49 protein-coding genes and 1 other annotated feature (1 of these 50 only partly in view) are annotated in these 57671 nt (G+C 65.7%); of the genes, 30 read left to right on the top strand and 19 right to left on the bottom strand.

Going from position 1 to position 57671, the window contains the following annotated elements; translation table 11 throughout:
* Positions 1-139: 139 nt before the first annotated feature.
* The 4 genes from C7455_RS05755 (at position 140) to C7455_RS05740 (ending at position 6248) form a co-directional block, all read left to right on the top strand.
* The gene (locus C7455_RS05755) at positions 140-4447 is read left to right on the top strand and encodes a CheR family methyltransferase (protein WP_109666436.1); all 4308 of its coding nucleotides are present in this window, start codon (positions 140-142) and stop codon (positions 4445-4447) included.
* A 63-nt stretch (positions 4448-4510) separates the two neighbouring features.
* Positions 4511-5458 (top strand): extracellular catalytic domain type 1 short-chain-length polyhydroxyalkanoate depolymerase, encoded by a 948-nt coding sequence (locus tag C7455_RS20675; RefSeq protein ID WP_425450630.1) that lies wholly within the window; start codon positions 4511-4513, stop codon positions 5456-5458.
* Positions 5455-5703, top strand: coding sequence for an alpha/beta hydrolase family protein (locus tag C7455_RS20315; protein WP_109666432.1), 249 nt, complete (start codon positions 5455-5457; stop codon positions 5701-5703). The genes C7455_RS20675 and C7455_RS20315 overlap by 4 nt, the downstream gene beginning before the upstream one ends.
* Positions 5704-5888: 185 nt before the next feature.
* Positions 5889-6248, top strand: coding sequence for a PRC-barrel domain-containing protein (locus tag C7455_RS05740; RefSeq protein ID WP_109666431.1), 360 nt, complete (start codon positions 5889-5891; stop codon positions 6246-6248).
* A gap of 136 nt (positions 6249-6384) precedes the next feature.
* Here the strand turns inward: C7455_RS05740 and C7455_RS05735 are convergent, their stop codons facing one another.
* The gene (locus tag C7455_RS05735) at positions 6385-7290 is read right to left on the bottom strand and encodes a PRC-barrel domain-containing protein (RefSeq protein ID WP_109666429.1); all 906 of its coding nucleotides are present in this window, start codon (positions 7288-7290) and stop codon (positions 6385-6387) included.
* Between the two features lie 347 nt (positions 7291-7637).
* Between C7455_RS05735 and C7455_RS19860 the strand changes: the two genes are divergently transcribed.
* From C7455_RS19860 to C7455_RS05725, 3 genes are read left to right on the top strand one after another with little or no spacing between them, the layout of a single operon-like run.
* Positions 7638-7859 carry a hypothetical protein gene (locus C7455_RS19860; protein ID WP_146199939.1) on the top strand — a complete coding sequence of 74 codons (222 nt, stop codon included), beginning with the start codon at positions 7638-7640 and terminating at the stop codon, positions 7857-7859.
* Positions 7860-7906: 47 nt separating this feature from the next.
* Complete coding sequence (locus C7455_RS05730) at positions 7907-16384, top strand: glycoside hydrolase family 94 protein (protein ID WP_245904238.1); 8478 nt, start codon at positions 7907-7909, stop codon at positions 16382-16384.
* 58 nt (positions 16385-16442) lie between these two features.
* Positions 16443-16721 (top strand): YrhK family protein, encoded by a 279-nt coding sequence (locus C7455_RS05725; protein WP_109666426.1) that lies wholly within the window; start codon positions 16443-16445, stop codon positions 16719-16721.
* Between the two features lie 47 nt (positions 16722-16768).
* Here the strand turns inward: C7455_RS05725 and C7455_RS05720 are convergent, their stop codons facing one another.
* The 11 genes from C7455_RS05720 to C7455_RS05670 form a co-directional block, all read right to left on the bottom strand.
* Positions 16769-17023, bottom strand: a complete 255-nt coding sequence (locus tag C7455_RS05720; protein ID WP_109666424.1) for a hypothetical protein — start codon at positions 17021-17023, stop codon at positions 16769-16771.
* 85 nt (positions 17024-17108) lie between these two features.
* On the bottom strand, positions 17109-18542 hold the full coding sequence (locus C7455_RS05715) for a phospholipase D-like domain-containing protein (RefSeq protein WP_109666423.1): 1434 nt from the start codon (positions 18540-18542) through the stop codon (positions 17109-17111).
* A 97-nt stretch (positions 18543-18639) separates the two neighbouring features.
* Positions 18640-18819, bottom strand: a complete 180-nt coding sequence (locus tag C7455_RS05710; protein WP_342767618.1) for a CsbD family protein — start codon at positions 18817-18819, stop codon at positions 18640-18642.
* Positions 18820-19796: 977 nt separating this feature from the next.
* Positions 19797-19955 (bottom strand): hypothetical protein, encoded by a 159-nt coding sequence (locus tag C7455_RS20085; protein WP_170119009.1) that lies wholly within the window; start codon positions 19953-19955, stop codon positions 19797-19799.
* A gap of 18 nt (positions 19956-19973) precedes the next feature.
* Positions 19974-20225, bottom strand: a complete 252-nt coding sequence (locus C7455_RS05700) for a GlsB/YeaQ/YmgE family stress response membrane protein (RefSeq protein ID WP_109666420.1) — start codon at positions 20223-20225, stop codon at positions 19974-19976.
* A gap of 128 nt (positions 20226-20353) precedes the next feature.
* Complete coding sequence (locus tag C7455_RS05695; RefSeq protein ID WP_109666418.1) at positions 20354-21511, bottom strand: extracellular catalytic domain type 1 short-chain-length polyhydroxyalkanoate depolymerase; 1158 nt, start codon at positions 21509-21511, stop codon at positions 20354-20356.
* A 23-nt stretch (positions 21512-21534) separates the two neighbouring features.
* Positions 21535-21951 (bottom strand): CopG family transcriptional regulator, encoded by a 417-nt coding sequence (locus C7455_RS05690; RefSeq protein WP_109666417.1) that lies wholly within the window; start codon positions 21949-21951, stop codon positions 21535-21537.
* Positions 21952-22129: 178 nt separating this feature from the next.
* The gene (locus C7455_RS05685; protein ID WP_109666415.1) at positions 22130-24223 is read right to left on the bottom strand and encodes a catalase; all 2094 of its coding nucleotides are present in this window, start codon (positions 24221-24223) and stop codon (positions 22130-22132) included.
* An 81-nt stretch (positions 24224-24304) separates the two neighbouring features.
* Complete coding sequence (locus tag C7455_RS05680; RefSeq protein ID WP_109666414.1) at positions 24305-25366, bottom strand: DUF3618 domain-containing protein; 1062 nt, start codon at positions 25364-25366, stop codon at positions 24305-24307.
* Positions 25356-25757, bottom strand: a complete 402-nt coding sequence (locus C7455_RS05675; RefSeq protein WP_109666413.1) for a phage holin family protein — start codon at positions 25755-25757, stop codon at positions 25356-25358. Before C7455_RS05675 ends, C7455_RS05680 begins: the two co-directional genes overlap by 11 nt.
* On the bottom strand, positions 25754-26260 hold the full coding sequence (locus tag C7455_RS05670; protein WP_109666411.1) for a hypothetical protein: 507 nt from the start codon (positions 26258-26260) through the stop codon (positions 25754-25756). Before C7455_RS05670 ends, C7455_RS05675 begins: the two co-directional genes overlap by 4 nt.
* A 403-nt stretch (positions 26261-26663) precedes the next feature.
* On the opposite strand from C7455_RS05670, the gene C7455_RS05665 reads away from it, so the two are divergent.
* Genes C7455_RS05665 through C7455_RS05640 form a run of 6 tightly spaced genes read left to right on the top strand, consistent with a single transcriptional unit; the run spans position 26664 to position 31755 of the window.
* Positions 26664-27077 carry a hypothetical protein gene (locus tag C7455_RS05665; RefSeq protein WP_109666409.1) on the top strand — a complete coding sequence of 138 codons (414 nt, stop codon included), beginning with the start codon at positions 26664-26666 and terminating at the stop codon, positions 27075-27077.
* Positions 27074-28447, top strand: a complete 1374-nt coding sequence (locus C7455_RS05660) for a cytochrome c (protein WP_109666408.1) — start codon at positions 27074-27076, stop codon at positions 28445-28447. The genes C7455_RS05665 and C7455_RS05660 overlap by 4 nt, the downstream gene beginning before the upstream one ends.
* On the top strand, positions 28444-28941 hold the full coding sequence (locus C7455_RS05655) for a sugar dehydrogenase complex small subunit (RefSeq protein WP_109666406.1): 498 nt from the start codon (positions 28444-28446) through the stop codon (positions 28939-28941). The genes C7455_RS05660 and C7455_RS05655 overlap by 4 nt, the downstream gene beginning before the upstream one ends.
* A complete protein-coding gene (locus C7455_RS05650; RefSeq protein WP_109666405.1) occupies positions 28938-30539 on the top strand; it encodes a GMC family oxidoreductase in 1602 nt (533 codons plus the stop codon). Before C7455_RS05655 ends, C7455_RS05650 begins: the two co-directional genes overlap by 4 nt.
* The gene (locus C7455_RS05645; protein ID WP_109666403.1) at positions 30536-31258 is read left to right on the top strand and encodes a cytochrome c oxidase assembly protein; all 723 of its coding nucleotides are present in this window, start codon (positions 30536-30538) and stop codon (positions 31256-31258) included. The genes C7455_RS05650 and C7455_RS05645 overlap by 4 nt, the downstream gene beginning before the upstream one ends.
* The gene (locus C7455_RS05640) at positions 31255-31755 is read left to right on the top strand and encodes a CopD family protein (protein WP_109666401.1); all 501 of its coding nucleotides are present in this window, start codon (positions 31255-31257) and stop codon (positions 31753-31755) included. The genes C7455_RS05645 and C7455_RS05640 overlap by 4 nt, the downstream gene beginning before the upstream one ends.
* On the opposite strand, the gene C7455_RS05635 is transcribed toward C7455_RS05640, so the two are convergent.
* Positions 31733-32284, bottom strand: a complete 552-nt coding sequence (locus C7455_RS05635) for a DUF2231 domain-containing protein (protein WP_109666825.1) — start codon at positions 32282-32284, stop codon at positions 31733-31735. The genes C7455_RS05640 and C7455_RS05635 overlap by 23 nt on opposite strands.
* A 150-nt stretch (positions 32285-32434) precedes the next feature.
* Between C7455_RS05635 and C7455_RS05630 the strand changes: the two genes are divergently transcribed.
* The 4 genes from C7455_RS05630 to C7455_RS20590 all read left to right on the top strand — a co-directional run bounded on the left by C7455_RS05630 (position 32435) and on the right by C7455_RS20590 (position 36637).
* Positions 32435-32992, top strand: coding sequence for a cytochrome c oxidase subunit II (locus C7455_RS05630; RefSeq protein WP_211315450.1), 558 nt, complete (start codon positions 32435-32437; stop codon positions 32990-32992).
* Positions 32989-35499, top strand: coding sequence for a cytochrome c oxidase subunit I (ctaD, locus tag C7455_RS05625; RefSeq protein ID WP_109666400.1), 2511 nt, complete (start codon positions 32989-32991; stop codon positions 35497-35499). Before C7455_RS05630 ends, ctaD begins: the two co-directional genes overlap by 4 nt.
* Before the next feature lie 80 nt (positions 35500-35579).
* Positions 35580-36092, top strand: coding sequence for a pyridoxamine 5'-phosphate oxidase family protein (locus C7455_RS05620; RefSeq protein ID WP_170119007.1), 513 nt, complete (start codon positions 35580-35582; stop codon positions 36090-36092).
* 410 nt (positions 36093-36502) lie between these two features.
* Positions 36503-36637: a hypothetical protein gene (locus C7455_RS20590; RefSeq protein ID WP_281269403.1), complete on the top strand. Its 135-nt coding sequence runs from the start codon at positions 36503-36505 to the stop codon at positions 36635-36637.
* A 40-nt stretch (positions 36638-36677) separates the two neighbouring features.
* Positions 36678-36794: a sequence feature (AL1L pseudoknot), on the top strand.
* Between the two features lie 386 nt (positions 36795-37180).
* On the opposite strand, the gene C7455_RS05615 is transcribed toward C7455_RS20590, so the two are convergent.
* The 3 genes from C7455_RS05615 to C7455_RS05605 form a co-directional block, all read right to left on the bottom strand.
* Positions 37181-38029 carry a carbohydrate ABC transporter permease gene (locus C7455_RS05615; RefSeq protein WP_109666397.1) on the bottom strand — a complete coding sequence of 283 codons (849 nt, stop codon included), beginning with the start codon at positions 38027-38029 and terminating at the stop codon, positions 37181-37183.
* Positions 38022-38825: a carbohydrate ABC transporter permease gene (locus C7455_RS05610; protein WP_146199937.1), complete on the bottom strand. Its 804-nt coding sequence runs from the start codon at positions 38823-38825 to the stop codon at positions 38022-38024. Before C7455_RS05610 ends, C7455_RS05615 begins: the two co-directional genes overlap by 8 nt.
* A gap of 152 nt (positions 38826-38977) precedes the next feature.
* Positions 38978-40252 carry an ABC transporter substrate-binding protein gene (locus C7455_RS05605; RefSeq protein ID WP_170119006.1) on the bottom strand — a complete coding sequence of 425 codons (1275 nt, stop codon included), beginning with the start codon at positions 40250-40252 and terminating at the stop codon, positions 38978-38980.
* 122 nt (positions 40253-40374) lie between these two features.
* Here C7455_RS05605 and C7455_RS05600 point away from each other — a divergent pair, with 122 nt between their 5' ends.
* The 10 genes from C7455_RS05600 (at position 40375) to C7455_RS20080 (ending at position 51864) form a co-directional block, all read left to right on the top strand.
* Positions 40375-41289 (top strand): CehA/McbA family metallohydrolase, encoded by a 915-nt coding sequence (locus C7455_RS05600; RefSeq protein ID WP_109666392.1) that lies wholly within the window; start codon positions 40375-40377, stop codon positions 41287-41289.
* A gap of 12 nt (positions 41290-41301) precedes the next feature.
* Positions 41302-42399: an ABC transporter ATP-binding protein gene (locus C7455_RS05595; protein ID WP_109666390.1), complete on the top strand. Its 1098-nt coding sequence runs from the start codon at positions 41302-41304 to the stop codon at positions 42397-42399.
* Positions 42399-43652, top strand: a complete 1254-nt coding sequence (locus C7455_RS05590) for a phosphodiester glycosidase family protein (protein ID WP_109666388.1) — start codon at positions 42399-42401, stop codon at positions 43650-43652. The genes C7455_RS05595 and C7455_RS05590 overlap by 1 nt, the downstream gene beginning before the upstream one ends.
* Complete coding sequence (locus tag C7455_RS05585) at positions 43649-44590, top strand: hypothetical protein (protein WP_109666386.1); 942 nt, start codon at positions 43649-43651, stop codon at positions 44588-44590. The genes C7455_RS05590 and C7455_RS05585 overlap by 4 nt, the downstream gene beginning before the upstream one ends.
* 784 nt (positions 44591-45374) lie before the next feature.
* Entirely contained in the window at positions 45375-47447 is a 2073-nt protein-coding gene (locus C7455_RS05580) for an extracellular solute-binding protein (protein ID WP_109666385.1), read from the top strand.
* 75 nt (positions 47448-47522) lie between these two features.
* The gene (locus C7455_RS05575) at positions 47523-49292 is read left to right on the top strand and encodes an ABC transporter permease (RefSeq protein WP_109666383.1); all 1770 of its coding nucleotides are present in this window, start codon (positions 47523-47525) and stop codon (positions 49290-49292) included.
* Positions 49279-50358 carry an ABC transporter ATP-binding protein gene (locus tag C7455_RS05570; protein WP_109666381.1) on the top strand — a complete coding sequence of 360 codons (1080 nt, stop codon included), beginning with the start codon at positions 49279-49281 and terminating at the stop codon, positions 50356-50358. The genes C7455_RS05575 and C7455_RS05570 overlap by 14 nt, the downstream gene beginning before the upstream one ends.
* A 26-nt stretch (positions 50359-50384) precedes the next feature.
* Complete coding sequence (locus C7455_RS05565) at positions 50385-51167, top strand: NUDIX hydrolase (RefSeq protein ID WP_170119005.1); 783 nt, start codon at positions 50385-50387, stop codon at positions 51165-51167.
* Between the two features lie 115 nt (positions 51168-51282).
* Complete coding sequence (locus tag C7455_RS05560; protein ID WP_109666378.1) at positions 51283-51561, top strand: LacI family DNA-binding transcriptional regulator; 279 nt, start codon at positions 51283-51285, stop codon at positions 51559-51561.
* 18 nt (positions 51562-51579) lie between these two features.
* The gene (locus C7455_RS20080) at positions 51580-51864 is read left to right on the top strand and encodes a P-loop NTPase family protein (RefSeq protein WP_170118998.1); all 285 of its coding nucleotides are present in this window, start codon (positions 51580-51582) and stop codon (positions 51862-51864) included.
* Positions 51865-52610: 746 nt separating this feature from the next.
* Here C7455_RS20080 and C7455_RS05555 read toward each other — a convergent pair.
* Complete coding sequence (locus C7455_RS05555; RefSeq protein ID WP_109666376.1) at positions 52611-54026, bottom strand: L-serine ammonia-lyase; 1416 nt, start codon at positions 54024-54026, stop codon at positions 52611-52613.
* 222 nt (positions 54027-54248) lie between these two features.
* Between C7455_RS05555 and C7455_RS05550 the strand changes: the two genes are divergently transcribed.
* Entirely contained in the window at positions 54249-54908 is a 660-nt protein-coding gene (locus C7455_RS05550; RefSeq protein WP_109666375.1) for a YggS family pyridoxal phosphate-dependent enzyme, read from the top strand.
* 21 nt (positions 54909-54929) lie between these two features.
* Here the strand turns inward: C7455_RS05550 and C7455_RS05545 are convergent, their stop codons facing one another.
* Positions 54930-55448 (bottom strand): L,D-transpeptidase family protein, encoded by a 519-nt coding sequence (locus C7455_RS05545; protein WP_109666373.1) that lies wholly within the window; start codon positions 55446-55448, stop codon positions 54930-54932.
* Entirely contained in the window at positions 55445-56536 is a 1092-nt protein-coding gene (gene ribA, locus C7455_RS05540; protein WP_109666371.1) for a GTP cyclohydrolase II, read from the bottom strand. The genes C7455_RS05545 and ribA overlap by 4 nt, the downstream gene beginning before the upstream one ends.
* Before the next feature lie 141 nt (positions 56537-56677).
* Between ribA and C7455_RS05535 the strand changes: the two genes are divergently transcribed.
* Both C7455_RS05535 and C7455_RS05530 read left to right on the top strand, forming a co-directional pair.
* A complete protein-coding gene (locus C7455_RS05535; RefSeq protein WP_109666369.1) occupies positions 56678-57364 on the top strand; it encodes a response regulator transcription factor in 687 nt (228 codons plus the stop codon).
* A gap of 252 nt (positions 57365-57616) precedes the next feature.
* Positions 57617-57671, top strand: the beginning of a protein-coding gene (locus C7455_RS05530) for a hypothetical protein (protein ID WP_211315449.1). The gene runs 269 nt beyond the window's last position; only the first 55 of its 324 coding nucleotides appear in the window; the start codon lies at positions 57617-57619; its stop codon lies off the right edge, out of view.

Here is a 57671-nt window from a genome sequence, read left to right as displayed (position 1 = left end):
AACTGCAATTACTTATGTGCAGTCGCCCGGAAATGTGCTAAGCTGTGCTTTCAGTCGCGCTTGGGGTGACCAAGGCGATTTTTGACATCTTGTCCGGCTCAAAATTTGGGTCTGGCGGTCACCCCCGAAGGAAACTCCAGTGCTGACCGGCCAGTCACGGACGCATCTTCCAGTGGTCGCCATAGGGGCCTCCGCCGGTGGACTGGAGGCGTGCCGCTCCCTGCTTGGCGAAATGCCCGGCGATGTGCCGGCGGCGTTCCTTTTGATCCTTCACCTCGACCCGACGCATGACAGCATGATGGTCGACCTTCTGGCCCGCACGACCCGGCTTGAGGTCGTGCAGGCTACCGAGGGGCTGGCGTTGAAGCCCGGTCGCCTGCACGTCATCCCGCCCGGCGTCTTTCTGACCGTCGTCAACCGGACTATCCACCTGTCAGCACCCGAGGGCGGCAAGGCCGTGCGACTACCCTTCGACGTTTTGTTGAAATCCCTCACCAAGGACGCGGGGCCATCAACTGCCTGCATCGTCTTGTCCGGTACCGGTACGGACGGGTCGTCGGGGATCGGGGACTTCCACGCCGCAGGCGGTCTCGTCCTCGTGCAGGACCCCAACGAGGCCGGATATGCGGGCATGCCGGAGAGTGCGATCGCCACTGGCCATGTGTCCGAGGTCTTGGCTACCGGGCAGATGGTGGGCGCGATCACACGCTTCGCCGAGAGCAGCGCCAACGCTGCCGTTTCCGCGGAAGACCACCCGGGAAATCCTGCGATGACGGCGCGCACCGTGCGTCGCTACAATGACCTGATCGCCTTCATCGGAGATCACGCCCAGCAGGATCTCTCGCTGTACAAGCGGGGAACGCTGGAACGTCGCATCGCGCGGCGGATGGGTCTTGTCGGGTTGGGGCCTGACGATGTCGCGGGTTACCTTGCGATGTTGCGGGCGGATCCTGCGGAGCGCGATCACCTTGCGGCGGACCTGTTGATCCATGTCACCAGCTTTTTCCGCGATCCCGCCGTCTTCGCCCATCTTTCGTCCAAGGTGATCCCAGATCTCCTCGAGACGCTTCCTGCTGATCGCCCGTTGCGCGTCTGGGTGGCGGGCTGCAGCACCGGAGAAGAGGCCTATAGCCTCGCCATTCTCTGCCTTGAAGCGATGGACGCCACCGGAATGCATGGACGTCTGCAGATTCTCGCCTCGGACGTCGATCCCGAGGCCATCACCACTGCGCGCGCGGGCTTTTACCCCAAGGAGATCGCGGGAGCGGTGTCGCCAAAACGGCTGGCGCGGTTTTTCGTGGAGGAAGAGGGCGGTTGGCGGGTCAGATCCTCCTTACGAGACGCCATCGTCTTCACCGTGGCCGACCTTCTTTCGGACCCGCCATTTTCCAAGATCGACCTTGTATCGTGCCGCAACGTTTTGATTTATCTTGGGCCTGAGGCGCAAAAGCGGGTGATCGCGCGCTGCTGCTTCGCGCTGCGACCGGGTGGCTTGCTGTTGCTTGGCGCAGCCGAGATGCCGGGGGCGGGCGACGGTTACTTTGTCGTCGAAGACAAGGCCGCGCGACTTTGGCGCCGTGTCGGAAAGAACCTGCCAGCCGATTTGCATTTCGCCAACGGCAAGCGCGAGGAAACGACAATTCCGACCGAACTTGTTCACGTGCGGCGCAGCGCGTTGGCCGATTTGTGCCGTCGCTTCGTGATGGAGAACTACGCCCCTGCTGCGGTCTTGATGAATACCCGGCTCGAGGTTCTCTACATTCTGGGTCCGACCGAGAAATACCTGACCATCACCCAAGGCCATCCCGATCCCGGCATGATCGGGATGCTTCCAAAGGTCCTGCGCGCGCGGGTGCGGGCCGCGGCAGCTGCATGCACACCGGAAAACCCCCGGGTTGCCGTTTCGGGCGGACGCATCTTGGGACCGAATGGGTTCGACATCGTGCTGCACTCTGTCACTGCCGGGGTGGAACCGTTGTTGCTGGCGTGCTTCATCGACAACCGGCACCCGGTTGACAAAACCGGTGATGCCGAGGCCGTCGCCGACAGGGCGCGCCACACTGACGATCTGGAGGCCGATCTGGAGGCTACGCGCAACGACCTGTCCGATGCGCTGCGGGATCTTGAACAGGAAGTCGAAGCTCATAGCGCCGACGCCGCCGAAGCTTTGTCGGTCAACGAGGAATTCCAATCCACCAACGAGGAATTGCTGGCCTCGAAGGAAGAACTGCAATCGCTCAACGAGGAGTTGACCGCGCTGAACAGCCAGTTGCAAGAAACCCTCGAACGGCACCGCACCACCGCCAACGACCTGCAGAACGTGCTCTACAGCACCGATGTCGCAACGCTCTTTCTCGATCTCCACCTCAATATCCGCTTCTTCACGCCAGCCGCGCGCCAGATCTTCCGGGTGATCCCGACCGATGTGGGTCGCCCGCTGTCAGACCTCGCCTCGGTCTCGCGGAACGATGACCTTGAGACGGACTGCCGGACCGTCCTTGCCACATCCGATGCGACCGAGCGGGAAATCGGAGGCGAGGAGGGGCGGTGGTTCTCGCGCCGCGTTCAGCCCTATCGCGCCGAAGGCGGCAGGGTCGAGGGCATTGTCATCACCTATGTCGACATCACCGAGCGCAAGCGCATCAATGCCGATCTGGTGGCCGCCATGACCGAAGCGGACCGGGCAACGCGGGCCAAGTCGCGCTTTCTGGCCGCGGCAAGCCACGATCTGCGGCAACCGCTGCAATCCATGGCGCTGCTGCACAACCTGTTGTCGCGCAACAAGCGGTCGACCGAGGGGGAGCGTCTGGCCGCGCTGATGGACCTGACGCTGACCTCGATGACCTCGATGCTTGATTCGATGCTGGATGTGAACCGCATCGAAACCGGGATCGTCCGGCCAGACATGCGGCCCGTCGCCATCGGTCCCTTGATGGTGACCCTGGCGGAGGAATTTCGCACGGCCTGCGATCTGAAGGGACTGAAATTGCGGGTCGTGCAGTGCAAGGCCTGGGTAAGGACCGATCCACAACTCTTGGCGCAGATGCTGCGCAACCTGTTGTCCAACGCCCTGAAATACACGCCAAAAGGGGGAATTCTTCTCGGATGCCGCCGGCGCGGCGGGGATCTGACAATCATGGTGTGCGACACTGGTGTTGGCGTGGCCACGTCGGAAACCGAGAAGATCTTTGACGCCTACCATCAGGGCAAGAACGCGGCCGCGCTGGCGGGAACCGGGCTGGGACTGGGGCTGTCGATCGTCAAGCGCCTATCGGAGTTGATGGAGCATCCGATCACCGTCCTGTCATCCCCCGGCAAGGGGTCGTCCTTCATGATCACGATGCCCGTCGTCGAACCTGCGCTTACGGGCACCGACGCGCTCCACAACGCGGCAGCGCTGGCCAGTGCCGTGCGACAGACCGGGACAATCCTGATGGTCGAGGATGAAGAGCCCCTGCGCGGGTTGTTGGCCGAGGTCCTTGAAAATGAAGGGCATAAGGTCATCGTCATGTCGGATGCGAAAAAGGCGCTGGCATGGGCCAGCAGTGATGCCCCGGTGCCCGATCTGCTGCTGACGGATTACGACCTGCACGGCGGCAGAAGCGGTCTGAAGCTGGCGCAGGATCTGCCCGACATTCTGGGAGTGCCGATACCCACGGTCATACTGACGGGCGATATCACTTCGGAAACCCTCAAGAGCATCGCGGCCTCACCCTGCCATCAGGTAAACAAGCCAGTGATGCCCGAGGTCTTGCTGGCGACGATTTCCGATCTCATCCGCAAGGCCCGCTCCGAAAAGGCCAGGGCCGGCCTTTTCCCCCAGACGTCCAGAACCACCATTCATGTGATCGACGACAACCCGATCATCCGCGAAGCCATGCGCCGACTGTTCGAGGTAGAGGGTTACATGGTGACAACCTATTCCTCCGCCGAAGATTTCCTGATGGCCCCGCGACCCAAGGGGCCCGCCTGTTTGCTTATCGACAATCTGCTGCCGGGCATGGCGGGTGTGGCCCTGATCGACCGCCTACGGGCCGAGAAGGTGCAAATTCCGACCGTGATGTTGACCGCGCATGGGGATGCTGCAATTGCCGTGGCCGCCATGAAGGCGGGCGCGTCGGACCTGATCGAAAAACCGGCCAGTGCCGCACAGTTGCTGGCCAGCGTGCGGCAGGCGATTACAGCTTCAAAGGATGGCAAGGGTGACGGCGTTCCCGGCGAGACGCGAAAGGCCGCGCGTCTGAGGTTCAAGGATCTGACCAAACGCGAACATCAGGTCATGGCAAAGGTCCTTGAAGGCGCGCCCAACAAGATCATCGCCGCAGATCTCGGGATCAATCAGCGCACGGTCGAAAACCACCGCGCCTCGGTGATGCGCAAGACCGGGGCAACATCCTTGCCCGAACTGGTTCGGCTGGCTCTGTTCGCGGATGTGCTTGGCGCATAGCGACATCTCCTGTCGACAGGGTGATGGACCCCGATCACCGGGTTGCTCGCAACGAATATCCTGATGCGGCGTTTAGTGGTTATGGCCTCCGCCGCCGCTGTTTTGCCGCGGTGCAAGGCCAGTGTTTTCTCGGGGGATCGCTCAATGGTACGCAGCTTACTGGCCAAGTTGCGCCGGACCAATCATCGCAAACGCCACGCCCAGACAACCAGGGCCGCCCAGTCCCTACACAAGGCCCTGAAGGGGCTCATGCTTGCCACGGCGCTGGCACCCCTTGCCGTATTCGCGCCGCCAGCCGGGATTGCGGTCGCCAAGACCGGGCGGAAGCCCCCGGGCGTGGCCAATCCGTCGGTACATAAACCACGATCCGTCAACGTCAGGCGAAAGCCCTCGGCGCGACCACCTGCAGCCTCCCGCGATCTTTCCCGGACGCACCGCTGCGCGGCGGGTTCCAGCACCTACAAGCTCCACCTCCCCGCCAGTCACATCGATCGGCCTCAGGGGCTGATCGTCATGTTGCACGGCTGCAACCAGACCCCTGATGATTTCGCCATCGGCACGCATATGAACGCCCTCGCGGAAAAGTATGGCTTGGCCATCGCCTATCCGGCGCAGTCTAGGCGCAGGAATGCGGCAGGCTGCTGGAACTGGTTCCAACCCATGCATCAGGTTCGCGGCATGGGAGAGCCAGCCATTCTTGCCTCGCTCACGCGCAAGCTGATGCGGGAATTGCGGCTTGGTCGCGATTCCGTGTTCGTGGCGGGCCTGTCCTCGGGCGGGGCAATGGCGGCGATCCTTGCGGATGGCTATCCCGATGTCTTCTCGGCGGCAGGGGTTCATTCCGGCATGGCCCGCGGGGCCGCGACGGGCGCGATGTCTGCGATGGCAGCGATGCGGGTCGGCGCATCGGGCGGGGGGGGGGTGTCCGTCTCCGCCATGCGCGACCGGTCCGCTGGATCATCCTTCAGGGCGCGCAGGACAGCACGGTTCACCCCTCCAATGCGGCGATGATCCTTGCCGCAGTTGTGGGTGGGACTGCCCTGCCGACCCGGATCAGCAAAGGGGAGTCGAGGGGGCGCAACTATGTCCGCCGGGACTATGCAGGGTCCGATGGCGCCACATTGGTCGAAACCTGGATGATCGAGAACGCCGGTCATGCCTGGTCGGGCGGGCGCGCGGGCGGGTCCTACACCGATCCCAAGGGGCCCGATGCCTCGGCCCAGATGATCCGCTTCTTTCTGACGAAATCCGGCTGACAGCCGGCATCGCCGGAACGCAATTGCCTGACCATGCGTTTCCTTGATGTGGCCGATCATGTCCGGAACGGGCCTGCTGTGCCCGATGGCATGGCGTGGCGCGCGCTTGTCCATCGCCCGGTCACGACCCGGCAGGGGGAACCTGCTGCCAGATATCCCGACCCTCGGGATCAAAGGAGATTGCCATGACAAATCATGCGACCACCGCGCACGGAATGGCCACCGGCGGCGCCTACGGCTTCGCCCGCGATGGCTATGCCAAGGCGCACGTCCATGACCTCACCACCGCCGATGTCGAAAGCGCGCACGTCTATGGCCGCGACGACGAGACCATCGGGTCGATCAGCGCGCTGAAGGTCGGCACGGACGGCAAGATCACCGACGCCGTGATCGACGTCGGCGGCTTTCTGGGCATGGGCGCGCATTCCGTGTCGATCCCTTTCGGTCAGCTGACCGTTCTGCGTGAAACGGCCGGCTCGGACCTGCGGGTCCATCTCGACACCACCAAGGAAAAGCTAAAGGCGATGCCGCATTACAACGCATGATCCGGCAAGGTCTGCTGACGCTCTGAACAAAAGAGGCCGCACAAGTTGCTTGTGCGGCCTTTCTCGTAAGCTGGCATCAAGACGGCACGGTCTGACCATCGCGGAAAGCGCCGCAATGGTCAGACGGGCTCAGATGTCAGTTGGACGCCTGATACTGCGGCAGGTCCTGGATCTGGTCACGGGTGGCATCGACGTAAATGCGCACGTCGTCATATCCTTCGGTCGACAGGATGGTCATCTCGTCAAAGCTCAGCGAAGCTTGGCTGCTGCCGATTCCGAGAAACCCGCCAAAATCGATGATCACGTTGGTGATTTCTCCGGCTTCGTTGATGATCATGTCGGTGACTTGGCCGACATCGTTGTCGTTCATGTCATAGACCGTCTTGCCCATCAGCACCTCGGTCGAGACCTCGGTGGCTTCGACAAGGGCGTAGCCATCGCGTTCGATTTGCGGCGCGGCGAACCCGCTCTGGCCCTCGCGGACGTTGTCACCCTGCCGCTGACCTTCCGGATTCGCCATCGCCATGCGATCATAGGAGGGGTAATCCCGCATCCTCTCGGCGTCGGCATTGACGACGATGTACATCTCGGAACGGTCGTCGGGATCGGTCGCGAAGCTGATCTGATCCATGGTCACCGCAACGTCATGCTCGCCCATACCCAGAAAGCCGCCAACGCCGATCACAAGCGCGCGGACTTGACCGTCATTAGACAGAACGATCTCGTTGATCTGGCCGATGTTGTCCATGTCACCCAGTTCATCACGATCCATCATCGCCATGGACTGGGTTCGGTCCGTATTCCGCATCGGGCCGTCGCCAGCCGGTGCCGTGCCCTCCGCGGTGCGGCGTGCGTAGACCTCGTGTCCCATCAGTTCCGAAGCGAACAGATCCGACTCGCGCCTTTGGTCAAGAAACCCTTGCATCTCGGTGTTTTGCTGCGCGTTCGCCGGGTTTTCGACAGGTGCCTGCGTTTGCGCAGATGGCAAGATCGGTGCACCCAGAGCGATGACAAGGGCTGTCGTGGAAAGTAGCATTTTCATGCGAAAATCCTCCTGAGGTGAGGTGCGGATCGATTGCCGATCGCTTGCTCACCCAACACCACGACAACGCCCGGCTTCTATGTCCGTTCCCTTTGGTGTGGTCGCCTCTCCACCACGCGACGGCTCCCTATCGTGGCAAGCAACCTGAGCGTCCGAGTGCGCCACGGTTGAAAGGAGCCCAGCACAATTGGCGATGGGCGGCGCGTCCGTGCAGGTCTGCGGCAAGCTACCGACCAAGGACCCGAGGATCGACGGAACGTTTCGGTCTCTGGGCGGTTGCTTTTGGAGGGGCAGCGCGTCGACGACATGCAAACACCCTGTGCGGCTTGTTTGGAAAGGAGACCTGCATGGAATGGGATCAGATTGCCGAGAAATGGAGCCAGATGGCGCTCCGCCTGCGCAGCGACAGCCCGACCGGGGCGCGACTGCCCGGCGCAAGCCGGGTCGATGACGCTCCGGCGAGGGCAATGACGCAGACACCCCCAACACTTGCGCCCCGTGACGGTCTGTCCCGGACGCGTTCGACCGGAGGGACAGGGAACGATCGTAGCCTGACACCCGACCGGTGATGCCGACGGATTACGCGCCGCGACCGGAACGGCGGCGAGGCGGGCCCTTGACCCGGACGAAGCTCCCATGGCCACGACGCCCGGTAAGCCCATGGACAGACAACGCGCCGATCCGTGCCGACCTCTTCGGAGCCGAGCGTCTGGAACATCACGCCATCTCGCTGGCGCAGGCCCAGTGCGTCACCGACCGTAGCGTCAGGGTGACGCCGTTGAGCGTCAGGGTGCGCGAAAACTCGGCTGTGTTGCTGTCGGCCTATCGGTCCTGCACCTTGGCGGTGCAATCGGGCCAGACAGTCACGCCAGCGACCGAGTGGTTGCTGGACAATTACCACCTTGTCGAACGGCAGTTGCAGCAGATCGCCCGCGACCTGCCCCCCGGCTACTACCGGCAGCTTCCCAAACTCGCCGCCGGACCGTTCAGGGGCTACCCGCGCGTCATGGGAATCGCCTGGGCCTATGTCGCGCATACCGACAGCCTGTTGAACGGGCCATTGCTCGCGCGCTTCGTGCGCGCCTACCAGACGGTCGAGCCCCTGACGATCGGCGAGTTGTGGGCGGTCGCCATCACCTTGCGCATCGTGCTGGTCGAGAACATGCGTCGGGTCACGGACCGCATCGTCGCAGAACAGCAGAACCGCGAGACCGCTGATGATCTGGTCGACCGGGTCACCGGCCGCGCGGGCAAAAACGGCTCCTCCGTGTTCCCCGATCCTTCGTTTCGCGCTCTGGCCGATGCCACGCAGGCGCTGGAGGGCGCGCCCTTGCCCGAAGCCCTTGCCGCGCGTATCGCCCAACGGCTGCGCGGCTTCGAAGCCGCGGAAACGCCGCTGCACGGCTGGTTGCAGGAGTGTCTGAGCCAGCAGGGCCTTACGGTCGACGAGGTGGTGCTGCGCGCCCAGAACGAGCAAGGCGCGTCCAACGTCACGATGCGCAACATCGTCACCAGCATGCGGCTGATCGCGGAAATGGATTGGCCCGACGTCTTCGAAGCGATCAGCCCGGTCGATGCCAAGCTGCGCGCCGCGTCGGATTTCGCCGCGATGGATTTCGCGTCGCGCGACCTCTATCGCACCGCGATCGAGACGCTGGCGCGCGGATCTGGCGCGACAGAGATCGCGGTGACCGAAGCGGCCCTTGGCCTCGCGGCCGCCGGTGGAACACCTGCGGCGCGCGATCCCGGCCATGGTCTGATCGGGCCGGGACGTCCCGCATTGGAGCGCGCGCTTGGCTATCGCCCGAAGCCCGGACCAAGGCTTCGGCGGATGCTGGGGCGCGCCGGTCTGCGCGGTTATCTGGCGGCGCTCTGGCTGGTGGCCCTGACGATCGTCGGCGGGGCGCTGCTGCTGACCGGGGCACAGGGCTGGCTTATCGTATTGTTGGCCCTGACGGGGCTTGCCCCGGCCTTCGAGGCGGGCAGCGCGCTGGTCAATCTGGCGATCACGCGCACCGTTGCCCCACGACGCCTTCCCGGACTGGATCTGGCCCAAGGCATTCCGCCCGACTTGCGCTGCCTTGTGGCCGTGCCCGTTCTGTTCAGCACCGTCGAGGATGTCACCGCCTGCATCGAACGGTTGGAGGTGCACTACCTGTCCAGCACCGGGGGCGCGGTGCATTACGCACTCCTGTCTGACGGCCCCGATGCCGCCACCGAAGACCTGCCGCACGATGCCGACCTGATCGCCCATGCCCGGCGCACTGTGGCCCGGTTGAACGAAACCTATCCCTCGCCCGCAGGCGACAGGTTCCTGTTCCTGCACCGCCGCCGTCTGTGGAACCCCGAGATGGGCGTCTGGATGGGGTGGGAACGCAAGCGCGGCAAGCTGACCGAGCTGAACCGCCTCTTGCGCGGCGCCACCGACACCAGCTTCGTCACGCCATGCGACGTTCCAAAAGACGTCCGCTTCGTCATCACGCTCGACGCCGACACGCGGCTCTTGCGCGACACGGTCCGGAGGCTGGTCGGCAAGATGGCCCATCACCTGAACGCGCCCCAGATCGACGCAGCTGCAGGGCGGGTGAGCAGCGGCTACGGTATCTTGCAACCGCGCGTGACGCCCGCCCTGCCCCTGGGCGCCGAAGGGACGCTTTACCAGCGGCTCAACGCCAGCCATGGCGGTATCGACGCTTATGCCGCCGCGATCTCGGACATCTATCAGGACCTTTTTGGCGAAGGGTCCTTCACCGGCAAGGGCATCTATGACGTCGATGCCTTCGCGGCGGCGCTGGCGGGTCGTGTGCCCGACAACTCCATGCTCAGCCACGACCTGTTCGAGGGCGATCTGGCCCGTGCGGCATTGGTGTCCGATATCGAACTGGTCGAGGATTTTCCCGCGCGCCACGACATCGCCGCGCGCCGGCAACACCGTTGGGTGCGGGGCGATTGGCAGCTGCTGCCTTGGCTGACCGGCCATGCCGCGACCGGGCGCGGGGCGCTGTCCGCGCTTGGGCGGTGGAAGGTCATCGACAACCTGCGCCGATCGCTCACCGCGCCGCTGGCGCTGGCGGCCCTTGGCGCGGGATGGCTGCTGCCCTTGCCCGCCGCCGCGATCTGGACAGCGCTTGTGCTGCTCATGCTGGCGCTGCCCTACCTCTTGCCCCTGCCCTTCGCCCTTTTGCCCGGCCGGGCGGGCATCACCGCCCACAGCCACCTTGCCGCGCTGGCGCGGGATGCCCGGACGGCGGCCGGGCGCATCGCCCTCGACGTCGCGCTGTTGCCCGATACGGCCGCCCGGATGGGCGATGCGATCTGGCGCACCGGTTGCCGGCTTTGGGTGACCGGCCGCAACATGCTGGAATGGACCACGGCGGCCCACACCGCCCAACGCGGGCGGCCCGGTGTGCTGGCGCAATACCGCGACATGGGCGCAGGCGTCTTGCTGGGTCTGGTCGTGGCCGCTGGGGCATACACCTTCAACCCCGTCGTGGAGCCGCTGGTCGTGCCAATGGCGCTGTTGTGGCTGATCAGCCCGCTGATCGCGCTGTATGTCAGCCGCCCGCGACCCACGCCCGAGACAGCCCGGCTGTCCGAGGCGGATGGGATTGCGCTCAGGCTGGTCGCGCGGCGCACCTGGCGGTTTTTCGAGACCCATGTGACCGCCGCCGACAACGACCTGCCCCCCGACAACTTTCAGGAAATCCCACGCCCGGCTCTGGCGCGGCGCACCTCGCCCACCAACATCGGCCTTTACCTGCTCGCCACCACGGCGGCCCATGATCTGGGCTGGATAGGCCGGGCCGAAGCGGTGGCCCGGTTGGAACGCACGCTGGCCACGATGCGGCGGATGCCGCAGTTTCGTGGCCATCTCTACAACTGGCATGCAACCGACGATCTGCGCGTTCTGGACCCCGCCTATGTCTCGTCGGTCGATAGCGGCAATCTGGCCGGGCACCTGATCGCCGTGGCGCAAACCTGCGCGGAATGGCAACGCGCACCGCTGTCCGAAGCTGATTGGCGCGCCGGGCTGGCCGATACGCTGCGGTTGGCCGACCGTGCCCTGAACGACGGATCCGCCGTCGATCCCGAACTGGTCAGCCTTTTGGCAGACCTGACCTCGGCGGCGACGCAACAGGCCCCGCTTGACCGGCTGCTGAACCTGAGCGCCGATGCTCTCACACGGGCGCAGGCCACGGCGATGACAGGGTCCGAGGCCGGCTTCTGGGTCGGGGCAGCGCATCGCTGCCTGACAAGCCATGCCGAGGACCAAGACGCGTCGCTGGATGAGCGGCTTGCCGCGCTCCAGCATCAGGCCCATGCCTTCGCCACCGGGATGGAGTTCGGCTTTCTTCTCGACGAAGACAAGAAACTCCTGTCCATCGGCTTTTCCGTCGCCACCAACCAGCTTGACCACAGCTGCTACGACCTATTGGCCTCCGAGGCGCGGCTGGCGAGCCTGTTTGCCATTGCCAAGGGCGACATCCCCACCCGCCACTGGTTCCGGCTGGGCCGCGCGGCCACGCCGATGGGGGCGGGATCGGCGCTGATATCGTGGTCGGGCAGCATGTTCGAATACCTGATGCCGTCGCTGGTCATGCGTGCCCCCGAAGGCTCCGTGCTGGCCGAAACCAACCGTCGGATCGTGGCCCACCAGCAGGCTCATGGCACGGCGCTGGGCATCCCTTGGGGCATATCCGAGTCCGCCTACAACGCCCGTGATCTGGAGATGACCTACCAGTATTCCAACTTCGGCGTGCCGGGGCTGGGCCTGAAACGCGGGCTGAGCGAGAACCGCGTCATCTCGCCTTATGCGACGGGGCTGGCCGCGATGGTGGTGCCGGGGGAGGCACGGCGCAACTTCGAGCGGCTGGCCACACTCGGGGCCGAGGGGCGGCTGGGCTTCTACGAGGCGCTCGATTACACCGCTTCTCGCCTTCCAGCGGGCGCGCAGTGCGCCATCGTGCGCAGCTTCATGGCGCATCATCAGGGCATGACCATCACCGCCATAGCCAATGCCGTGCAAGGCGGCCGCCTGCGCGCCCGGTTCCACGCCGAGCCGATGATCATGGCGGTGGAGTTGCTGCTGCAGGAACGCGTTCCACGCGACGTCGCCACGGCACCGCCCCGCGCCGCCGAGGCGACCGCGCCGACGCTCGATGCGAACCAGTCAGCCGTTGTCCGACACTTCGCCACGCCGCTGAGGGCCACGCCCACCGCGCATCTCTTTTCGAACGGGTCCTACGGCGTGATGCTGACGCCCTGCGGGTCGGGGTTCAGCCGGTGGCGCGGCCTTGCCGTGACCCGCTGGCGCGACGACCCAACCACCGCGCAGCATGGCGCCTATATCCTCGCGCGCGACCGGGTGTCGGGGGCTGGCTGGTCCGCATCGGCGCAGCCGGGCCTCGACCTCGGCCGCAGCGGGGCTAGCCACAAGGCGGTGTTCAGCGAACATGAAGCGGTCTTCACCCACAGCGCCGGGTCGCTGACGACCCAGACCGAGATCGTCGTTTCGGCCGAAGACGATGCCGAGGCGCGGCGAGTGACGCTGACCAACACGGGTCGCACCAAACGCGAGATCGACCTGACCTCCTGCGCCGAACTGGTGCTTGCGCCGATGGCGGCCGATGTCGCCCATCCGGCCTTTTCCAAGCTTTTCGTCGTGACCGATTTCCTGCCCGAGCTTGGGGTCCTGATCGCCACACGCCGCCGACGCGCGCCGGGCGACCCCGAGGTCTGGGCCGCCCATATCGCCGTGGTCGAGGGCGCCGAGGTCGCCGCCATGGGTTTTGAGACCGACCGCGCGCGCTTCATCGGGCAAGACGGCAGCATCCGGCAGGCGGCAATGGCCGGGCGCAGGCTGTCCCAGACGACGGGCACCGTGCTGGACCCGGTCTTTGCGATCAGGCGCTCTGTCCTTGTGCCGGCGGGCGGGCGGGCGCGCGTCACCTTCTGGACCATGGTCGCGGATGATCCCGACACGCTTCTCGATCTTGTGGATCGTCACCGCGACCCCTCGGCCTTTGGCCGCGCCGCGACGCTGTCCTGGACGCAGGCGCAGGTGCAGTTGCGCCATCTTGGTGTGACGCATGGCGCGGCGGCCGATTTCCAGCGGCTGGGTGGCATGCTGATCCGCGCCGATGCGCGGCTCAGGGCACCCTCCCGCACGATCACGATGGGGGCCGGGCCGCAATCGGCGCTCTGGCCTTACGGAATTTCGGGGGATCTGCCGATCGTGCTGTTCCGGATCGAGGATGCGCAAGATGCCCCCCGCCTGCGAGAGGTTTTGGCGGCGCATGAATACCTGCGGATGCGGGGCTGCGCCTTTGACCTCGTGATCCTGAACGACCGCGCGGCGTCCTATGTGCAGGACCTGCAAACCCTGATCGAGGGCGCGGTCCGGGCGGCAGGCGCGCGCCCGCATCCCGATCCGTCCCCCGGCGGGCCGCTGGGCGCGGTGCACGTGCTGCGCAGCGACCTGTTGCCCGAGGCCCGCGCGATGCTGCAGGCCACGGCCAGCGTCGTGCTGAGCGCCGCGCGCGGCAGCATCGGCCAGCAGATCGACGCCCTGCCGCCTGTCCGTGTGACTGCGCAGGCGACGCGGATCGCGCCGCCAAAGCCTGTGCCACAGCCCAAGGGCTTCGACACCGAAGCGCTGGAATTCTTCAACGGCACAGGCGGGTTCGACGATCAGGGCCGCGAGTATGTCATCGTCTTGCGCGATAGTCAGACCACCCCGGCGCCCTGGATCAACGTCATCGCCAACCCGCAGTTCGGCTTTCAGGTCTCAGCCATGGGCAGCGGCCATGTCTGGGCCGAGAACAGCCGCGAGAACCAGCTCACGCCATGGTCGAACGACCCCGTGACCGACCCGGCAAGCGAGGCGATCTGGCTCCACGATTTGGAAAGCGGCGAGACATGGACGCCGACCGCCCTGCCGATCCGCGACGGTGGCCTCTACGTTGCCCGCCACGGCTTCGGCTACAGCCGCTTCGAGCATGAAGCCCATGGGATCGACGCCGCCTTGGTGCAGTTCGTGCCGCTGGAGGACCCGGTGCGGATTTCGCGGCTGATACTCCGCAACACTTCGGGCACGACGCGGCGTCTTTCGGTGACGGCCTATGCGGAATGGGTTCTGGGGCCCTCGCGCGGGGCGACCCTGCGCCATGTGGCGACCGAGCATGACCCGGAGACCGGCGCGATACTCGCGCGCAACCCCTTCGCCACCGCCTTTCCGGGCCGCGTGGCCTTTGCCGATCTTGGGGCCAAGACACACAGCCACAGCGGCGACCGGGCCGAGGTTCTGGGCATCGGCGGCAGTATGGCGCGACCGGCGGGCATCGGGACCGCGCCGCTTTCGGGGCGGACGGGCCCCGCACTTGACCCTTGCGCGGCGCTGCAACGACGGGTGACGCTGGCACCCGGCGAGACGGTCGAAGTGCTGATGCTGCTGGGACAGGCCGAGACGGCTGAGGCCGCCCGCGCCCTGATCCTGCACCACCGAGACGCCGACCTAGAGGTGACGCTGGCCGCCGTGAAACACAATTGGGCCGATCTGCTGGGCGCGGTGCAGGTCAAGACGCCCGACCGTGCGATGGACATCTTGCTGAACGGCTGGCTTCTCTATCAGACCGTCGCCTGCCGCATCTGGGCGCGCGCGGGCTTCTATCAGGCCAGCGGCGCCTACGGGTTCCGCGACCAGTTGCAGGACGGCATGGCGCTGGCGGCACTGCGGCCCGAGATGACGCGCGCGCATCTGCTCCGCGCCGCCGCCCGCCAGTTCCCCGAGGGCGATGTGCAACATTGGTGGCTGCCCCATTCGGGCCAGGGCGTGCGCACGCGCATTTCGGATGACCGCGTCTGGCTGGGCCATGTCGCGGCGCACTATGTAGCGGTGTCGGGCGACAGTGGCGTTCTGGATGAGATGGTGCCGTTTCTCGAAGGCCCCAAGCTGGAGCCCGGCGCGCATGACGATTTCTTCCTGCCCACCCTGTCGGACGAGACCGCAAGCCTGTTCGAGCACTGCGCCCGTGGCCTCGATCAGGCTATCGCGCTGACCGGCGCCAACGGCATGCCGCTCATCGGAACCGGCGACTGGAACGACGGCATGAACCGCGTGGGCCAAGATGGGCAGGGCACATCGGTCTGGCTGGGCTGGCTGCTGATCGCCACGATCGACGCCATGGCGCCCCATGCCGATGCCCGCGACCCGGCGCGCGCGCGGGTCTGGCGCGATCACGCGGCCAAGGTTGCGCAGGCCATCGAGCGTGAGGGTTGGGACGGCGCGTGGTATCGGCGTGGCACCTATGACGACGGGGCGCTGCTGGGGTCTGCCACGTCGGACGAATGCAAGATCGACAGCATCGCGCAATCCTGGGCCGTCCTGTCGGGCGCGGCCGAGCCTGAACGCGCGCATAGGGCCATGACCTCGATGGCAGAGCATCTGATCCGCCCCGATCCCGGTCTTGCCCTGCTCTTCGCGCCGCCCTTCGACACCTCGGATCGGGACCCGGGCTATATCAAGGGCTACCCGCCCGGGCTGCGCGAAAACGGCGGCCAATACAGCCACGCAGCGATGTGGGCGATCCTGGCGAATGCCAAACTGGGTGACGGCGATGCGGCGGGTGCGCTTTTTGCCCTGCTGAACCCGATCAATCACGCGCTGACCGCCGTCGACGCGGCGCGCTACAAGGTGGAACCTTATGTGGTGGCGGCCGATGTCTATTCGGTTCCGCCCCATGACGGGCGCGGCGGCTGGAGCTGGTACACCGGATCCGCCGCCTGGATGTACCGCGCGGGGATCGAGGGGTTGATCGGGCTGACCCGCAGGGGCGACGCGCTGATGCTCGACCCATGCTTTCCGCGACACTGGCCGGAGGTGACGGCGCAAGTCAGGATGGGCGGGGCCAAACTGGCGATCACCATCGACAACCCGAACCGTGTAGGCCGTGGCATCGTGGCGGCAACGCTAGACGGTGTGCCCCTGACCCCAGACCATGGGAAACTGCGGGTGCCCCTTGCCGCTGGTGCATCCGGGCAGACGCAAAGCCTGCGCGTGACGCTTGGTGGTGTCGCCGCCGCACCGCCGAATTGACGCGGCCTTCAACCGGGGCAGTCACACGATTGAACTTGTACAAGATTGAGGAGGCGACATGCGACTGTTCACAAGCCGCCATCATGAGCGCAGCGCCGAGGCGCGTCGCCTTTATGCACGCTACGAGATTGCCCACACCATAATCGATTATCTGGCGGCGCTGTGCTTCCTGAACGGGTCGATCCTGTCTTTCCAGCCCGATCTTGCGGGGCCATCCAGCTGGTTCTTTTTGTTCGGGTCACTGTTCTTCTTGGCCAAGCCGACGATCCGGCTGGCGCGGGAAATCCAGTTCTTCCAAATCGGAGACGTCGAGGAATTGGCAAAGCGCGCCCCGTAGCGGGCCGTACTGCTTCGCCTTGATCGCAGAGCCTGTCGTGGTGCGATCTAGACCTCCTTGGCGGAAGGATCCGGCACCAATCCGTCCACCTCTGCAGCCCGGGTTTCATCCCAGCCGGGGTCTTGCCGCTTGATGCGGCGCGAGACGAGGTAGCTTGCCGGCCACGACAGCAAAAAGCCGATCGCGGCCGCAGTGCCGATGGCAAACCAAGAATACCACCCAAGGGCCAGAACTGCGATGATCAGCCCTCCCGTGACGACAGAGCCCACGATGAGGGTGAGAACGATACTCAAGCGGTCCATGTCGGATCCTCCATGTGTGAGTATGGAACGCCGGAGCGGGTGGAACCGTTCCAAGCAAGCCGCGCCTGTGCCCGACGGTGCCGCGTCAAGACCATGGCCAGCGGTGGGCCGGGCGCTCGGGGTCGAGAAGATCGTTTTCGCGCAACACCGCGTCGGTCAGTGCGCCGAACTCCGGCGGCTCGAACGGCACCAGCGACCGGCCAGCCCCGCGCAACGCCTCGATCGCGCCGATCAACGACCCATTTGCCGCCGAGACGGCGCGCGCGACCATCTCAGGTGCGACATCCAGATGCTCGGCCAGCAACGCCGTGCGCAAGCCTGCAATCGTCGTCCGCAGGGCGACCTCGCCGGGCTGACCCGGCGCCGCCTCGACCGACAGGTCGCATTCGGTGTCGAACCGCATCGAGCGGTTGTTGAGGTTCGACGACCCCACCCGCATCAACGCGTCATCCATGATGACGATCTTTGCATGCACGTAGATGTGCGCGCGCCCCTGTGTCACAGGCGTATACATGCGAAAACGGCCGTGCGTGTCGGCCTGCCTGACAAGCTCAAGGAGCCGCGCCCGGGCCGCGCCCATCGCCTTTTCCTCAAGCCAGCCCTGCGCCGTGTGCGGATTGACGACCACGAATTCGGGGCCGTCAGGCTCCTTCAACCTTGCCGCTATCGCCTCCGCCAAGGTGCGCGAGGCGAAGTACTGGCTTTCGATGTAAAGCGTGTGTCGCGTGGCCGCGATGATGCCAAGATAGAGCGCCTCGATCTCGTGCACCGCCGCGCGCCCCCCGTAGGCTGCCGCCGTGCGCGAGATGGCCACCCGCGCATCGCTGAGCAAAGGATCCAGACCCTCGGGCCAGATCGACGCGACGGCGGGCGGCCTGGGGAGCCGTTTCCCCGTGGCATGGACCCACCGTGTCCGCACGAGGTCACCCAGCGCGCGCGCCGCATCACCGTCGACCGCGATCGATGCGTCGTGCCAGGGTTGATAGGGGCGCTGCGTCGTTGGCCTGACCCGGAACGGGCTGTTGTCCAGATGCTCGGATGTGTCCCATCGTTCGGCCGTGGCGTCTATGCCGCCGCAAAAGGCCAGCACGTCGTCGATGACGATGACCTTCTGGTGATGGGTCGCGCCGCTCGCGTGCGCATGGTCGAGCTTGAGTCGGATGCGCCGCCCGATCAGCCAATCGGCAAGCCTGAGTGGCGTGGACCCCCGGCCCAGCGTGAACAGCAAGCCGACGTCCCACTGCAGAACATGGATCATCAGGTCGGGCCTACGGCGCACCAACCAGTTGAGATACCTGCCCAGTTTATGCGGGGTCGCGTCGGGTTTCCTGCGGGGATCGAGGTCGATCCGCGTGTCGAATTCCCAGCCAACCATGATGATGCTGCGCTGCGCCTTCTGCATCACCTCGTGGAGAATCCTGAAGTAGTCGGCCGCGTCCACGATGACGGCCAGACGAGCGGCTGTCTCTACCCGCCAGCAGGTATCTCCGGCCCGCAATATGCGCGGCGTGCTGCCCATGGCTGCTCACTTGATTGCGCTTGATCGAAACACCGCCCGAGCGGCACCGCGGAGGTGCACTGGCGCGCCCCCGCCGTGCAGCAATGGGTGACGCAGCCTATTTTCCCTTGGCCTTGTCCTTGGCGCTGCCATAGGCGTTTTGCGCCTTGCCCTTGACCTGATCGGCCTTGCCTTCCGTCTTGGTCTTCTGGTCGCCGGTGGCTTTACCGAACGCTTCCTTGGCCTTGCCGGATATGTTCTTTGTCGAGCCTTCTACTCTGTCCTTGTCGATTGACATCGTTACGTCTCCTCGCGACTCCGCTGGGCCACCCTCAGGCGTGATTGCCGTGGGCGCGCTGGGCGTTGCGTGATGACAACGCAAACCCGCCCGGCCGCGTTCCCGGGGGATCCGTGGTCGGGGGACAGGCAAATTCCATTCACGATGCGTTTGAAATAGTGCCGGGCACACGCCGGTCGCGCGGCAGGGTTCATGGCGTGCCCCGCATGTCCCTCTGACGTGCCATGATCTGGGCCAAGGCCTGGGTGAGACATGCCTCCACTTCGTTGCCGGCAATGGATTTTGCCAAAAGCTCGCACGCGGACATCACCGGAGCCTGCATCGGCGGGACACGGGCATGGACCACAGCGTCGCGCGAGGCTGCAAGCGCGACATGCGCAGGCACCCCCAAGGCATGCAGCGTCGTGGTATGATCTGTGGCAACCCAGTGCTGCATCTCGTCAAGGGACCGGTCCAGATACCGCACGGCGGACTGCAGGTCATTGTCGCCGGACGACAGCGCACGGCCAAGAACCTCGTCCAGTTGATCCGAGTGTTGGACTCGTGGGCAATCTTGGTGAGGCCACTGAAGGCGAACTGCTGCCGGAACGCGGCTGTTTCCGCCCGGATGACCTGCGCGTCGGCCGTGTCATGCGGATCGTGATCGCGCGGTTTCCGTGTCCAGCATCCGGGTGATGGCGCCTTGAAGCCTGTCGCCGATCTCGGACGTCAGGTCCATGATGGTGATCGATCAAGGGATATCGTGGATGTGGGCGATCAGCGCAGCACGGCACCGATTGTCATCGCACTTGGCCAGAACCAGTGGTTCTGCCGCAACCGTGCGATCCGCCGAAAGATGAAGTCACGCATCGAAGCAGTCCGGCCATAATGGAGTGGGATGGGCCGGTCTGCCTTTGTGGGCAGAGACAGTGTCTGGTTGGTATGTCAGCCGTGCCAAGGATGCTGCAGGGCAGGCCCCGTGGGACAGCTGTCTCGCGTCAACCGTTTTCATCACGACCGAGCCGACCTTCGAGAGAGCAGTCTTTCCGGTTGCCCGATGCTCTCAGCCCGATGATCAGGATTGCACAGGCAGGACGGCCGTCGATCATCACATGCCAATGTCCTTTCCAGCCATTGAAAGTGATGGGTGCAGTCATGAACCGGACCGCCCCGCATTATGCACGTCGGCGCAAGAAGCCCCAGACAAGCAGAACGATGATGGCACCGACAGCCGCCCCGATCAGGCCGGCGCCCTGGTCGGGACCATACCAGCCAAGGCTTTGTCCCAGATAGGTCGCAACGAACGCACCGACGATCCCGAGGATGGTGGTCAAGATGAAGCCTGATGGCTCGTTGTCGCCCGGCGTCACGAATTTTGCGATGATGCCGGCGATAAAGCCGATGATGATCGTCCAGATGATGCCCATGACGTGGTCGTCTCCTCGTGACTGTTGGGTGTTCATACCTACAACCCGACTGCTCTGATTGCGTTCCTTTGGCCGCAAAGCGGTGCATGTCCCCTGATCAGGTCATTTCAACCGATGTGCCGCGAGCGTCAGACCCGTTTGTGCTGCAGGAAAAATCGCAACATCTCGCGCGAGGCATCGGGCCCCTTGGGGTCGGTGTAGCTGCCGCTGGGGTTTCCGCCGGCCCATGCGTGACCCGCGCCATTGATGACCCAATGTTCCGCCATGCTGCGACCGGAGCGGTCATCATGTCTGGTTTGCCGGTAGCTGCGCCCGCCCGCCAAAGATTCTGATACAAGAACTTGTGTGTGGTCAAACCCGCTCTGCATGGCCTGTGCCAGCACCGCCTTTCCGTTGGCAGGGTGCACTGTTGTATCCGCTGACCCGTGAAACACGATGGTGGGAACACGCACGCGTCTGTCCCCGGCCCCTGCGCCGCCTTGCATGGCGGCAAAGGCGGATGGCACATCTTGCGCACTGCCGACGGGCAGCCCCGAGTGCACACCCACGGCCGCGAAGATATCGGGGTAGGCAGCGCCAAGGATCGCAGCAGCAGCCCCGCCCGCCGACAGCCCTGCAGCATATACGCGCGCCGGATCTGCGGGGTGATCGCGCAAGATGTCCTGCACGATTGCTGCGATCAGGGCCGGTTCGCCCCGGTCGCGCCCCTGATCCTCGGGCCGGAACCAGTTCCAGCATTTCTGGGCATTCGCCCCGCCGGGCTGTGCGGGCCAGGCGACAAGGCACCCGAATTCCTCGGCCAGTGTGTTCATGCCGGTCCCTGTCGCAAAATCCTCGGGCGTCTGGGTGCAGCCGTGCAGCATCACGATCAGCGGCATCGGTGCGTCCGGCCGGGCCGCGGGCACATACAAGCGGTAGTCCCGCCGTCCATGCGGCCCGGAATGCGTCAATGACAGGAACTGTGCCCCGGCGCGCAGATCTACCGGCACCGGCGCCCATGCCCCGCGCGGCGGCATGCCGCCCGCCGCGATTCCCCGCAGCGTTTCGGCAAGCCCTTTGCGCGCCTTGCGAAGGGCAGGACCGGTGGCGGTTTGCTTCTTTGGGTCCATCCCGTCGACGCGGGTGAAACTTCCCTCGATCGTGTCGGGTTCGGCTGCACGGTCGGTCTTTTGCGGGTCGGATTTCGGATGCAGCAGCGACCGGATCAGGGCCGTCGCCTCGGTTAGCTTGCCAGATCGGGTCAGGTCGGTGGCGCGGGCCATGCCGCGGGTGAAGGGGTTGGTCATCGGGTGCTTTCTGGAATTTCGGGTCAGGTGATGCGGTCGGCGAGCGCCGCCTTGACCGGTGCCGGGGCTTGCAATGTGCCAAGGACCGACAGGGCTGCGATGGTGTCGCAGGCAAGCTCCGCGGTGACGTCCTGGGCGATGACGACGAGGCCGAGGACACGGATATCCAGCATCTGGCCCGCCGCCCGCGCGGCCGTCAGTTCGTCGCGGGTTATGGTGCGCAGGCCCAGATCGACGCTCTTGCGCACGACGATCTGGCGCAGCGTGTCGGCATGCCGCTCGATCTGGTTGCGGATGGCGGTTCGGATGAAGTCGCTGCGGTTGGAATAGAACCCTTCCTGCACCAACAACTCGATATGACCGAGGTCGACATGGCCGAGGTTGATGGTGATCTTCTCGGACTCGGGTAACTTGACGGGCGAAGTGCCGGGCCGTGTCATGATCGCATCATTCCCATACCATCCACTAGGATGGTATATGGCTGGTATTCTGCTATAAACAAGATAGGCGAGATGGATTGCGCTCAAATGCAAAGGCCCCAGTGCTGTTCCGCACCGGGGCCTTTGACTATCCGTGTTTTGTAGGTGTCGGAGGTGACTTGGATTACCGTTCGTCCGGTCAGGACGCGAAGGCATCCTCGCGCGGCCAGTGCCGCAACGACCTGCACGCCGCAACGAAGGGCATCACCGCCTCCGGGCCATCCAGTTTGCAAAGCCCGGCTTCCTCCTTGCCCGTGAGGGCGCAAGCATCGATCAGGTCCGATGCGTCATCAACCCAGCCGATGAACTTGCAATGCACGAAGGCGTCCGACAGGAAATCCACGGCGGCGGGATTGTCGGCAAGGCCGGGGGCGCCGGGCAAGATGCCGACAGCATCGAACAACACCGAAGGCCCACCGGCGATCTGGTCCGTGACGGCGTGCAGATTGTCGTTGCTGCACGACACGCCGCCAATGCGTGGGGCGATGAAACGCAACAGGCCGCCCTCATCGCGCACCGCCTGTTCCAGTGCGGCGAGAAGCGCGCCGTCGAACCCGTCGCTCAGCAACACGCCCATGATCCGCCCCGCAAAACTGTCGGGGGCAGGGTTCTGGATGCTCAGCGCGGGGGAAGGGGCAAGATCGGTCCGCGTGGGACGCGCAGCGGGGGCCGGCTGCGGCAGGTCGGGCAGACCAAGCCGGTCCGCCACGTTCTGCGCCAGCGCCGCGTCGACATTCAAAAGATGCGCGACCATCCGCTCCCGGATCGCGGCCTCCTTGCATTTGGACAGCTCGAACACGAAGGCCGCAAGAATATGGTCCTGCTCGGACGAAGTCTGGCTGATGTAGAACTGGCGCGCCTGACTATAGTGGTCGGCAAAGCTTGCTGGGCGCAGGCGGGCCTTGTCGCCGCTGACGGGATCCTTGTAGCTCACATAGCCCTCCAGCGGGTGAGCGCGCGGCCCTTCGCCCCAGCCATTGGGCTCGTAGTTCACGCGGCCCTTGCGGGCGTCGGTCTGCATGTGCCCGTCTTGCTGGTAGTTGCTGACCGGGCACCCCTTGGGCGCGTTGACCGGCAGCTTGGTGAAATTCGGGCCGCCCAGACGTTTGAGCTGTGTGTCCAGATATGAAAAGTTACGCCCCTGCAGCAGCGGATCATTGGTGAAATCCACGCCGGGGATCACGTTGGCGGTGCAGAACGCCACCTGTTCCGTCTCGGCAAAGAAGTTGTCGACGTTGCGGTCGAGCCGCAGGGTGCCGATGATCTCGACCGGGCAGTCCTCTTCGGGGATCAGCTTTGTCGGGTCCAGCACGTCGAAGGCAAAGCTGTCTGCGAAACTCTGGTCGAACATCTGCACGCCCAGATCCCATTCCGGGAAATCGCCCCGGTCGATGGCATCCCACAGGTCGCGGCGATGGCGGTCAGGGTCGGCGCCGTTGGTCTTTACCGCCTCGTCCCACAGCACCGATTGCAGGCCCATCCGGGGTTTCCAAAAGAACTTGACGAAGGTCGAGGCGCCCGCGTCATTCACGAAACGGAACGTATGCACGCCAAAGCCCTCCATCGTGGTGAAGGATCGCGGGATCGCGCGGTCAGACATCTGCCACAGAACCGTGTGCATCGCCTCGGGCGTCAGCGAGATGAAATCCCAGAAATTGTCATGCGCCGATTGGGCCTGCGGAAAATCGCGGTCGGGGGCGGGTTTGATGGCATGGACCAGATCGGGAAACTTGATCGGGTCCTGAATGAAGAACACCGGGATGTTGTTGCCGACGATGTCCCAGTTGCCGTCCTCGGTGTAGAACTTCACAGCAAACCCGCGCAGGTCACGCGCAAGATCGACCGATCCCTTGTTGCCCGCGACATTGGAGAATCGGACGAACACCTCGGTTTCCTTGCCCTCGGTGTCAAAGGGTGCCGCGCGCGTCACGTCGGGCAGCGCGCGGGTGCAGGTGAAGGTGCCATGCGCCCCGTATCCGCGCGCGTGCACCACCCGTTCGGGGATGCGTTCGTGGTCGAAGTGAAAGATCTTTTCGCGCAGGATGAAATCTTCCATCAGGGTCGGCCCGGGGGCGCCCACGCGCAGGGAATTTTGGTTGTCGGCAATCACCACACCCTGCGCCGTGGTCAGGCGCCTGCCGCCCTCGGCCGCATGCTGGTGTAGTTCACCGCCCGACCCGGTGGCCGAAATCAGCGCATCGAAATCGGCGGTCTGTCGCGTGGGGTCCGTCATCAAGAAATCCTTTCGGGCCGATGGCACAGAGGCAGGAACGATCGCTTGGGGCGGGTCCAATCAGCCCGCCCCAAGCCTTGATCAGGTTTTGCTGCGGCTCGTGTCCCGTTGACCCGAGGTGCCGGTGGCGCTGTCCCTGACGCGCCCAGCGGCATTGGACGCGTGATCGACCATGACGTCGCTGGCGGATTTGCCCTCGGGCAAAAGATCGCCAAGCGTCGATCCCATGTCCTTGAGGTCGCTGCGGACTTCGGAGGCCACCGTCTTGCCGACCTTTCGGGCTGTTGCCATCGCCCTGTCGCGTTCCTCGCGGAACACGGCTTCGGCCTCTGCGAACAGCCGGTCGCTGCTTTCGCCCATAGTGTCATCCTCAAGCTGCGTATGGGGCAGCATGGCCCCGATGGCGGCGCCTGCGGCCACGGCCAGGGCACCCACGACCAACGGCTGATCCTCGAAGAGGTTGGAGGCACCGCGCATTCCCCGGTGCATCATGGCCTCTGACGAGACGCGCGCATCATGTGCCGCGCGGCGGGCAGAGATCACGCGCGACCTTGCCTCCTCCGACAGATCCTCGAGGCCATGGGACAATCGCGCCGTCAGGTCCGAGGTCTTGTCGCGCCAGTTGCCTGCGGCATCCGATATCGCATGCCCCGCCGTGTCGGCGGCGTCGCGGACCCGGCCCAGCATGCCGCCAGATCCCTCCGCTTCACCCTCGCTCGGGCCGTCATGTCCAAGTCCCCGGCCTTGCGCGCGCCGATCGGGCGACGCATGGGTATTGCCATACCACGACGGATCACGCTCGGAGGCATGGCCTCCGCTTGACCACCCGTGAGCGTCACGGCGGCTGGAAGACTGCCGCGACCGGCGTCCCTCACCGTTCACCGCCTCGGATCGGTCCTTGCCCAGCAACAGCCAAGCAAGTCCCACACCGATGACGGCAACCGCCGCAGGGTTACGGCCTACTGTGTGGCTGACCCTGCGGCCAATCTCGCCGCGCTGATCACGGACCATGTCGCTGATGTCGTTGAAGATGGTCTCGACCGAGAACTTCTCCTGCAGGTCGCGGAACGTGTCGCTCATCTCTGCGCGTTCGGTGACGATGTCGCGCTCGATCTGGTCGGGGGTGCGGGTATCATTTGTCATTGAAACTGTCCTTGAGGGCCGCAGCGTCACGCTGGACGTTGCGGGCGGTGCGGGTCGGCGCAAAGCCGATCTGGTGAAGAGAGGATCTGGCGGATCGGAAGATCAGGAGCGCGACCACGATCAGGACGGCGCCGACGACAAGTGTGGCCCAACGGGGCGGCAGACCGGCCCAGACCGCGAGGGCCACCAGCGACGTGGCCACAAGGTTCAGGCCCGCGATGCCGATGGCGACAGCCAATGCCATGGCGCCAAGCGATGCACCGACCTTGCCGAGGCTTTGCGCGATTTCGGCGCGGGCCAGATCGACCTCGTTGCGCACGAGGTTGCCGACATGCCCCATCAGGTCGGACATCATCGCGCTGGCGGATTTGGGGGTATCCGTGGCGCTCATGGAGCAGTCTCAAGGGACTGGGTGTTGGGGTTGCCTTCACTGACGAAGGTGTTGACCTGCTTCTTCTGTTCCGTGGCCTTTTGCGCACCGGCCGTCCCGTCTTGGGCAGAGGCCTTGGCATAGCGGCTGGCGACGAACCCGAGTAATGCGGCACCGCCCAGAAACAGCGCCGGGTTCCGGCGGCCGAGATTGCTGGCCATCTCGACCATCTCGCCAAGATCCTTGTCGCGGATGGCGTCTGCGGCATCGGCGATGCCGCCCGCGATCTGACCCAGCGTGCGTTCCTGCGCGGACCCGTCCCGCAATTCTTCCACCGCATGGCGAAGGGCGGTGGCCACATCCATGACCTCGGTCGCCACATCCGCCTTTGCGTCATCGGCCCGGGTCCGGGCTTCGGTCAGGGTCTGATCATACGTCCGGGATACCGCAGCCTTTATGTCGGACGCCACGCTTGCGCCCGTCGACGCGGCGGTTTTTCCGGAATGATTGGTGTCATCGGTCATGAGGTTGGCCTTTCTGGCGATGGGTCTGCGCGCGTTTCGCCGAACAACGGAAACCCGCGCGCAAGAGGAAGAGACGGCAGGCTTTTCGGGCCTTGCCTGAACAACGTCGGGGCGCATCGCCGCGTTCCCAGCTTTGTTGCCACCACCATTGTCGCATCGCGACCCAGCCTGATCGGTATTGCGGCCCCAGGGGCGCTTCGTCCCGCTGAACGGGATGCCATGTTGCCGACCCGTGATCCCCGCATGAGTAGATTCCGGCGCTGCAATCGAAATCTGGGCAGGCTTAGGGTCAGCGAACGATACGGTGACCGACACCGCATCACCGAACGGCGGACTGCCTGCCACATGGCGGGCGTTGCCATGTCCGACCGAAGGCGATGACCGGTCGGGACCTGAACCGCATATGCAGGTGGACCGCGAATTGGGCCAGGACAAAGCCAGTCAGATCGATCCGATTCCGGGCCATGCGGAGCTGTTGGAGGCCGCGCGGCACCACGCCCTGCGGATGAGCACCTCAAAGGATCTCCGCACCTTGATCCTCCGCCTCTACGAGGCTTGCGAAACCGCCAGAGTTGCGGCGATCAGCGCATTGCATGAGCCGGCACTCCGCTCTGGCGGTGAGGAAGCGACCGATCACAACTTCGGATTTGCGGATCTTTTTGCTGCGCTCAGACGCGCACGGGCCGAAGTGGCGGTGCGGGAACTGGGCCACCCCAAAAGCCTCTCCCCGAAATCACCAAATCACCCGCGTTCGGGCGGCCCGCCGGCAGCCACGCTGAGCACGGCTATTCTCGCGCAGCAAAAGGCCCGACGATGAGATGGATACTCTTCATCATCCTCGGCGTCGTGATTGCCGGGAGTGTCGGGTTTGCGATGCTGGCTTGGCGCGGCGAGATCGCGCCGCGTCCTGAACAAGCGTCAACCGACACTGCCGCTGATCCGGCGCAGATCGAGGCGGGCGCCCGTCTGGCCCTTCTGGGCAATTGCGCAGGCTGCCATACGGTTGACGGTGGGGGCGCATTGGCCGGCGGGCTGCCGATCGACACGCCCTTTGGCACAGTTCACAGCACCAACATCACGCCGGACCGCGCGACCGGCATCGGCGATTGGTCGCTCGAGGCCTATACCCGCGCCATGCGCGAGGGGGTCGATCGTGAGGGTCGCCACCTCTATCCCGCCTTTCCCTATGAATATTTCGCGCGGATCACGGATTCCGATCTGGCCGATCTGTACGCGTGGAACATGGCGCAGCCCGCTGTCGCCGCCCAGACGCCCCCCAATGATCTGGTGTTTCCCGCCGGTTTCCGCCCCTTGCTTGCGGGCTGGAAACTGCTGTTTCACTCGAACACCCAATTCGCCGAAGATCCCACGCAGTCGGAGCAATGGAACACTGGCGCCTATCTGGCTCAAGGCCTTGGGCATTGCAGCGCGTGCCACGTGCCCCGCAACCTGCTGGGCGGCACGGCGGAGGGCAGGGCCGATGAGGGCGGCGAAGCCTATGACTGGTGGGCGCCGCCGCTGACGGCGGCAAATCCCGCGCCGAACGTATGGACCGAGGCGTCGCTCGCCGCATACCTCCATACGGGCCGTGCACCCGGTCAGGGTGTTGCGGCAGGCCCGATGGCCTCCGTGGTGCATGACAGTCTGGCGTTGGCGCCCGAGGCGGACAGTGCCGCGCTTGCGCATTACATGGCCGACCGGATGGCGCGGCAGGATGCCTTCCATACCGAACCTGCGGCCCGTCTGGGTTTGGCGCGCGCCGCACTCGACACCAACAGTCCCGCGATGGGCAGCGCGGTTTTCGAGGATGGTGCGCAGCTGTTCTCGGCCAATTGCACCACTTGCCACCACGCCGGCGGCCCGTCGGGCGGCAGGGCATTTCCCGACCTTTCGGAAACCACGACCGTTGCCGGGCCTGATGCCCGAAATCTTGTCCACGCGATGCTGTGGGGGATCGGGCAAGATGCAGGATCCCATGACGGGTACATGCCGCGCTTTGCCCATGAACTGACAGACGCGCAGATCGCAGCCATCGCCACGCATCTGCGTGACGACACAGTCACTGCGGACACCGTTACCCGGCTCCGGGCCGGCGGGCCTGTGCCCGGGGCGGGGGCCGGTCCGGTATCCGGCTTCGCCTCCCCGACCATGACCGCGATGCCCGCACAGCCCGGAGAAACGCCATGACCCATCACCCCAGCCGCCGCCTTGTTCTGGGTGGGATGGTCGCGCTCCACGCGGTGGCGCTGGCCCGGATCGCGCCCGGTCAGACGCCGCTGCCATCGCGGACCGGACCGATCGGGGCGGAGGATTTCATGGCCCTGTCACAGCGCATGACCGGCCATGATCGGCTGTCGCCGACGCTCGGGGCGCGCTTCCTTGAGGTTCTTGCCGAAACGGGCCGGGCGCCAGCGCTCCAGACCCTGTATGCAAGCGCGTCCGGGGCGTCTGGCGGCGCTCCGGAGGATCAAGACGACATCGTGCAACTGCTTTTGCACGGCTGGTATCTGGGGCGGATCGAGATCGACGGCCAAACCCATTTGATCGGGTACGAGCAGACGCTGATGGGCCGGGTCACGGCGGACATCTTGCCGCTGCGCAGCTACTGTGGCGGCACCATGGGGTTCTGGGCCCTGCCGCCCGACACCGGCCCCTTGCCCCTGCGCGAGGCGCAGCCATGACAGAGCATGACACCGATGTGCTCATCGTCGGCTCGGGGCTGTCGGGCAATCTGATCGCCCACCGGCTTGCCCTTGCGGGCCTGTCGGTCACCATCCTGGAGGCCGGGCCTCGCATCGCGCGGCATCAACTGGTCGAGGCTTACCGCAACGCCACCGACAAGGGCGACTTCATGGCGCCCTATGTCGCCGCCACCCATGCGCCGCAGGGGCAGGCGGGCAGCGATTACATCGTGCAGGACGGCGACTACCCCTACAACGTGCAATACATCCGCGCCGTGGGCGGCACGACATGGCACTGGGCGGCGGCGACATGGCGCTTCCTACCCAATGATTTCCGGTTGTTCAGCCTCTACGGCGTCGGGCGCGACTGGCCGGTGTCCTACGAGGATCTTGAGCCGTGGTATGCTGAGGCCGAGGTCGAGCTTGGCGTTGCGGGCCCCGACCCTGCGGACGAGGATCTGGGCTCACCGCGGTCCGCCCCCTATCCGATGGCGGCCCTGCCGCTCAGCTACATGGATCGCGATTTCGCCGACCGGCTGAACGAAAGCGGCGAGTTTGTGGTGACGACGGAACCCGTCGCGCGCAACTCCCGCCCCTATGACGGCCGGGCGGCCTGTTGCGGCAACAACAACTGCATGCCGATCTGCCCCATCGCGGCGCAGTATTCCGGCAACATCCACGCGCTCAAGGCCGAGCACGCGGGCGCGCGCCTGATCCCCGATGCCGTGGTCTTTGCCGTGGAGACCGATGCCGAGGGGGTGATGGTGACGGGGGTGCAATACCTTCACCCCGACGGGTCGCGCCACCGCATGACGGCGCGCCGGATCGTGCTGGCGGCCAACGGGATCGAGACCCCGAAACTGATGCTCATGTCGGCATCCGATGCAGTGCCGAACGGCCTTGCGAACCGATCCGATCAGGTCGGGCGCAACCTGATGGATCACCCCGGCATCTCGGTGTCGTTCCTGTGGGACAAGCCGGTGTTTCCGGGTCGGGGGCCGCAGGAAATGACCTCGATCATCAGCCTGCGCGATGGCGATTTCCGGGGCGAGATGGCGGGACGCAAGCTGCATCTGGGCAACATGTCCGACCTCGAAGGCATTACTGAGCGCCTGATCGACGACGGGTTGCAGGGCCCGGAGCTTGACGCCGAGATCCGCGCCCGTGTCGTGCGCAAGGTCGGCATCAACTGCTTTCTCGAACAATTGCCCGAGGCGCATAACCGCGTGCGCCCGCATCCCGATCAGGTGGATGCGCTGGGTTTGCCAAAGCCGCTGTTGACCTATCAGATCGAACCCTATGTGGCCCGCGCGGCCGAGGCGACACTGGAAAACTATGCCCGGATCGCGGAACTGCTGGGCGGAACGGAGGTGGAATTCAACGCCGAGTATGGCGGCAACAACCACATCATGGGCACGACCATCATGGGCACGGACCCGACCAATTCGGTGGTCGATGCCGATTGCCGCTGCCATGATCACCCCAACCTGTTCATCGGCGGTCCATCGGTGTTCTGCACCGGCGGCACGGTCAATTCAGGGTTGACCATCGCGGCGCTGGCCTTGCGGCTGGCCGATGCCCTGATCGCCGAGACATGAGCGCGCCGGCTACAGCCTATTGCGGGACGCCCGCGATCCCGGCGGAGGTCTGGACAAGCTGGAACCTTGATCCCGTGGTGATGGCCGGGCTGGTCGGGCTGACGGTGACGTGCCGGATGCGCAGCAGCGGCACCGCGCAACACGCCGGATTCGCCGCCGTGGCGGTGCTTGCGGTGATCTTCCTCTCGCCGCTCTGCGCGCTCAGCGCGGCGCTGTTCTCGGTCCGTGTCGTGCATCATGTGCTGTTGATCGCGGTCGCTGCCCCCTTGCTGGTGCTGGCCTTTCCGGCGCGGTACGCCTTGCCGCTGAGCGCGCTGGTCGCGGTCAATCTGATCGTGCTGTGGCTCTGGCATGTGCCGGGGGTCTACACTTGGGCCATCGGGTCGGTGGCGGGCTACTGGCTGATGCAGGCCAGCCTGCTGGGCACCGCCCTTGCCCTATGGCGCGAGGTGCTGCGGCGTGGGTCTGATCCGGGCGCAGGCATCGCGGCCCTTTTGGCGATGGTCGCGCAGATGGGCCTTTTGGGCGCCCTCATCGCCTTTGCCCCGCGCGCGCTTTACCCCACGCATGGCTACACGACCGAGGTTTGGGGCTTCAGCCCGCTCGAGGATCAGCAACTGGCCGGGTTGATCATGTGGGTACCCGCGATCCTGCCCTATCTGGCCGCCGCGCTGGTGCTGGGCATGGGCCGCCTGTTTCCGCCCGAGCCTGCCCGATGATCTGGATGGTCAAGCTGCTGCACCTGACCACGGTCTCGATCTGGGCGGGTGGTCTTGTGGCGCTGCCCTTCCTGTTGCTGCAGCGACGCCGATTGACGGGCGAGCCGCTGCATCGCCTGCACCGGATGGCGCGAATGGTATACGTCTCGATCCTGTCGCCTGCCGCGTTCCTGGCGATCGGCAGCGGCACCGCGCTTGTGTTTCTGCGCGACACCTTCGTCGAGTGGTTCAGTGTCAAGCTGGTGATCGTGGGGGTGCTCACGGCGCTGCATGTCCGCGCGGGCCTGTTGATCTTGAAGGTGTTCGATGCCGACGCCTCCTTCAGCCGCGGGGGTGCCACGACCTTGACCGTGGCGACGCTTTTGTCGGTGACAGGGGTGCTGCTGGTCGTATTGTGGAAGCCTTCCTTTGACGCAGCGGTGCTGAACCCTGACCTGTTCCGTCCCGGCGGGCTGTCCGAGGCTCTCGCCCCGGCTATCGTCTGGGCGACACCATGACGCTGACGCCATGATCGAGCACCAGCTTTCCCCCGTGCCAGCCCGCGAAACCCGCGAACAGCACGCCAAGCGCCGACAGGGCAAGGCCGTGGGGCAAGATCTCGCCGCCGCCAAGCCGAAACCCCCAGTTGGTTCCAAGGATCGAGATCAGCATCATCGCCGCGGTGGCATGGGTCCAGCTGGCCACCCGGATACGGATGCCCTTGACCAGCACCAGTTCCGCCGTGCCCGCAAGCGCGGCTGCGATGCCGCCCAGAAAGGCAAGGCCCGACGCCCAAAGCCCGGCCCGCTGCCAGAACTCATCGCCGCCGAACCACCACATCACGTCCGCGCCAAGGGTTCCGACGACAAAGGCGATGGGGAAATGCACCAGCATCGCGTGCACCGGATGACCGACCAGCGCTGCGGCCGACCCGGTATCATGCAGCGCCACGGCATCCAGAACGGGCGTGTGCCCACCGCCCTCTTTGCCTGCGGTGTCCGCTTCGGTGCCTGTTCCCGTGTCGGAAGAGTCTTTTTCGGCGGGCATGGCGTCTCTTTCGGGGCAGGTCGGAACCGGGCGTGGCGCTGTGCGGGCCTTGGTGCGGCGGCGCTGCTGCTGGCGGCCTGCGATGGCCCGCTGTCCACCCTACAACCCGCAGGTCCGGTCGCGCGTTCCCTGGCCCAGCTTGGTTGGGCCATGATCGCGGGCAGCACCGCACTGTTCGCGCTTATGGTGGGGCTGTTCGCGCTGGTGATCTGGCGGCCACACTGGGCGGCGCAGGTTTCCGGGCGGAGCTGGATCATCTGGGGCGGGCTGGTCCTGCCCGCGCTGGTGCTGCCGCCGCTGGTCGTGGTGTCGCTGATCGCGGGCGAGCGCCTGATGCCCTCGGACGCGGTGCCCCGGATCGAGGCCGAGGCGCGGCAATGGCACTGGACCTTCCGCTATCCCGACCATGGCGGGGCCGAGACCGAAGGCATCTTGCACCTGCCCAGCGGACAGCCCGTCGACATCGTCATCACAAGCCTTGACGTGATCCATTCCTTCTGGGTGCCGCGCCTTGCGGGGAAAATGGACGCCGTGCCGGGGCGGGTGAATGTCCTGCGGGTGATGGCCGGCGCGCCGGGGCCGCTGGAAGGGCTCTGCGCAGAATTCTGCGGCCTCGATCACACCACCATGCGCTTTGACGTGCAGGTCCATGACCCGGAGGGCTTTGCCGCGGCCCTGACGACGCCCGTGTTCGCGCCGCCGCCATGACCGCACCGATGCCCGCGACAAGCCCCATCCGCCTGCACAAGGCGCTGACGCGGATCTGGGCGACCGGGCCGGGCTGGCAGCGGCTGGCAGCGGTGAACCATTCGGTCGTGGGCATCCGCTTCATGGTGACGGCGGCGGTGTTCTTTGCCATCGGCGGCATGCTGGCCATGCTGATCCGCGCGCAGCTTGCCACGCCCGGTTCGGCCTTTCTGGGGCCCGAGATCTACAACCAGATCTTCACCATGCACGGCACGATCATGATGTTCCTCTTCGCGATCCCGATGCTGGAGGGGCTGGCGCTCTACATGCTGCCCAAGATGCTGGGCGCCCGCGACCTCGCGTTCCCCCGGCTCAGCGCCTACGGCTACTGGTGCTACCTGTTCGGCGGCATGATCCTGATCGGGGCACTGGTGGCCGGGGTCGCCCCCCAAAGCGGCTGGTTCATGTACACACCCTTGTCGTCGGATGTGTATTCGCCCGGTATCAACGCCGATGTCTGGCTTCTTGGCGTCACCTTCGTCGAGATCTCGGCGCTGACCATGGCGGTGGAACTGACGGTCTCCATCCTCAAGCTGCGCGCGCCGGGCATGACGCTGGCACGGATGCCGATCTTTGCGTGGTACATCCTTGTGACCGCGTTGATGATGGTGGTGGGGTTTCCGCCTCTGATCCTCGGCTCGATCCTGCTGGAGATGGAGCGCGCCTTCGGCCTGCCGTTCTTCGATCCGGAGCGGGGCGGCGACCCGCTGCTCTGGCAGCACCTGTTCTGGCTCTTCGGTCACCCCGAGGTCTACATCATCTTCCTGCCCGCCGCAGGCGCGTTGTCGACCATGATCCCCACCTTCGCGCAGCGCCCGCTGGTGGGATACCGCGCCGTCGTCGCCTCGATCATCGTGATGGCGTTTCTCAGCTTCGGGATCTGGGTGCACCACATGTTCACCACCGGCATCCCGCATCTGGCGCTGGCGTTCTTCTCATTGGGGTCAGCGCTGGTGGCGGTTCCGACGGCGGTGCAGATGTTTGCCTGGCTCGCCACGCTGGCCCATGGTCGCCCGCGCTGGGATGTGCCGATGCTCTACATCTTCGGGTTCATCGCCGTCTTTGTCTGTGGCGGGCTGACGGGGGTGATGCTGGCGATGGTGCCCTTCAACTGGCAGGCGCATGACAGCTATTTCGTCGTGGCCCATTTCCACTACGTGCTGGTGGGCGGCTTCGTCTTTCCGATGCTGGCCGCGCTCTACTACTGGATGCCGCATGTCACCGGACGGCTGTCGGTGCATCGGCTGTCGGTTCCTGCGTTCTGGATGATCTTTGCAGGTTTCAACGTCACCTTCCTGACCATGCATCTGACCGGCCTTTTGGGCATGCCGCGCCGGGTCTACACCTACCTCGGCCATGAGGGCTGGACCGGGCTGAACCTGCTGTCATCGGTCGGCAGTTTCGTGCTGACCATGGGCTTTGCGCTGATCGCCGCCGACATCTTTCTGCAGCGCCGTTTCGCCCCCCGCTTCCGCCGCGACCCGTGGCGCGCGGGCACGCTGGAATGGGCCACGCCGACGCCGCCTGCCGCCTATGGCTTCGCCTCGCTGCCCCGGATCGACGTCCGGGCCGACAGTCTGTCGCCTTTCGACATCGGGCAGCAGCTGGCGGCCGGCGAGGGCTATCTGGGCATGGCGCGCAACGGCTGGCAGGAAACGCTGGGCGTCGACATCACCACCGCGGAGCCGGACCAGATCGTGATCTTGCCGCGGCCGACCTATCTGCCTCTGATCCTTGCGCTCGTCACGGGTGTCGCGGTGCTGTCGATGCTGTTCAAGGTCTATGTCCTTGCGATCCTTGCCGCCATCGCCGTGGCGGGCCTGTTCGTCTGGGGCGCTCGGTCATCGGGCCAGCCCGTCGATCACGGACCCTTGCCCATCGGCCATGGCCTGTCCGCCCCGCCCCACCCCGAGGCCGCGACCTCGCCGCCCGTTCTGGCGATGGGGGTCACGCTGATCGCGGATGGCGCGTTCTTCACCTCACTTATCTTTGGCGTGATCTACCTGTGGCTAGTGGCGCCGAACTGGCCCCCGCCCGAGGTGATCGAGGCCGGGCTGGCCCTGCCGCTGATCGTGGCGGCGGGCCTTGTGGCGGGCCCCATCGCCGCGCGCGGGGCTGCCGCGGCGCTGCGCGGGAAAGGCTCGGTGATGCCATGGCTTTCGGCGCAGGCCGTGGCCTTGCTGACAACGCTTGCCGCCCTTGTCTGGCTGATCGCGGTCGCGTTGCCTGATCCCCAAACACACGGATACGCCGCCGCCAGCTTTGCGCTTCTTGCCTATGTCTGCCTGCATCTGGGGATCGCGGGTCTGTTCGTGATCAGCAATGCCAATCGCCTGCGTTCGGGCCATATCGCGCCGCGCCGCGACCATGACCTGCGGCTGACGCGGGCGTGGCAGGATTTCACCGCGCTCAGCGGTCTCATCGCGGTGGGGTTCGTGGTGATCCTGCCATGGCTTGTGACGGGGTGACTGTCCGGATCGAACATCATCCCGGAACCAACCCGTTTCATGCCGCGTTTGGCAATAACCCAACCGAAAAGGACATCCCAATGAACGAGACCGACATCGCCACCTTCTGGGACCGGCTGACCAACATCGGCGCAGGCCTTCTCGGCACCGACAACGGCGCGGCCCGCATGGTTCCCATGTCGCACCAGCTGCTGGAGGGCGACCCGACGATCTGGTTCATCACCGCGCGCGACACCGACCTTGCAGAAGCCGTGGAACATGGCGTGCAACCCGCCTCCTTCGTCGTGGCCGAGGGCGGCAAGGGGCTTTACGCCATCATCCGCGGCGCGCTGGCCCAGAACAAGGACCCTGCCCTGCGCGATGCGCTTTGGTCGACGGTCGCGGACAGTTGGTTCAAGCGTGGCAAGTCCGATCCCGATGTCGGCATTCTCGGCCTTGTCCCGGACTCCGCCGAGGTCTGGCTCACGCCGACCTCAGGGTTGAGCTTCGCGTTCAACGTCGTGCGGGCGAAAGTGACAGGAGAGCAGCCCGACATCGGCAGTCACGGCACGCTGACGCAGGCCGATCTTGTCCGGCGTCGCGCGGCAGCATGACAGCGGAGAGGTCATCGCGAGGGACGAACCGAGCTACATCGGACGGCCGATCCCTCCCACCACGCCCAGAGGGTGCCGATCAGCAGGCCGCGCGCGAACTGGAGGCAAACCCGTCGTTCCCGTCTTGCACGACGCGAGGTTACGACATGCTGCAGGATGAGAGACCGTGTTGTCTGAACGGCTGAAGCCCGCCCAGTCCGGCCCCTTGCTCGTCCTGACAGGGCAAGCTTTGGATCAAGCGTTTCCGTTGAAGGTACCTCAACGGTCATCGACGCAGCCATAGTTTGAACTGCGCCGGGTTTTTCGGAAGGCAAAACTCTTGGAGAATGGCCCGTTATGGAACAGTCTCTAGGACGACAACCGCGAAGCCGTGTTCACTTAAGCTCTGCGAGCATGCGGTGCGGTTGGCGATGAAACACCGCGATCAGTATCAGAGCGAAGCTGCCGCGCTGACGGCGATTGCAGGTAAATTGGGCGCGTCGCCGGACGTTTTTCGTGTTTGGCTGCGTCAGGCCCAGCGTGATGGCGGCGAACGGTCGGGCTAGACGACGCCTGAGAAAGCCCGGATCAAGGGCATATAGCGTCAGCTTGTTTTGCCCAGACGGAACTCGACCGCTCGTTTCTCAAGCGACTGCCTTTATCTGGGGCAACCGTGGGGCTTTTGGGGTCGAGCCGGTGTTGAAGGTTCTACGGATTGCCCAGTCGACTTATCTTGCCCGGCGGGCCATCGCGCATGATCCCGACCGGAGTTCAGCCCGGGCCAAGTCCGATGCGGATCTGTGCAACAAAATCGATGCCGCCTGAAAAGATAACCGCAAGCTCTTTGGAGTGCGGAAGATCCGGCGCGTCTTGCTCGGAGACAATCACGACGATGCACGGTGGAACGGTTGATGCGCGATTTGGGCCTCAACGGTCTGCTTCGAGGCAAGAAGGCAATCACCACCAACCCTGACACACGCCCGACTGGTGCTGCTTCAGGACGGCGATAATCTGCTCTTTCGTTAACCTGTTGCGCTTCATCTACGTCCCCGGCGATGAAGAACATACCAACCTCAAGGTGCGGAGGTTTTAGTGGTGCGGGTCATGCTTTACCCCTTGACGCCGCCACCCGCAAAGCCCTGCAGCACGTATTTCTGCCCCAGCACGTAGATCAGGATCAGCGGCAGGGTCGAGGCGACCGAACCCGCCATCAGCAGCGTCCATTCCGCCTCGAACTCGCCCACGAACCGCATCAGCCCCAGCGGCACGGTGCGCAACTCTGGCGAGTTGAGATACAGCAGCGGGCGCAGCAATTCGTCCCAGTTGTTGATGAAGGCGATCACGAAGATCGAGATCAGCGCAGGCCGTGCGAGCGGCAGATAGATCCGCCAGAAGATGCGCCACGGCCCCGCCCCGTCGATCCGCGCCGCCTCGCCGTATTCGGCGGGCAGGCTGGCGAAATATTCGCGCAGCATGAAGGTCCCGAAAGAGCCGACAAGGAAGGAGGGCACGATCAGCGGCAAGAAGCTGTCGATCCAGCCCAGTTGCCGCATCAGCAGGAATTCGGGGATGATCGTCACCTCGGTCGGCACGAAAGCGGTGGCGAGGATCAGGGCGAAAATCGCGTTCTTGCCCGGCAATTCCATCCGCGCAAAGGCATAGCCCGCCAGCGCGCAGGTCGCCACTTGCCCCAGCGCCGCCATGGTCGAGACAAAGAAGGAATTGCGGAAATAGAGCAGGAAATCGTGCTGGGTCAGCACCTCGGTGTAATTGGCCAGGGGGTCGGGGCCATAGAGCAGCGTCGGCACGAAGCTGGGCGGCAGGCGGAAGACATCGCGGCTTTCCTTGAAGCTGGTGATCAGCATCCAGGCAAAGGGCATCAGCGTCACGCACGCATAGGCCAGCAGCACCACGTAAAGCGCGATGAGCGCGGGGGCGCGGCGCAGGGTGTCACTCATGGACCCACCTCCGCCGCAGGTGGAAATTCAACAGCGTGATCAGCCCGATGACGAAACACAGCACATAGGCCAAGGCCGACGCGTAACCCATTTCGAAATGCACGAAGGCGTTTTGGTAGATGTAGAAAGCCAGCGTGGTCGAGGCCCGGTTCGGCCCGCCATTCGTAAGTGCATAGGTAATCTCGAAGGTCTGGGTGGAGCGCACCAGCGCGAGGATCAGCACGAAGAACAAGCTGCGCGACAAAAGCGGCAGGGTGATGGCGTAGAACCGCCGGAAGGCGCGTGCGCCATCGATGCGGGCGGCCTCGTAGACGCCGGGGTCGATGGTCTGCAGTCCCGCGATCAGCAAGATCATGTAGAAGCCTGCATCCTTCCAGACCGACACGATGGCGACCGCGGGCAGCGCCCATGCCGGATCGGCGAGCCAGGCGATGCGGTCGATGTCGACCTGCGCCAGCAGGTGGTTCAGCAGTCCGAAACGCGTCGAAAATATCCAGCGCCAGGCGAGAGTAACGGCGACGGTGGCGGTGATGTAGGGCAGGAAAAACGCGCCACGGAAAAAGGCGGAGGAGCGCAGGGAGTTGTTGAGCAGCACCGCCAGCGTCACCGACACGACCATGACGCCCGGCACATACATCGCGGTGAACCACAGCGTGTTGCCCAGCACCTCGCGCGAGACGGGCGAGGTCAGGATATGGGCGTAATTGGCCAGCCCGACCCATTCGATGTCGTTGAAGATGCGCCAGTTGGTGAAGGACAGGGCAAAGGCCCAGCCGATGGGGATCAGCCGAAACACCAAAAGCCCGACGATCGCGGGCAGCAGGAACAGCAGCGCCGGGCCCCAGGTTTTCCACCGTGACTGTGACCGGGGCCGGGCCGGGGCATGGTCGTTGTCGGAGATGGGAACGCGCCCCCGGGGGCCGGGGGCGCGCGTTGATCTGATCTCGCTCACCGCGACAGGATGTCGTTGCCATAGGCGGTGGCGGCGGCCAGCGCATCCTCAAGCGATTTGCGACCGTTGAACACCTCGTCCAACTCGCCGTTCAGGCCGCCCGAGCCAGCAGCGGCATAGCCGCGCCACGCGCTCCAGTTGGGGGTGAAGCCTGTGTAGAGCGGCTGCGCCCCGATCTCGAGGATCAGCTCCATGTTGTCGGGCTGCTGGCCCCGGCCAAGCCATTCCTCGGACATCGCGGTGGCGGACCATGCGGGCACCTTGCCGCCGGTGAAATCGGCCGCGGTCAGCGTCGGGCCGGTCAGGTGCTGCACCAGCGCCCAGGCCAGATCGGTCTGCGCGCTGTCGGTCGTCACGGCCAGCATGTCGGCCCAGGCATAGGCGACGGCGGTTTCAGGTGTTGCGTCGGGGCCCATGGGAACCTGCGCGATGCCCCATTCGAAGCTGTCACCGATCAGGGCGCGGTTGTTGTCGATGTTCCACGATCCGTCGACCCACATCGCGGCAAGACCCATGCCGAACACGTCTTGCTGCCGGATGCCCTCAAGCTCCAGCGGGCGGGGGGCGAAGCCGTCATCGACGATCGAGGCGAGGAAGGCGAGCGCGTTCACGGCTTCGTCGTTGATCTCCAGCGCGGTGCCGTCCTCGTTGACGAAGCGCCCGCCATTGCGGAACACCCAAGGGTCGGTCTGGGCGTAGCGGCCATAGACCCAATAGCCATACTGCTCGGGCGTGCCGTCGCCATCGGCATCGATGGTCAGTGCCTCGGCGGCGGTGCGGAAATCGTCCCACGTCCAGTCGGCGTCAGGGTATTCAAGGCCCGCCGCGTCAAACGCCGTGCGGTTGTAGTAGAGAACCGGGGCCACCCAGTTTTGCGGAAAGGCGACCTGCGCCCCGTCGATCTGTCCGATCTCGACCGCGCTTTCGAAATAGCCCTCAAGCGAGGTGTCGCCGATCAGCGGCGCCAGATCCATCAGGTTGCCTGCCGCAGCCCATTCCTGCACGAAGCCCGAGGACATCGCCATCACATCGGGCAGATCGCCCGAAGCCGCCAGCGCCGAGACACGCGGCCAGTAATCGCTGGGCGGCATGGCCTGAACCTCGACCGTCACGCCCGGGTTGGCCGCCTCGAAGGCCGCGATGGCACCCGCCTCGATCTCGGCCTGGTCGGTCGACCACAGCATGTAGGTCAGCGTGGTTTCCTGCGCGACTGCTGCGCCTGCGATGCAGATCAGCGCGGATGCGCACAGCGCGGTTTTCTTCAAGCTCATGGGGTCCCCCGTCATCAAAACTTCATCATTCGGCGGGTGGATACCCCCCGGATGCCGTGGCATCGGTAGCGGCACCAGGTGATGCTTTTGTGACATCGCCGATCTGCGGGATGCGGGGAAACATGGTCGGTTGGATCGAAAAACAGCTACCCTTCGCGGCCCCGGGCCGGTTCTGGCGCGGCAATCTGCACATGCATTCCACAGCCTCCGACGGGGCCCACAGCGTTGCGGAGGCCTGCGCGGCCTATGCGCGCGAAGGCTATGATTTCGTCGCCATGACCGATCATTTCCTGCCGCAATACGGGCACCCGGTGACCGACACCCGCGCCAGTCACACCGATCACTTCATCACCCTTGCCGGGGCTGAACTGCATCAGGGGCGATTGGGCAATGGCGAGCTTTGGCACATCGTCGCGGTCGGCCTGCCGTGGGATTTCGCGCCCCCCGCCGAGGGGGAGACGGCGCAGACCATCTGCGCCCGCGCGGCTGCGACGGGCGCTTTCCTCGCCTTCGCCCATCCCGGCTGGTTCGCCCTGACACCCGAGGATGTGCGGTCACTTCCCATGGTCCACGCCGTCGAGGTCTACAACCACGGGACCGAGATGGGTCAGATGCGCGGGGATGGCTGGTATCTGGCCGACATGGCCCTGAACGAGGGGCGTCGCCTGACCGCCATCGCCACCGATGACATGCACAGGCTGGGCGTGGTGTTTGGCGGCGGCTGGACCATGGTCAAGGCCAGCGCGCTGACGCCCGAGGCCATCCTTGCCGCCCTTCACGCCGGGCAGTTTTACGCCACGCAGGGCCCGATGATCCATGACATGCGCGTAGAGGGCGAGGCGCTTGTCATCGACTGCTCGCCGGTCGTCACGGCGGCCCTTGTCGGCAGCCGCGCGCGGCGGGCCGGTGCCGCGATCACCGGGATCGCCAGCCGTGTGTGCCTGCCGCTTGCGGGGATGGAGGACGGGTATTTCCGCATCATCCTGCGCGACCGGCACGGGCGCCACGCCTGGACCAACCCGGTGTGGCTGTCGTGAGGGTGGCCTAGAGTGGCCGAGGTTTCGCTTCACGCGATCACTCGCCGCTTCGGCCCGACCGAGGTGTTGCGCGGCATCGACCTCGAGATCGCGGATGGGTCCTTCACCGTCATCGTCGGCCCTTCGGGCTGCGGGAAATCCACGCTGTTGCGCATCCTCGCGGGGCTGGACGCGCCGACCTCGGGCAGCCTGCACATCGCAGGGCGCGACGTGACGGGGCTGGAACCGGCCGAACGGCGCATCGCCATGGTGTTCCAGAATTATTCGCTCTATCCGCACATGAGCGTGCGCGAGAACATGGCCTTTCCGCTCCGCTCGCTGCGGATGGGCCGGGCCGAGCGGGCGGCGGCCATCGACCGGGCGGCTGACATCTTGCGCATCGGCGACCTGCTCGACCGCAAGCCCGCGCATCTATCAGGCGGCCAACGCCAGCGCGTCGCCATCGGGCGGGCCATCGTGCGCGAGCCGTCGGTGTTTCTCTTCGACGAGCCGCTGTCGAACCTCGACGCCGCGCTGCGCGGGCAGATGCGGGTGGAACTGGCCGAACTGCACCGGCAGCTGGGCACCACCATGGTCTATGTCACCCATGATCAGGTCGAGGCGATGACCATGGCCGAAAGGATCGTCGTGCTGAACGGCGGCCGGGTGGAACAGGTCGGCGCACCGATGGACCTTTATAGGTCGCCCGCCACGCGATTTGTCGCGGGTTTCATCGGGCAGCCCCCGATGAACCTGTTGCAGGCCACGGTCGTTCGGGCGGATGTGGCGCATGTAGTGGCCATGATCGGAGCAAACCAGCACATCGAGGCCGCCGTAGATGGGCGCGGCCTTGCGCCGGGGGAGGCGATCAGCATCGGCGTCCGGCCCGACGATCTGGCCGTGGTCGCGCAAGGCGGCATTCCCGTGCGGCTCAGCGTGTTGGAACGGCTGGGGCCGCAGACCGTCGTTCACGCCCGCACCGAGGGCGGCGCGGCCCTGTCGGCGGTGGTCGCGGGAGACACCGAATTGGCGCCGGGCGACAGGGTTGGTCTATTTGCTCCGGCCGACCGGGTGCATGTCTTTGCCAGCAGCGGTCAGGCCCTGCCGCGCCCCCCACGCCCGGCCTTGTGATGGTCGACGTCCGGTTTCTCGAACGGCGGCTTGCCTCGGGGGTCACGGCGCGCGTCGTGCGCCTTGAGCCTGGGGGGTTCCGCGTCCTGCCCTATTTCACGCAAGATGCGCCCCTCGATGAGACCCGGCTGGCGGTGATCCTCGCCGAGGCGCGGCTGGGGCAGCCGGTCGTGCCCGTGCCGCCCGCTGTACGGCGCATGGCCCCTCGGGACCTGGATGGCAGTCATCGGATCGCGGCCCGTGCCGATGCGCGGTCCGGCGTCGCCTGCGCGCCGCTGCGCCTTTTCAGGACTGTGGCTGCGGGGCTGGCGCCGGGCGAGATCTTGACGAATGCCAGTTATTTCCTGTTCCTTGCACCCGAGGTGGCAGGCCCCTTTGACGCCTATGGCGACCCGATCGGCCTGACGCTCGCCGATGGCGTCGTCGAGACGCCCCCGCAGATCCCGAGAAGCTGTCTACTGATCGGCGATGCCGGCCCCGAGATCAGACGCATTGGCTTTGCCCATGCGGAAATCCGTACGGTGCAGGGGCTGCCATTTTCGCCGCATCCCTTCGGCCCCGCGACACAGGTAGCCGCCGGGACGGCCTTCGCGCTGTTTCACGGCTCTGCCGGGGGTCTGACGCCGGTGGCGGAGGGGCTTTGGGATGTGGCCTTCGTGGGTCGACATGCTGTGGCCCTTTCGCAGGGCGGGGGCCTGTCGATCCCCCGCGCGGGCTGCGTGTTGCGCTGCGCCAGCCGGTCCGAGGCAGAAGCGGTGGCAGCGGGACCGCTCACCTACAGCCTGCCTGCCCTGCAACAGGGTATCCAGTCGGGCCCGCTGATCGTCGAGGACGGGCAGACCATGGAAGCCGGGCGGAATGTCTTTGTCGAGGAACTCTTGACGGACGACGCGCCACGTCCTGACAGCGTTTGCGTCTCGCCTCATGACTGGCGGGCCGACTGGCACCGGACGCGGGCCGCGCGCCTGTCGGCAGGCATCACCCGGGACGGCAGACTGTTCTTTTGTGCGGTCGAAGGCACTTCGTCGTTTTTCCGGGACGGCACGGCCCAAGGCGCGACGCTGCATGATCTGGCCCAGCTCATGATCGAGGAAGGGGCGGCTCAGGCCATCCACCTTGACGGCGGCGGCTCGACGCAGGTCTTCTGCCACGGCGGGGGCGCGTTGATCGCACCGCGCGACGTGCATCATGGCATGCCCGACAGTCCGGCACAGTTCGACCGGCCCTTGCCGCTGGGGCTGGTGCTGTCATGACAGGCTGGATTTTCGAAAGCCTTTTGCTCCCCAAGGATGACGCGGCCCCCGCGGCCTGCGAGGATCGGATACTGGTCCTGCCGCCAGATTTCGCGGCGGTGATCGACGGGGCGACGGACATCACGGGTCAACGCTTCGATGGGCAGACCGGTGGGGCGCTGGCTGCCGAGGCCATCTCCGCCGCCTTCGCGCAAGCCTGGTCACACACGCGTCAAGGCGGGGCCGACCCGTTCGCATCCGCCGAAAAGGCACTGGCATTGGCCGACCATGCCATCGCGGCTGTCTACCACCGGTTTGGCCTGACCGAGGCCGCGCAAGACCCCGCGCGCCGCTTTCGGGCCGCCTTCGCGGTCGTCTCGCTCCGCGATGGCGTGTGGCGTGGCGTCGGGGCCGGGGATTGCGCGCTCCGGATCGACGATGGCCGCCCAATCCTACGCGACCATCCCGCCGAGCCGGTCTTTGCCGCCTGGCGCGCCGCGATGATCGCGGAAGATCCGCAGAAGTCCGAGGCGGACATCCGCACGGCGCTGCTTGGCGGTCTGGCGCAGGCGGATGCCGCTGCGCGGCGGGCCGTTGCACCCATCCTGACCAAAGTCCCCGGTCTGGGCGAGCTCGCGCTGCAAGCCGGACTGGCCGGCATGCGCGCAGCTCCCCCGGGCGATCCGCTCAGCTTCGGCGTAGCCGATGGCGTGGGCGACATGGGTCATGGCTTTTGTTGGCAGGTCGAGGCCATGGCCGACAGCGTCGCGGCGCTTGCGCTCTGGACCGATGGCTGGCTGTTGCCGGCGGGCCAGCATGTCGACGGCTGGATCAAGGCGGCCATGACCGTCCATCTGGAAGACCCTCAACGAACCCGACGTTTTTCTTGTCTGAAAGGGCCGACGGCGAGCGGCCGCCACGATGACATGGGGCTTGTATTGATCAACCACTGCCGCTGATCCGATGGCCAAGTGAACGCCAAGACCATCAGATCGTCACACCCCGTGGTCGAGGGCCATGCCCATGTGTCGGCTGCGCCGGGCACCCCGTCCTGTGTGGTCCGACTGCTCGCGTAGTTGGTTCCAAGATGGCCCGGATGCCGGGGCCACCCAATACCATCCGCTTCCCGACCATTGCGACGGTGACGGTCGCACCGTCGGGGGTCGTTCCGGATCGGGCAATCGCAGGCTCTAGATGCTGCAATGCACCTTTCGTCGAAGCGGCCACTCATGCATCGCGCAGCTTGTTTGGTGCTAAGCTACGGCGGTCCGGGCGCGAAGCAGAAACGCAGAAGTGCGTCCGCCTGTCCACGCTCAAACGCCTGAGTGATCCCACACCCGCCTGCGTTTCTTGGTCGACACGATCAGACTGTACTCCGGGGCAACCGGGACTTTGCGACCTCCTCAGAACCTATTCGGCACCGTGACCGACGAGGTGATGGTCAACCTCTGGCCATGGGTCGTGATGCAAGTAGAGACAGTCAGATACTGGTTACGTAAGGTTCGCGTAAGGATCTCGGGCTTGATCCGTTCGAGCTGTCATACAGCTGTCATCTCGGGTTGTTAGCCGGGACCAAACCGACACCGTCCAAGGGACAAGAACGGCTGGCCAGGCTTCGCAAGATGGCCTGTTCCCCGGCTGCATCGGCCGTATGCCTCCCCGTGCTCACGTGGATTGCCCGAGGAGCGAGCAAGACCGAACAGGTATCTCCACGCCGGGGCATGCGACCGAAAGGGAGGACCGATGCTCGACCTGAACGACCTCAGGCTGTTCGTCGCCATCGTCGAGCATCAGGGCATCCTGAAGGCCGGGCGGGCGTTGAACCTGCCAAAGTCGACCGTCAGCCGCCGCCTCGCGGGGCTGGAGGCGCAGTTGAAGACGCGCCTGATCATCCGGAGCGGGGAAGAATTCACCCTGACGCCCGCGGGCGAGGAGACCTACCAGTTCGGGATGCGCGTGGTGCAGGCGGCGCGCGAGGCGGAGGAGACGTTGCTGAGCAAGAGGCGGGAAGTCTCCGGGCAGGTGGGTCTGAGCATCTCGTCGCTCCTCGCCCCGCGTCTGCCCGCCTACCTTGCCGGATTGCTGGGGGCGCACCCGCGCCTGTCCTTTGCGCTTGATGTCTCGGAAAGCGACCCCGACCCGGCCGGTGACGCCAACGACCTGATCCTGCGCGCCCATGCCTGGGGCCTGCGGGATTGCGCGCTGATCCAGCGGCGGATCTGCCGCAACCCCACCATACTGGTCGCCGTGCCCGGCCTTGTGGACCGGCACGGCGCGCCGGATCATCCGGCCGATCTGGATGGGCTCGACCTCATGACCTTCGGCATCGATCCGCGGCAAGATGCCTGGCCCCTGACCGATGGCGCCGGACAGATCGAGACCCTGCGCGCAGTGCCGCGCCTGATCACCGCCAACGCCGGGGTCTTGCGCGCGGCGGCGGTGACGGGACTGGGCGTCGCGCTGTTGCCCGAATTCGCCGTTCGAGATGACCTTGCCATGGGCATTCTGCGCCGCGTCCTGCACGGGTGGACTGGCCCCGCCGTCGCCGTGACGCTGCTATCGCCCTCGCGGCAGAGCATGAACGCGACCTTGCGCCTGTGCGCCGATCATGTGGCGGCCGAGGTAAAGGCCGACATTCTGGCGGGGGTTCAAGGGGTTCCGAAACAGGAACGGGGCGTCCCGATATTGCCCCCGCCATCTGTTACAGAACTGTCGTCTTCGGCACCTACCCCAAAGGAGCGTCGCGCACCGATCCTCCGCCCGGCGCTTCCTGTGAACAGCACCGAAAGCGAAACGCCCATGACCCCGTTCCAGACAACCCTCGGCTCGGCGGCCCTGACCGCTGCAGCCGCGTTCTCCCTCCCGGCTGTGGCGCAAGATGCCGCTGGCCCGCTTGTCCTTTACACCAACGATTTCGAAGGCGCGATCACCGAGCGCTTCGAGGCCGACACCGGCCGCGAGATCGACGTCGTGCAGATGTCGGGTGGCGAGATCCTCGCCCGGATCGCCGCCGAGGCCGCCAACCCGCAGTGGGATGTGCTGATCTTCAACGGGTCCTACACCTTCCACATGCTCGACCAGCAAGAGGCGCTGCTGCGCGGGGTGGAGCCGGCCAATCTTGGCAACCTCAACGAGACAGGCCTGACCTACCTGCCCGAGAACCGCTCGTGGTTCCCGATCGGTCTGGCTGCGTCTTGCGTCATGCTCTACCGCACCGATCTTGTAGAGGAACCGCCGACCGCTTTCGCCGACCTTGCCGATCCGCGCTTCAACGGGCAGTTCGGCATGGCCGATCCGGCCGTCGCCGCGCCCGCCTATCCCTGCGTCGCGCAGTTCTTTGAATCGCTGGGCGCAGACGGGGCGCGCGATCTTTTCACCAGCTTCTTCGACAACGGGATGCGGGTGTTCCGCACCAATGGTCCGACCGGGGCGGCGCTCGCGTCGGGCGACATTTCGCTGGCCCTGATCACCTCCCAGGTGGCCTACACGGTGCTGGCCGACGGCGAAGTGCCGGTCAGCGTCGTCTGGCCCGAGGAAGGGGCACCCGGCGTCGTGCGCGGCGTCGGTATCCAGGCCCAGACCCAGCGGCCCGACGCGGCTCAGGCCTTCGTCGAATGGCTGCTGGAGCCGGCCACGCAGACCCATCTGGCCGAGGCGATCCCCGCGGACGGCAAGTTCGAGCCGACCGTGACCGGCGCCGTGCGCCGCCCCGACGGCCCGCCCGAGGGGCAGACCTATCTCGTCGCCTCCGACGCCTTCGCGGTGGAGCATGAGGCCGAGATCAAGACCTGGTTCGCCGATCAGGCGCTGAACTGACGGGCCGATCCTGAGACGGGGATTGCCGGGCCACCGGTGATCCCCACCCTCGGACAGCTGTCACCGGAGCCTGCGATGATCGACCTTTCCCTTCCCCTTGCCACACGGAAACGCCAGCCCCGTCAGCGGCTCGCGCCAGAGGACTGGCTGGGCATCGTGGTGGTCGCAGCGCTCGTCGTGCTGGTGCTTGCACCGATGGCCGCCGTGTTGTTGCAGGCCTTCGTGCCCGGCGCCTTTTCCGGCCAGTCGCGTGGGATCGGCTTCGGCGGGCTTCTGGAGATCTTCGAGCGGCCCCTATGGCGGCGCGCGCTTTGGAACTCGATGTTCCTTGCCACCATCGCCGCCGTCATCGGCGGGCTGATGGGCAGCGGGCTGGCGATCTTGCGCCATTCCTCCCGGTTGGCGTTGGGGCCCGCGCTCGATGTGGCGGCTTGGGCGATCATCATCTTGCCCTCGTTCATCCTGGCGCAGGGGTGGATCTTGTTCGCCAGCCGTGGGGGCCTTGCGAACCAGTGGTTCGGGCTGGGCTTCGTGCCCGACCTTGTGTTCAACCCCTGGGGCCTTGCGGTGGTGATGAGCCTCAAGTCCTTTCCCTTCGCCTACCTCACCGTCTCGGCCGCGCTGCAATGGCGGATGGAGGATTACACCCATGCCGCAAGGCTGAACGGCGCGGGGCCCATGCGGGTGCTGTTGACGGTGCGCCTGCCGATGCTGCTGCCCGCTGTCTTGTCGGGCGCGCTCTTGATCTTCATCGACGTTCTGGGCGACTTCGGCCTGCCCGCGGCGCTGGCGACGACCTACCGCTTCCCGACCCTCACCTACGCGATCTACGTGGCGATCAACCAATCGCCCATCCGCTTCGATCTTGCCGGGGTGATGGCCTTCTATGTCACGGTCATCATGCTGCTGGCCGTGGTCGCCTATTTCCGTGTGCTGCGCAGCCGCCGCTATGATTTCCTCGGCGCCAAGGCCAAGCTCGCGCCGGTCGAGGCGCGCAACACGGCGCTTTTGCCCAATGCCGTCGCCTTTGCGGCCCTCACGGTGGCGTTGCTGATCCCCATCGGTGCCAGTGTCCTCGTGTCCTTCACCGACCGGATCTCGCGCGGGATCGCGTTCGACAACCTCACCTTGCGCCACTACGGCTATGTGCTGGAAACCGGGGGTGCGTTTCTCAGCGCCCTGCGGACGTCAACGGGCATCGCCGCGCAGGCCGCCATCGGGTCGGGCCTGATCGCGGCGGCAGCGGCCTATGTCGTCACCTTCTCGGGGTTCCGGCTGAACCGCCTGATCGACCTGACCTGCACCCTGAGCCTGGCCGTGCCGGGCGTCGTGCTGGGGATCGGCTACATCTTCATCTGGAACGCGCCGCTGGTCGATCGCGCGGGCCTGTCGCTTTACGGCCATCCCTCCATCCTCGTGCTGGCGGGCATCGCGGGCGCGGTTCCCATCGCGGTGCGCGTGCTGCTGGGCGCCATGGCGCAGGTTCCGGCCTCGATGCTGCAGGCGGCGGCGCTGCAAGGCGCAGGGCTGGCGCGGCGCATCGGCACGATCGTCGTGCCGTTGATCGCGGCGGCGCTGGTCTCGGCCACGCTCACAGCTTTCGGGGCGGCCATGTTCGATCTGGCGATCAACTCGATCCTGCGCCCCCCCCGGCTCGATGTCTTGCCGGTCTACGTCAACCGTGCCTTCGAGCAGGGTGAGTTCGGCGCGGCGACTGCGGCCACCCTGCTGGCCGGGGGGCTGACCGTGGCGATCATTGCGGGCATCAGCACCGCGGCGCGCCTGGCGCTGGCCCGGCTGATCGAGGCCCCGGACCCGAAAGGAGCCGCCCATGCTGACGCTTGATGCGCTGTCCCGCAACTTCAACGGCCAGACTGTGCTGAACGCCGTATCGCTCGACGTGCCGCAGGGGCAGGTGGCCTGTATTGTCGGCCCCTCAGGCTGCGGCAAGTCCACGATCCTGCGGCTCGTGGCTGGGCTCGATGTGCCGGATGGCGGGCGGATCGTGCTGGCCGGCACCGAGATCTCGCGCCCGGGCTGGGCGGTAGAGGCACGCAAGCGGCGGCTGAACATGGTGTTTCAGGACTATGCGCTCTGGCCGCACATGCGGGTGGCGCAGATTGTGGGGTATGGCCTCAGGCATCTGACCCGGGCCGAACGCGACGCGCGGGTCACGGCGTTGCTGGACCAGATGCAGATTTCCGCGCTGGCCGACCGGCTGCCCTCGCAGATCTCGGGCGGGCAGCAGCAGCGCGTTGCCATCGCCCGGGCGCTGGCGACCGACCCGGACGTGCTGTTGCTCGACGAGCCGTTATCGAACCTCGACGTGCAATTGCGCCTCGACATGCGGATGGAGTTTGCGGATCTCTTCGCCCGCGTCGGCAAGACGGTGCTCTATGTCACCCACGATCCGCTCGAGGCATGTTCCTTTGCCGACCTGCTGGTGGTGATGCGCGCGGGCGAGATCGAGCAGTCGGGCGCGCCACAAGATCTGTTCGCGCGGCCGCGCTCGGCATGGATCGCCACGCTTGCGGGGTATGATACGCGGATGGCGGGGCACCTGATCCCGTCACCCGATCCCGCAGAGATCGTCGTGGTCATCGCCGACCAGCCCGTGACCCTGCCGCGCAGCGCACTGGCCTGCGAGGCGCAGCCGGGCACATCCGTCACGGTGATGCTGCATCCCGGCAGCATCCGGCTGGAGCCGACGCCGGGGGCGATGGGTGAAAACCGGCTGCAGGGTCGCGTCCGTCGCTGCCTGTTCGAGGGGCGGGACTGGCGCGTCACGCTCGGACTTGGCTCTGCGGCGGATGCCACCCTGTCGCTGATGTCGCCGCGCCGACTGGCCGAGGGGGAGCAGGTGGAGATCCTGTTCCCGCCCGAGGCCGCCGTCGTCTTTCGCCGCGACTGATGCCAGCGCCCGGAGATGCCCACCCGATGACCGCCGACCCCGCCGCCCGCGCGTTTCGCCCGCTGCATTTTCCCAGCCACTCCGACCCTTTGGGCGCTGTCTCCCTGCCGGTGGCACAGCACCTGCTGCGGCGCGGGCTGCTTGCGGATGGCGCGCGCCTGTCGCTCGAAGGCGATGATCCCAGCGCGCGGCTCGAGGATATCCGCGATGACCTGTTCTGCAACGGCTGGATCGAGCCGCCGCGACACGAGCAGATGCCAGTGACCGACGGCCCGCGCGGGGCAGAGCTTGCGCGCCTCGATCGCAGCGCGCTGCGCATCCTCGGGTTCTGGGCTCAGAAGGTGCATATCAACGGGCTGGTCGATCAGGACGATCCCGACGGGCCGTCGATCTGGATCTCCCGCCGCTCGGGGCTTGCGCCGTCCAACCCCGGCCGGTGGGACACGCTGGTGGCCGGCGGGCGCGCCTCGGGTCACAGCATCGGCCAGACCGCAACACAGGAAAGCTGGGAGGAAGCGGGCATCGACCCCGCGCTGATGACCGGGTTGCGGCCTGTCGGCGACATGGCGGTGCAGTATGTCTCGCGGCGCGGGTTCCACCAGGAACTGCTGGTGATCTACGATCTGGCATTGCCCAAGGACTTCGTGGCCGTTTGCCATGACGGCGAAATCGAGGAAAGCACCCGGCTGACCTGTGGCGAGTTGACCCTGAGGCTGGCGGACCCGCAGCAGTTCAAGTTCAGTTCCTACCTCGTGCTCATGGACCTGGTCAGACGAAAGTGCCCGGCGAAGCTCCTGCAGAACCCGTGATTGCGCCCTGCAATTGCCGCGATCCGTCACGCTCCTGTCACCTGCAGAGGGTGTTGTTGAAAACGACTCCACGCGACACAGAGCAACCGTTTGGCGCAAGGCGACATTGCAATAGGTGGCCGAGTTGGCAGCGACCTCGGTGGCCACTGCCTCCCGCGCGCTCAATCGCAGCGGGGCGGCCAGTGAAGAAGTACGGCGACGCGTGGTCGGCGCGGCCGACAGCCTTGATTTTTCCGTCGATCCGGTCGCGCGCAGCCTGCGGGTGCGCCGGTCCAACGCCATCGGGGTTATGGCCCCCTCGATCCCGGCTCCGGTCTTCGCCGAGGCCGCCACGATCCGCAGCCTGACGGCGCGGCGGGTGGACGGGCTGATCATGACCATTGCGGACGGCTAGGGCGAGACTGCCGCGCGGATGGCCGCCCAAGTCTGCCTGCCTGCGGTCCTGATATTCAACCCGGCCGACAGCGCCGTGCCGTCTGTGTCGGTTGACACGGCCGCCATCTCGGCCGATGTCGCGACGGCCTTGCCAGCGGCGGGGCGCCACCACATCGGCATGGTGTTCCAGCATTTCGCGCTGTTTCCCAACATGAGAGTGGCGGGAATGTCAGCTGCGGCCTGCGGATTCAGGGCATTGCCACCGCCGCCCGTGCTGCGCGTGGTATTGCTGGACGCGCCCTTCACCGAGGCGACCGGCTGAGGCTGGAGATCTCGGGCACGACCCTGTCGCTGCTGATGGTGGACCTCGCCAACGACGTGACCGTGCGCCCGGGGCAAAGTGTCGGTCTCACCCCGCGACGCGGCGCCCTGATGACTTTGCCGGACCCTAAGGACGATGCGCATGACTGAGGCCGTGAACGTCATCCAGTTGACCGATCTGCATCTTGTGGCCGGCGGCGCCGACACCGCGGTGGCGCCTGACCGGGCGGTAGCGCAGATCTGCGCGCTGGAGGATCGGCCGGGCGGACGCCTATGCCTGCGTCCGGGTCGCACTGCGGCGCCTGCCCGTCCCGGTTCATCTCATCCTCGGCAACCAAGACGACCGCACGGCGCTGACCGGGCACAACGGCAGCACGGGCCAGGCGATCCTGCCCTCGGTGGGGCAAACCGCCCGATCCGGTTCCACAACCGCGATTTCGTCGTCAAGGCCGAGGGGCGACAGGACCCCCTGTCCGACAGGGACCACAAGTGTGACGCCACATGTTTGCCCTCACACCGTTCACAGGTCTTGATCTGGGCGTCGTCTTGGCGTGACGCATCTCAGTTTGTCGCCTCAACCACACCGCGACGCAGCCACTGCGCCTGTCCGCCCTTCGCCCCTCTATACCGCAACGCTGCAGCCAAGGACGGCACCTCGCCCCCAAGGCTTTTCCAAACCCTAATGCTCAATGAGTTTTCAAACCAAAACAATATCTTCAATACCTGCAACCTTGAGCAGCCCCCGTATCAGCACTCCGGCAGGTTGACCGCCAGCCCGCCGAGGCTCGTTTCCTTGTACTTCGTCGACATGTCGAGGCCGGTCTGCCGCATCGCTTCGATGCAGTTGTCGAGCGGCATGAAATGCGTGCCGTCGCCGCGCAGCGCCAGTGACGCCGCCGACACTGCCTTGATCGCGCCCAGACCGTTGCGCTCGATGCAGGGCACCTGCACCAGGCCGCCCACCGGGTCGCAGGTCATGCCCAGATGATGCTCCAGCGCGATCTCGGCCGCGTTCTCCACCTGCTCGTTGGTCCCGCCCAGCGCCGCGCACAGCCCCGCCGCCGCCATCGCCGCCGCTGACCCCACTTCGCCCTGACACCCCACCTCGGCGCCCGAGATGCTTGCGTTATGCTTGATCAGCCCGCCGATGGCCGAGGCCGCCATCAGGAACCGCCGCCGCCCTTCCTCCGTCGCGCCGATGCAATGGTCGCGGTAATAGCGCAGCACAGACGGCACCACACCCGCCGCGCCATTGGTGGGCGAGGTGACGACCCTGCCGCCTGCCGCGTTCTCCTCGTTCACCGCCATCGCGTAGACGCTGAGCCAATCGTTGACGGTATGCGGCTGGGCCAGGTTCGACCCCCGCTCGGCCAGAAGCTGCTGATGGATCGCCCGCGCGCGGCGCTTGACCCGCAGCCCGCCCGGCAACTCCCCTTCCATCCGCAGGCCCCGGTCGATGCAATCGTCCATCGCCTGCCACACGGTATCGAGCCGCGCCTGAACCTCCCGCGCGGGTTGGCGCGCGGTTTCGTTGGCCCATTTCATTTCAGCGATGGTCTTGCCCGCGGTGCGGCCCATCTCCAGCATCTCGGCCGCCGATCCGAAGGGATAGGGATAGCCCGCTGCCGCCTTTTCCTCGTGAAACGCTTCCGCCCCGCCCTGCGCCTCCGCCGCCAGTTCCCTTGCGGTCAAGATAAAGCCGCCGCCAATGGAGTAGTACGTTTCCTCCATGTAAAGGTTTCCGGCCCCGTCGAACGCCCGCACGACCATCCCGTTGGCATGCCCCGGCAAGGGCGGACCATAGTCAAAGACGAGATCGCGGTCCGGGGCAAAGCGGAGCGGTGGCAGGCCGGGCGGCGTGACGAACCCGCGTGATCGCACCTCCGCCTCCAGCGCCTCCGCCCGGTCGGGATCGAGCGTCGCGGGCTCATGCCCCGAAAGGCCGAGGATCACCGCCCGGTCGGTTGCGTGCCCTTTGCCGGTGAAGGCGAGCGAGCCGTGCAGCGTGCAGGCCAGCGCCGCGACCTCATCCGCGCCGGGCTCCCTGTCGCGGCCCGACCGCAGGTCCGCCAGAAACCGCGCCGACGCCGTCATCGGCCCCATGGTGTGGGAGGAGGACGGGCCTATGCCGATCTTGAAGATGTCGAAGACGCTGAGGAACATGCCCAAGCATAGGGTTTTGCGGGTCACGGGCAGGTCCAGAAAGCGACGCGCGACGCGGGGTTTTCGACCCTCTGAACAATCGCGGTATCCTTGCCGGGGGTGCGTGGTCGCACCTGCGCCCAATTCAGATCCTGCGGATGCACCGTCCGGCGCCCCCGGATCGTCGGATCGGAAGAAAGCGGGCCTTGCGCCTGCCGTGTTCTTTTGGCCTAAGTTCATTCCATGGGATTGTCTGACATCATCACCCGCGTTGACGCGGCCACTCTTGCCGCCGACCGCGCACCCGGCTCGGTGGAGCTGATCGCCGTCTCCAAGGTCCAGCCGCCGGAGCGGGTCGAGGCCGTGCTGGAGGCGGGACAGCGCATGTTTGGTGAGAACCGCGTGCAGGAAGCCGCCGGGCGCTGGCCCACGTTTCAGGAGCGCTATGCGGGCATCACGCTGCACCTGATCGGCCCCTTGCAGACCAACAAGGCGCGTCAGGCCGTCGAGATGTTCGATGTGATCCAGACGCTGGACCGTCCCAAGCTTGCCACCACGTTGGCGCGGCTGTCCGATGAGCGGGGGCAAAGCCCCGAAGTCTTCATTCAGGTCAACACCGGGGCCGAGGCGCAAAAGGCAGGCATCTTGCCTGAGGAGACGGACGCTTTCGTGGCCGAGGTGCGGCAGCTGGGCCTGCCGCTTGCGGGCCTTATGTGCATTCCCCCGGTCGATGAGGACCCTGCCGCGCATTTCACGATGCTCGCCCAGATGGCCGAACGCAACGGGCTGACCGGTCTGTCGATGGGCATGTCGGCGGATTTCGAGATCGCGATCGCCATGGGTGCGACGCATGTGCGCGTGGGGTCGGCGATCTTCGGGACACGCGCTTACGAATTGGTCTGAGCTGCGCCTTAAGTCGGCGCCCTACCGAAGCGCCAAGGTTTCGGGGATCACCAGCCGTGTCTGGAACCCGATGCGCGCCACGATCCAACGCAGATCCCGAGGGGCCAGCGCCACGCAGCCCGCCGTGGGATAGCCGGGCCGTCGCCATGCATGGACAAAGATGCCAGAGCCGCGCCCGTGTTCGGCGCGCGGCCAGTTCCAGTCGGTGATCAGCACGATGTCATAGAGCGGATCGGCCCGGCGCAGCGTCTCGTGGTTCGCGGCCAAGGGCGCGCGGACCATCAGGTTATAATCCTCGTGCTTGGGATCGTCGCACCACAGGTCGCCGGGACGGATCGGCACGGCCCAGTTGCAGGGGCGGGCCAAGCGGTCGGGGCGGTAAAGGCAGCCCACGATGCGATGCGTGCCCGCAGGCGTGCCGCCATCACCCTCGCGCTTGGCCTTGGCCGCCATCACGCCGCCCCGCCCCAATGTGCAGGGGAAGAGCCGCCCGCGAAACCGCAGGCCGGCGGGTGTCACGACCATATCCGTGGCCTTCATAGCAGATGCCCCGATTTCGCGCGCTTCACGTCGAGGTAATGCGCATTGTGGCGGTTGGTGCCGGTGATCAGCGGCACACGTTCGGTCACAGCGATCCCCTCGGCCTGCATCATCTCGACCTTGCGGGGGTTGTTGGTCATCAGCCGCACCGCGCCGAATCCCATGCGCCGCAACAGGTCCGCGCCGATGCGGAAATCGCGCTCGTCATCCTCGAAGCCGAGCCTGTGGTTCGCTTCGACCGTGTCGAAGCCCTGATCTTGCAGCGAATAGGCGCGCATCTTGTTGGCAAGACCAATGCCGCGCCCCTCCTGATTGAGGTAGAACAACACGCCCGCGCCCGCGCGCCCCATCTCGGCCAAAGCGGTGCGCAGTTGCGGGCCGCAGTCGCATTTCAGGCTGCCCAGAACGTCGCCGGTGAAACATGCCGAATGCAGCCGAGCCAGAACCGGCGCGTCACGGTCGGGGCGGCCGATCTCGATCGCGTAATGCTCGATGCCGCCATTGTCGGGGCGAAAGATATGCAACCGGCCATGATCCGAGGCTTCCATCGGCAGGCGGGCTGCAGCGACCGGCAATAGCGGGTGATGCAGCGCCAGATCGGCCGCCGCCGCCCCGGGCGCGAGACGGGTGGCCATCATCTCGACCGCCAAGGCTTCGGGGTGGTCGGTTTCCATGGTCACCATCGCGGGCAGCAGTTGCGCCGATTTCGCCAGCAACAGCGTCAGCCGGTGTAGTCCCGCCTCACCGTCGCGCGCGGTGACCAGCGGGCCCTTCATCGGGGCGGCCAGATCGAGCGCCGGATCGGCCAGCGCGCGCACCCAAGGGGCATCGACATCGCCCGGCAGGACAACGCGCGCCAGATCGCCGTCATAGGCGCGCGCCTTGAGCGTTTCGGCGCGACGCAAGGTTATCGCCACCTGTGCCCGGCCGGGCAGGGCGCGCAGCGCGTCAAGCCGACCCTGCGTCAGCGTCTCGGCAGCCAGCGCGACGATCCCTTGCGCGCCCGCACCGATCACCACGGGCAGGCCGACGCGCAGATCGGACCGCGCGCGCGCCACAAGCTCTGACTGGGTGGGCAAAAGGCTCATGTGCTCTGTCTACTGCCCGCGGACAGGATTTGAAACATTCCCTCGCGCCGCGACACGTCGGCGTGAGATTGTCTTTCAAGACGTTGTCAAACACGGCGGCTGCGGCAATGTGCACGTCATGTGACACAAGGAGCCACGGACATGGCGACGCTGAAGAAAATCTTGCTGGTGGACGACGACGACGATCTTCGCGAGGCGCTGAGCGAACAGCTGGTCATGACCGAGGATTTCGACGTCTTCGAAGCCGCCACGGGGGCGCAGGGCATGGAGCGCGCGCGCGAGGCGATCTATGACCTTGTGATTCTAGATGTGGGCCTGCCCGACACTGATGGCCGCGAGCTGTGCCGCCTGATGCGCAAGCAAGGCGTGAAATGCCCGATCCTGATGCTGACGGGCCATGACAGCGATGCCGACACCATCCTCGGCCTCGACGCGGGTGCCAATGATTACGTCACCAAGCCGTTCCGCTTTCCCGTTTTGCTGGCGCGGGTCCGGGCGCAGCTGCGCACGCATGAGCAAAGCGAGGATGCGGTGTTCCAGCTGGGGCCCTATACTTTCAAGCCGTCGATGAAGATGCTCCTGACCGAGGATGACAAGAAGATCCGCCTCACCGAGAAAGAGACCAACATCCTCAAGTTTCTCTATCGTGCGCAAGATGGCGTGGTCGCCCGCGACGTGCTGCTGCATGAGGTTTGGGGCTACAACGCCGGCGTGACGACGCATACGCTGGAAACCCACATCTATCGCCTGCGCCAGAAGATCGAGCCCGATCCCTCGAATGCGCGCCTGCTTGTCACCGAAAGCGGCGGCTATCGGCTGGTGGCGTGACAGCTCGCCCTGAGGGTATTGATTCAGATCAAGGCGCAACCCAAAGTTGTAGCGCATCTTGATCCTGCAACCTCCCTGTTGGACTTGGCCCGGCCTTATTGGACCGGGCCTTTTTTCTTCCGGCCCGATCCTACACGCACCGGGCAAAATGCAGAGACCGTTGCCGCCGTGATGTGGGCCTGATAGCTTTGTTCGGGGTGCCACAATGGGTCTTGGCGCCCTGCGGTATTTCTTGACCCCGGAGTTTCCCGAATGCATTTCCGCCTGTCCATGCTGTGTCTTGGGCTTTCCGTGTCTTGTGCGACCG

This window comes from Roseicyclus mahoneyensis (assembly GCF_003148775.1).
Classification (GTDB): Bacteria; Pseudomonadota; Alphaproteobacteria; order Rhodobacterales; family Rhodobacteraceae; genus Roseicyclus; species Roseicyclus mahoneyensis.
Note: the sequence above shows the minus strand (reverse complement) of the source record. Positions and strands in the feature narration are given on the sequence as shown.

What these genes read in the sequence shown, in the direction of transcription:
- ribA (WP_109666371.1), bottom strand. Translation starts at nt 56,536, where the DNA reads ATGAGCCTTTTGCCCACCCAGTCAGAGCTTGTGGCGCGCGCGCGGTCC.
- C7455_RS05580 (WP_109666385.1), top strand. Translation starts at nt 45,375, where the DNA reads ATGCTCGACCTGAACGACCTCAGGCTGTTCGTCGCCATCGTCGAGCAT.
- C7455_RS05640 (WP_109666401.1), top strand. Translation starts at nt 31,255, where the DNA reads ATGATCTGGATGGTCAAGCTGCTGCACCTGACCACGGTCTCGATCTGG.
- C7455_RS05555 (WP_109666376.1), bottom strand. Translation starts at nt 54,026, where the DNA reads ATGTTCCTCAGCGTCTTCGACATCTTCAAGATCGGCATAGGCCCGTCC.
- C7455_RS05605 (WP_170119006.1), bottom strand. Translation starts at nt 40,252, where the DNA reads ATGAGCTTGAAGAAAACCGCGCTGTGCGCATCCGCGCTGATCTGCATC.
- C7455_RS19860 (WP_146199939.1), top strand. Translation starts at nt 7,638, where the DNA reads ATGGAATGGGATCAGATTGCCGAGAAATGGAGCCAGATGGCGCTCCGC.
- C7455_RS05535 (WP_109666369.1), top strand. Translation starts at nt 56,678, where the DNA reads ATGGCGACGCTGAAGAAAATCTTGCTGGTGGACGACGACGACGATCTT.
- C7455_RS05585 (WP_109666386.1), top strand. Translation starts at nt 43,649, where the DNA reads ATGACAGGCTGGATTTTCGAAAGCCTTTTGCTCCCCAAGGATGACGCG.
- C7455_RS05725 (WP_109666426.1), top strand. Translation starts at nt 16,443, where the DNA reads ATGCGACTGTTCACAAGCCGCCATCATGAGCGCAGCGCCGAGGCGCGT.
- C7455_RS20085 (WP_170119009.1), bottom strand. Translation starts at nt 19,955, where the DNA reads ATGACTGCACCCATCACTTTCAATGGCTGGAAAGGACATTGGCATGTG.
- C7455_RS05590 (WP_109666388.1), top strand. Translation starts at nt 42,399, where the DNA reads ATGGTCGACGTCCGGTTTCTCGAACGGCGGCTTGCCTCGGGGGTCACG.
- ctaD (WP_109666400.1), top strand. Translation starts at nt 32,989, where the DNA reads ATGACCGCACCGATGCCCGCGACAAGCCCCATCCGCCTGCACAAGGCG.
- C7455_RS05720 (WP_109666424.1), bottom strand. Translation starts at nt 17,023, where the DNA reads ATGGACCGCTTGAGTATCGTTCTCACCCTCATCGTGGGCTCTGTCGTC.
- C7455_RS05630 (WP_211315450.1), top strand. Translation starts at nt 32,435, where the DNA reads ATGATCGCGGGCAGCACCGCACTGTTCGCGCTTATGGTGGGGCTGTTC.
- C7455_RS05670 (WP_109666411.1), bottom strand. Translation starts at nt 26,260, where the DNA reads ATGACCGATGACACCAATCATTCCGGAAAAACCGCCGCGTCGACGGGC.
- C7455_RS05675 (WP_109666413.1), bottom strand. Translation starts at nt 25,757, where the DNA reads ATGAGCGCCACGGATACCCCCAAATCCGCCAGCGCGATGATGTCCGAC.
- C7455_RS05695 (WP_109666418.1), bottom strand. Translation starts at nt 21,511, where the DNA reads ATGACCAACCCCTTCACCCGCGGCATGGCCCGCGCCACCGACCTGACC.
- C7455_RS05680 (WP_109666414.1), bottom strand. Translation starts at nt 25,366, where the DNA reads ATGACAAATGATACCCGCACCCCCGACCAGATCGAGCGCGACATCGTC.
- C7455_RS05690 (WP_109666417.1), bottom strand. Translation starts at nt 21,951, where the DNA reads ATGACACGGCCCGGCACTTCGCCCGTCAAGTTACCCGAGTCCGAGAAG.
- C7455_RS05740 (WP_109666431.1), top strand. Translation starts at nt 5,889, where the DNA reads ATGACAAATCATGCGACCACCGCGCACGGAATGGCCACCGGCGGCGCC.
- C7455_RS05550 (WP_109666375.1), top strand. Translation starts at nt 54,249, where the DNA reads ATGGGATTGTCTGACATCATCACCCGCGTTGACGCGGCCACTCTTGCC.
- C7455_RS05615 (WP_109666397.1), bottom strand. Translation starts at nt 38,029, where the DNA reads ATGAGTGACACCCTGCGCCGCGCCCCCGCGCTCATCGCGCTTTACGTG.
- C7455_RS05565 (WP_170119005.1), top strand. Translation starts at nt 50,385, where the DNA reads ATGACCGCCGACCCCGCCGCCCGCGCGTTTCGCCCGCTGCATTTTCCC.
- C7455_RS05665 (WP_109666409.1), top strand. Translation starts at nt 26,664, where the DNA reads ATGCAGGTGGACCGCGAATTGGGCCAGGACAAAGCCAGTCAGATCGAT.
- C7455_RS05700 (WP_109666420.1), bottom strand. Translation starts at nt 20,225, where the DNA reads ATGGGCATCATCTGGACGATCATCATCGGCTTTATCGCCGGCATCATC.
- C7455_RS05710 (WP_342767618.1), bottom strand. Translation starts at nt 18,819, where the DNA reads ATGTCAATCGACAAGGACAGAGTAGAAGGCTCGACAAAGAACATATCC.
- C7455_RS20315 (WP_109666432.1), top strand. Translation starts at nt 5,455, where the DNA reads ATGATCCTTGCCGCAGTTGTGGGTGGGACTGCCCTGCCGACCCGGATC.
- C7455_RS05655 (WP_109666406.1), top strand. Translation starts at nt 28,444, where the DNA reads ATGACCCATCACCCCAGCCGCCGCCTTGTTCTGGGTGGGATGGTCGCG.
- C7455_RS20080 (WP_170118998.1), top strand. Translation starts at nt 51,580, where the DNA reads ATGGCCGCCCAAGTCTGCCTGCCTGCGGTCCTGATATTCAACCCGGCC.
- C7455_RS05645 (WP_109666403.1), top strand. Translation starts at nt 30,536, where the DNA reads ATGAGCGCGCCGGCTACAGCCTATTGCGGGACGCCCGCGATCCCGGCG.
- C7455_RS05715 (WP_109666423.1), bottom strand. Translation starts at nt 18,542, where the DNA reads ATGGGCAGCACGCCGCGCATATTGCGGGCCGGAGATACCTGCTGGCGG.
- C7455_RS05735 (WP_109666429.1), bottom strand. Translation starts at nt 7,290, where the DNA reads ATGAAAATGCTACTTTCCACGACAGCCCTTGTCATCGCTCTGGGTGCA.
- C7455_RS05600 (WP_109666392.1), top strand. Translation starts at nt 40,375, where the DNA reads ATGGTCGGTTGGATCGAAAAACAGCTACCCTTCGCGGCCCCGGGCCGG.
- C7455_RS05545 (WP_109666373.1), bottom strand. Translation starts at nt 55,448, where the DNA reads ATGAAGGCCACGGATATGGTCGTGACACCCGCCGGCCTGCGGTTTCGC.
- C7455_RS20590 (WP_281269403.1), top strand. Translation starts at nt 36,503, where the DNA reads ATGAAACACCGCGATCAGTATCAGAGCGAAGCTGCCGCGCTGACGGCG.
- C7455_RS05570 (WP_109666381.1), top strand. Translation starts at nt 49,279, where the DNA reads ATGCTGACGCTTGATGCGCTGTCCCGCAACTTCAACGGCCAGACTGTG.
- C7455_RS05660 (WP_109666408.1), top strand. Translation starts at nt 27,074, where the DNA reads ATGAGATGGATACTCTTCATCATCCTCGGCGTCGTGATTGCCGGGAGT.
- C7455_RS20675 (WP_425450630.1), top strand. Translation starts at nt 4,511, where the DNA reads ATGCGGCGTTTAGTGGTTATGGCCTCCGCCGCCGCTGTTTTGCCGCGG.
- C7455_RS05635 (WP_109666825.1), bottom strand. Translation starts at nt 32,284, where the DNA reads ATGCCCGCCGAAAAAGACTCTTCCGACACGGGAACAGGCACCGAAGCG.
- C7455_RS05575 (WP_109666383.1), top strand. Translation starts at nt 47,523, where the DNA reads ATGATCGACCTTTCCCTTCCCCTTGCCACACGGAAACGCCAGCCCCGT.
- C7455_RS05650 (WP_109666405.1), top strand. Translation starts at nt 28,938, where the DNA reads ATGACAGAGCATGACACCGATGTGCTCATCGTCGGCTCGGGGCTGTCG.
- C7455_RS05685 (WP_109666415.1), bottom strand. Translation starts at nt 24,223, where the DNA reads ATGACGGACCCCACGCGACAGACCGCCGATTTCGATGCGCTGATTTCG.
- C7455_RS05620 (WP_170119007.1), top strand. Translation starts at nt 35,580, where the DNA reads ATGAACGAGACCGACATCGCCACCTTCTGGGACCGGCTGACCAACATC.